The 56,969-nt window shown below is 63.8% G+C and carries 51 protein-coding genes and 1 tRNA gene (1 of these 52 only partly in view); 25 read left to right on the forward strand and 27 right to left on the reverse strand.

Annotated features, from left to right (window positions below; genetic code table 11):
• On the reverse strand, positions 1-509 hold the start of the coding sequence (locus C7451_RS03130) for a TonB-dependent receptor plug domain-containing protein (RefSeq protein ID WP_110297528.1). It extends 2,326 nt beyond the left edge of the window; only the first 509 of its 2,835 coding nucleotides appear in the window; its start codon is at positions 507-509; its stop codon lies off the left edge, out of view.
• 287 nt (positions 510-796) lie between these two features.
• On the opposite strand from C7451_RS03130, the gene infA reads away from it, so the two are divergent.
• From infA to C7451_RS03155, 5 genes are all read left to right on the forward strand, one after another.
• Complete coding sequence (infA, locus tag C7451_RS03135) at positions 797-1,015, forward strand: translation initiation factor IF-1 (RefSeq protein WP_010162480.1); 219 nt, start codon at positions 797-799, stop codon at positions 1,013-1,015.
• The gene (locus tag C7451_RS03140; protein ID WP_110297529.1) at positions 1,015-1,596 is read left to right on the forward strand and encodes a Maf family protein; all 582 of its coding nucleotides are present in this window, start codon (positions 1,015-1,017) and stop codon (positions 1,594-1,596) included. The genes infA and C7451_RS03140 overlap by 1 nt, the downstream gene beginning before the upstream one ends.
• On the forward strand, positions 1,593-2,561 hold the full coding sequence (locus C7451_RS03145) for a ribonuclease E/G (protein WP_110297530.1): 969 nt from the start codon (positions 1,593-1,595) through the stop codon (positions 2,559-2,561). The genes C7451_RS03140 and C7451_RS03145 overlap by 4 nt, the downstream gene beginning before the upstream one ends.
• A gap of 11 nt (positions 2,562-2,572) precedes the next feature.
• Complete coding sequence (locus C7451_RS03150; RefSeq protein ID WP_110297531.1) at positions 2,573-2,737, forward strand: DNA gyrase inhibitor YacG; 165 nt, start codon at positions 2,573-2,575, stop codon at positions 2,735-2,737.
• 131 nt (positions 2,738-2,868) lie between these two features.
• A tRNA-Phe gene (locus C7451_RS03155) sits at positions 2,869-2,944 on the forward strand.
• Positions 2,945-3,014: 70 nt separating this feature from the next.
• Here C7451_RS03155 and C7451_RS03160 read toward each other — a convergent pair.
• Together C7451_RS03160 and C7451_RS03165 are read right to left on the reverse strand one after the other, a co-directional pair.
• Entirely contained in the window at positions 3,015-3,851 is an 837-nt protein-coding gene (locus C7451_RS03160; protein ID WP_110297532.1) for an alpha/beta fold hydrolase, read from the reverse strand.
• A 105-nt stretch (positions 3,852-3,956) separates the two neighbouring features.
• Complete coding sequence (locus C7451_RS03165) at positions 3,957-4,526, reverse strand: DUF1993 domain-containing protein (RefSeq protein ID WP_110297533.1); 570 nt, start codon at positions 4,524-4,526, stop codon at positions 3,957-3,959.
• 109 nt (positions 4,527-4,635) lie between these two features.
• On the opposite strand from C7451_RS03165, the gene C7451_RS03170 reads away from it, so the two are divergent.
• The 4 genes from C7451_RS03170 to C7451_RS03185 are packed head-to-tail and all read left to right on the forward strand — an operon-like array spanning position 4,636 to position 8,644.
• Positions 4,636-5,886, forward strand: coding sequence for a putative DNA modification/repair radical SAM protein (locus C7451_RS03170; protein WP_110297534.1), 1,251 nt, complete (start codon positions 4,636-4,638; stop codon positions 5,884-5,886).
• An 11-nt stretch (positions 5,887-5,897) separates the two neighbouring features.
• The gene (locus C7451_RS03175; RefSeq protein ID WP_110297709.1) at positions 5,898-7,337 is read left to right on the forward strand and encodes a UdgX family uracil-DNA binding protein; all 1,440 of its coding nucleotides are present in this window, start codon (positions 5,898-5,900) and stop codon (positions 7,335-7,337) included.
• Positions 7,338-7,374: 37 nt separating this feature from the next.
• Positions 7,375-8,070, forward strand: coding sequence for a guanitoxin biosynthesis heme-dependent pre-guanitoxin N-hydroxylase GntA (gene gntA / locus C7451_RS03180; protein ID WP_110297710.1), 696 nt, complete (start codon positions 7,375-7,377; stop codon positions 8,068-8,070).
• Positions 8,060-8,644, forward strand: a complete 585-nt coding sequence (locus tag C7451_RS03185) for a DUF1989 domain-containing protein (RefSeq protein WP_110297535.1) — start codon at positions 8,060-8,062, stop codon at positions 8,642-8,644. The genes gntA and C7451_RS03185 overlap by 11 nt, the downstream gene beginning before the upstream one ends.
• A gap of 3 nt (positions 8,645-8,647) precedes the next feature.
• Here the strand turns inward: C7451_RS03185 and C7451_RS03190 are convergent, their stop codons facing one another.
• Positions 8,648-9,526, reverse strand: a complete 879-nt coding sequence (locus C7451_RS03190) for a class I SAM-dependent methyltransferase (RefSeq protein ID WP_167398408.1) — start codon at positions 9,524-9,526, stop codon at positions 8,648-8,650.
• Positions 9,527-9,710: 184 nt separating this feature from the next.
• Here C7451_RS03190 and C7451_RS03195 point away from each other — a divergent pair, with 184 nt between their 5' ends.
• Entirely contained in the window at positions 9,711-10,625 is a 915-nt protein-coding gene (locus tag C7451_RS03195) for a GNAT family N-acetyltransferase (RefSeq protein WP_110297537.1), read from the forward strand.
• A 1-nt stretch (position 10,626) separates the two neighbouring features.
• Here C7451_RS03195 and C7451_RS03200 read toward each other — a convergent pair whose 3' ends face one another.
• Positions 10,627-11,643 carry a polysaccharide deacetylase family protein gene (locus C7451_RS03200; protein ID WP_208625131.1) on the reverse strand — a complete coding sequence of 339 codons (1,017 nt, stop codon included), beginning with the start codon at positions 11,641-11,643 and terminating at the stop codon, positions 10,627-10,629.
• A 455-nt stretch (positions 11,644-12,098) separates the two neighbouring features.
• Here C7451_RS03200 and mdh point away from each other — a divergent pair, with 455 nt between their 5' ends.
• From mdh to C7451_RS03230, 6 genes are all read left to right on the forward strand, one after another.
• Positions 12,099-13,061, forward strand: a complete 963-nt coding sequence (gene mdh / locus C7451_RS03205; RefSeq protein WP_110297538.1) for a malate dehydrogenase — start codon at positions 12,099-12,101, stop codon at positions 13,059-13,061.
• Positions 13,062-13,153: 92 nt separating this feature from the next.
• The gene (gene sucD, locus C7451_RS03210) at positions 13,154-14,041 is read left to right on the forward strand and encodes a succinate--CoA ligase subunit alpha (RefSeq protein WP_110297539.1); all 888 of its coding nucleotides are present in this window, start codon (positions 13,154-13,156) and stop codon (positions 14,039-14,041) included.
• A 180-nt stretch (positions 14,042-14,221) separates the two neighbouring features.
• The gene (locus C7451_RS03215) at positions 14,222-17,047 is read left to right on the forward strand and encodes a 2-oxoglutarate dehydrogenase E1 component (protein ID WP_110297540.1); all 2,826 of its coding nucleotides are present in this window, start codon (positions 14,222-14,224) and stop codon (positions 17,045-17,047) included.
• Between the two features lie 59 nt (positions 17,048-17,106).
• On the forward strand, positions 17,107-18,351 hold the full coding sequence (gene odhB / locus C7451_RS03220) for a 2-oxoglutarate dehydrogenase complex dihydrolipoyllysine-residue succinyltransferase (RefSeq protein ID WP_110297541.1): 1,245 nt from the start codon (positions 17,107-17,109) through the stop codon (positions 18,349-18,351).
• A 177-nt stretch (positions 18,352-18,528) separates the two neighbouring features.
• Positions 18,529-19,926 carry a dihydrolipoyl dehydrogenase gene (lpdA, locus tag C7451_RS03225; RefSeq protein WP_110297542.1) on the forward strand — a complete coding sequence of 466 codons (1,398 nt, stop codon included), beginning with the start codon at positions 18,529-18,531 and terminating at the stop codon, positions 19,924-19,926.
• A gap of 202 nt (positions 19,927-20,128) precedes the next feature.
• Positions 20,129-20,797: a trimeric intracellular cation channel family protein gene (locus tag C7451_RS03230; RefSeq protein ID WP_110297711.1), complete on the forward strand. Its 669-nt coding sequence runs from the start codon at positions 20,129-20,131 to the stop codon at positions 20,795-20,797.
• Between the two features lie 111 nt (positions 20,798-20,908).
• Here the strand turns inward: C7451_RS03230 and C7451_RS03235 are convergent, their stop codons facing one another.
• From C7451_RS03235 to C7451_RS03275, 9 genes are all read right to left on the reverse strand, one after another.
• Positions 20,909-21,565 carry a hypothetical protein gene (locus C7451_RS03235; RefSeq protein ID WP_110297543.1) on the reverse strand — a complete coding sequence of 219 codons (657 nt, stop codon included), beginning with the start codon at positions 21,563-21,565 and terminating at the stop codon, positions 20,909-20,911.
• 121 nt (positions 21,566-21,686) lie between these two features.
• Positions 21,687-22,070, reverse strand: coding sequence for a hypothetical protein (locus C7451_RS03240; protein ID WP_146215276.1), 384 nt, complete (start codon positions 22,068-22,070; stop codon positions 21,687-21,689).
• Positions 22,071-22,185: 115 nt separating this feature from the next.
• Positions 22,186-23,496: a chromate efflux transporter gene (chrA, locus tag C7451_RS03245; RefSeq protein WP_110297545.1), complete on the reverse strand. Its 1,311-nt coding sequence runs from the start codon at positions 23,494-23,496 to the stop codon at positions 22,186-22,188.
• 244 nt (positions 23,497-23,740) lie between these two features.
• Positions 23,741-24,670, reverse strand: a complete 930-nt coding sequence (locus tag C7451_RS03250; protein WP_110297546.1) for an electron transfer flavoprotein subunit alpha/FixB family protein — start codon at positions 24,668-24,670, stop codon at positions 23,741-23,743.
• Entirely contained in the window at positions 24,667-25,416 is a 750-nt protein-coding gene (locus C7451_RS03255; protein ID WP_110297547.1) for an electron transfer flavoprotein subunit beta/FixA family protein, read from the reverse strand. The genes C7451_RS03250 and C7451_RS03255 overlap by 4 nt, the downstream gene beginning before the upstream one ends.
• 277 nt (positions 25,417-25,693) lie before the next feature.
• Entirely contained in the window at positions 25,694-26,893 is a 1,200-nt protein-coding gene (sucC, locus tag C7451_RS03260; RefSeq protein WP_110297548.1) for an ADP-forming succinate--CoA ligase subunit beta, read from the reverse strand.
• A 159-nt stretch (positions 26,894-27,052) separates the two neighbouring features.
• Complete coding sequence (locus C7451_RS03265) at positions 27,053-27,340, reverse strand: hypothetical protein (protein ID WP_110297549.1); 288 nt, start codon at positions 27,338-27,340, stop codon at positions 27,053-27,055.
• 50 nt (positions 27,341-27,390) lie between these two features.
• Complete coding sequence (ppa, locus tag C7451_RS03270; protein ID WP_110297550.1) at positions 27,391-27,933, reverse strand: inorganic diphosphatase; 543 nt, start codon at positions 27,931-27,933, stop codon at positions 27,391-27,393.
• Positions 27,934-27,994: 61 nt separating this feature from the next.
• Positions 27,995-29,947, reverse strand: coding sequence for a M61 family metallopeptidase (locus C7451_RS03275; protein WP_110297551.1), 1,953 nt, complete (start codon positions 29,945-29,947; stop codon positions 27,995-27,997).
• Between the two features lie 84 nt (positions 29,948-30,031).
• On the opposite strand from C7451_RS03275, the gene hisS reads away from it, so the two are divergent.
• From hisS to C7451_RS03295, 4 genes are all read left to right on the forward strand, one after another.
• Positions 30,032-31,279 (forward strand): histidine--tRNA ligase, encoded by a 1,248-nt coding sequence (gene hisS / locus C7451_RS03280; RefSeq protein ID WP_110297552.1) that lies wholly within the window; start codon positions 30,032-30,034, stop codon positions 31,277-31,279.
• 101 nt (positions 31,280-31,380) lie between these two features.
• Entirely contained in the window at positions 31,381-32,469 is a 1,089-nt protein-coding gene (gene prfA, locus C7451_RS03285; protein ID WP_110297553.1) for a peptide chain release factor 1, read from the forward strand.
• Positions 32,470-32,506: 37 nt separating this feature from the next.
• A complete protein-coding gene (gene prmC, locus C7451_RS03290; RefSeq protein ID WP_110297554.1) occupies positions 32,507-33,358 on the forward strand; it encodes a peptide chain release factor N(5)-glutamine methyltransferase in 852 nt (283 codons plus the stop codon).
• Positions 33,359-33,592: 234 nt separating this feature from the next.
• Positions 33,593-34,462, forward strand: a complete 870-nt coding sequence (locus C7451_RS03295; protein ID WP_110297555.1) for a DUF4167 domain-containing protein — start codon at positions 33,593-33,595, stop codon at positions 34,460-34,462.
• A 101-nt stretch (positions 34,463-34,563) separates the two neighbouring features.
• Here C7451_RS03295 and sciP read toward each other — a convergent pair whose 3' ends face one another.
• Positions 34,564-34,863: a CtrA inhibitor SciP gene (sciP, locus tag C7451_RS03300; RefSeq protein WP_017670538.1), complete on the reverse strand. Its 300-nt coding sequence runs from the start codon at positions 34,861-34,863 to the stop codon at positions 34,564-34,566.
• A gap of 7 nt (positions 34,864-34,870) precedes the next feature.
• On the reverse strand, positions 34,871-35,239 hold the full coding sequence (locus C7451_RS19710) for a hypothetical protein (protein ID WP_146215277.1): 369 nt from the start codon (positions 35,237-35,239) through the stop codon (positions 34,871-34,873).
• A 189-nt stretch (positions 35,240-35,428) separates the two neighbouring features.
• Between C7451_RS19710 and mnmA the strand changes: the two genes are divergently transcribed.
• Positions 35,429-36,565 (forward strand): tRNA 2-thiouridine(34) synthase MnmA, encoded by a 1,137-nt coding sequence (gene mnmA, locus C7451_RS03310; RefSeq protein WP_110297557.1) that lies wholly within the window; start codon positions 35,429-35,431, stop codon positions 36,563-36,565.
• A complete protein-coding gene (locus C7451_RS03315) occupies positions 36,492-37,946 on the forward strand; it encodes an alginate export family protein (RefSeq protein WP_279629485.1) in 1,455 nt (484 codons plus the stop codon). Before mnmA ends, C7451_RS03315 begins: the two co-directional genes overlap by 74 nt.
• 7 nt (positions 37,947-37,953) lie before the next feature.
• On the opposite strand, the gene C7451_RS03320 is transcribed toward C7451_RS03315, so the two are convergent.
• The 11 genes from C7451_RS03320 to C7451_RS03370 form a co-directional block, all read right to left on the reverse strand.
• Entirely contained in the window at positions 37,954-39,843 is a 1,890-nt protein-coding gene (locus tag C7451_RS03320) for an XrtA/PEP-CTERM system amidotransferase (RefSeq protein WP_110297559.1), read from the reverse strand.
• A 6-nt stretch (positions 39,844-39,849) separates the two neighbouring features.
• Positions 39,850-41,397, reverse strand: a complete 1,548-nt coding sequence (xrtA, locus tag C7451_RS03325) for an exosortase A (RefSeq protein ID WP_167398410.1) — start codon at positions 41,395-41,397, stop codon at positions 39,850-39,852.
• Complete coding sequence (locus tag C7451_RS03330) at positions 41,397-42,620, reverse strand: TIGR03087 family PEP-CTERM/XrtA system glycosyltransferase (protein WP_110297561.1); 1,224 nt, start codon at positions 42,618-42,620, stop codon at positions 41,397-41,399. The genes xrtA and C7451_RS03330 overlap by 1 nt, the downstream gene beginning before the upstream one ends.
• A complete protein-coding gene (locus C7451_RS03335) occupies positions 42,620-43,714 on the reverse strand; it encodes a FemAB family XrtA/PEP-CTERM system-associated protein (protein WP_110297562.1) in 1,095 nt (364 codons plus the stop codon). Before C7451_RS03335 ends, C7451_RS03330 begins: the two co-directional genes overlap by 1 nt.
• Positions 43,714-44,610: an XrtA system polysaccharide deacetylase gene (locus C7451_RS03340; protein ID WP_110297563.1), complete on the reverse strand. Its 897-nt coding sequence runs from the start codon at positions 44,608-44,610 to the stop codon at positions 43,714-43,716. The genes C7451_RS03335 and C7451_RS03340 overlap by 1 nt, the downstream gene beginning before the upstream one ends.
• Positions 44,611-44,646: 36 nt before the next feature.
• Positions 44,647-45,879 (reverse strand): XrtA/PEP-CTERM system-associated ATPase, encoded by a 1,233-nt coding sequence (locus C7451_RS03345; RefSeq protein ID WP_110297564.1) that lies wholly within the window; start codon positions 45,877-45,879, stop codon positions 44,647-44,649.
• A 28-nt stretch (positions 45,880-45,907) separates the two neighbouring features.
• The gene (locus C7451_RS03350) at positions 45,908-47,635 is read right to left on the reverse strand and encodes a hypothetical protein (protein ID WP_244181550.1); all 1,728 of its coding nucleotides are present in this window, start codon (positions 47,633-47,635) and stop codon (positions 45,908-45,910) included.
• Between the two features lie 2 nt (positions 47,636-47,637).
• Positions 47,638-48,627, reverse strand: a complete 990-nt coding sequence (locus C7451_RS03355; RefSeq protein ID WP_110297565.1) for a P-loop NTPase family protein — start codon at positions 48,625-48,627, stop codon at positions 47,638-47,640.
• Positions 48,628-48,641: 14 nt separating this feature from the next.
• Positions 48,642-50,156 carry an XrtA system polysaccharide chain length determinant gene (locus C7451_RS03360; RefSeq protein ID WP_110297566.1) on the reverse strand — a complete coding sequence of 505 codons (1,515 nt, stop codon included), beginning with the start codon at positions 50,154-50,156 and terminating at the stop codon, positions 48,642-48,644.
• Between the two features lie 49 nt (positions 50,157-50,205).
• Positions 50,206-50,850, reverse strand: a complete 645-nt coding sequence (locus C7451_RS03365) for an XrtA/PEP-CTERM system exopolysaccharide export protein (protein WP_110297567.1) — start codon at positions 50,848-50,850, stop codon at positions 50,206-50,208.
• Positions 50,851-51,419: 569 nt separating this feature from the next.
• A complete protein-coding gene (locus C7451_RS03370; protein WP_110297568.1) occupies positions 51,420-52,832 on the reverse strand; it encodes a dihydrolipoyl dehydrogenase family protein in 1,413 nt (470 codons plus the stop codon).
• 85 nt (positions 52,833-52,917) lie between these two features.
• Here C7451_RS03370 and C7451_RS03375 point away from each other — a divergent pair, with 85 nt between their 5' ends.
• From C7451_RS03375 to C7451_RS03385, 3 genes are all read left to right on the forward strand, one after another.
• Positions 52,918-53,973, forward strand: a complete 1,056-nt coding sequence (locus C7451_RS03375) for a methyltransferase domain-containing protein (RefSeq protein ID WP_110297569.1) — start codon at positions 52,918-52,920, stop codon at positions 53,971-53,973.
• A gap of 250 nt (positions 53,974-54,223) precedes the next feature.
• Positions 54,224-55,240: an SDR family oxidoreductase gene (locus C7451_RS03380; protein WP_110297570.1), complete on the forward strand. Its 1,017-nt coding sequence runs from the start codon at positions 54,224-54,226 to the stop codon at positions 55,238-55,240.
• A 214-nt stretch (positions 55,241-55,454) separates the two neighbouring features.
• Positions 55,455-56,891, forward strand: a complete 1,437-nt coding sequence (locus C7451_RS03385; protein WP_110297571.1) for an amidohydrolase — start codon at positions 55,455-55,457, stop codon at positions 56,889-56,891.
• The last annotated feature ends 78 nt before the right edge of the window (positions 56,892-56,969 follow it).

Below are 56,969 nucleotides of genomic sequence, written 5' to 3' on the forward strand. Positions count from 1 at the left end.
TTGAGCGCGAGTTCTTCGGGAAACACCTCGACCTTTGCTATGGCTTCAGGCGGGATGTCGCGGATGGCGCGGAAGCCGGAGACACGCTGGCCGTTGAGCAGCACCACGGGACCATCGCCGCCGCGACCGCGCGCACTGCCGGTCTGTGGCGCAATCTGCTGCAGCAGTTCGGCGAGCGACGAGGCGCCATAGCTGGCGACATCCTGCGCGTTCAGTTCAGCCACCGGTGGCACATCGGTGCGGATCGAGCCGCGCAGCTGCTCGGCCCGAACGACGATCGTCTCCCCGTCGCTGTCCGGCTCGGTATCGGACTGCGGCGCAGACGGGGTCTGGGCCTGCATCGTGTCGACCATCGTGTCAGCCGCAACCGCACCCGCCCTGGCATCGCCCGCGTCACCCTCCAGCGATGCAGCCAGCGCAGCCGGACTTGCCGCCACCAGCAACGCAGAGGCAAGGGGAAATCCCAGCGAAGGGCGGGAAACCATTCTGGGTCGCGGATCGAGCATCATGGGGGACAGCGTCTCTTTGTTCTGTGCGCCGGGGAAAGCGCCGGGGATTTATCTGTTGCGGTGCAATATGATGCGCAGCTGCGGCTTGCCCAGTGCTCAATTGTAACAAATTTTGGCACAGGGTCGGAAACCGTGCGGCAAGCTGCGCAAACTCCCGTCTTTTCTTTTGCACGCTTTGTCTGTAAGGCGCGCTGGCACTGACCCGGGCTTATGGCTTCCATGACCGGGCAAGAACCGGGCGCAGACGATCGCGCCATCACAATCGCAAACCACATTGCAGGGGCCGAATGGCAAAAGAAGAACTTCTCGAAATGCGCGGCCAGGTGGTCGAACTGCTTCCCAACGCCATGTTTCGCGTGAAGCTGGAAAACGATCACGAAATTCTTGGCCATACCGCCGGCAAGATGCGCAAGAACCGCATCCGCGTGCTGGTGGGCGACGAGGTTCTGGTCGAACTGACCCCTTATGATCTGACCAAGGGCCGGATTACCTACCGCTTCAAGTAATGCCGCCGCTGATTCTCGCATCGGCCAGTCCCCGCCGCCAGCAACTGCTGGCGCGGATCGGCATTGTTGCGAGCGCGATCATCCCTGCCGATATCGACGAGACACCGCACAAGGCAGAGCTGCCCCGGGTCTATGCCCGGCGGATGGCGTCCGAAAAGGCGGCCGTGATCGCCGCGCAAAATCCCGAAAGTGCCGTTCTGTCAGGTGACACGGTCGTCGCTGCCGGACGCCGGATTCTGCCCAAGGCCGAGACCGAGGCCGAGGCGCGCGAATGCCTGGCGCTGATTTCCGGGCGCCGGCATCTGGTGCTGTCTGCAGTCACGCTGATGCTGCCCGGCGGCCGGGCCCTGCATCGGTTGTCAGAGACCATCGTCACCTTCAAGCGGCTGCATGCCGATGAGGTGGAAGCCTATATCGCGGGTGGCGAATGGCAGGGCAAGGCGGGCGGCTATGCCATTCAGGGCAGCGCCGAGGCCCTGATCCGCAGCATCGCGGGCAGCTATAGCGGTATCATGGGCCTGCCTCTCTACGAAACGCGAAGCATGCTGCTGAGCGCGGGCCTGCTTTCCCCGCGGCCATGACCCACTGGCTCTACGAGCAGGGCATCGGCGAGGAGCGTGCTGCGCTGATCGACCGGGGCCGTATCGTCGAGGCGAGGATTCAGCGCAACGATGCCGTCTGGCTGGCGGGCGCAGTGCTGGACGTGAAACTGCTTGCGAAGAGCGCTGGCGGTCACCGCGCGCGCGCGTTGCTGCCGGACGGCGCCGAAGCGATGCTGCAGCCGGTTCCCGCACGCACCAGCGAAGGCGCAACCATCCGTGCCGAAATCGTCCGGGAGGCGATGATCGAGCCTGGCACCGGCCGCACCAAGCCGCCGCGCCTGCGCCCGGTCGGCGCGGACACGCCCCTGCGCCCCGCCCCGCGCCTGATCGACATCTGCTCTGCCGATGACGTGGAGATCATCCGCTGCCCCCCTGCCGGACCCGACTTGCTGGCGGATGCAGGATGGCATGAGGTGATCGAGGAAGCCGAAACAGGTCAGGTCGCATTTCCGGGAGGACTGCTCACCTTTTCACCGACACCTGCCATGATGGTCGCAGATATCGATGGCGACATCCCGCCGCGACTTCTGGCTCTTGCCGCTGCGGCTGCTCTGGCACAGGCGATCCGGCGGCACGGCGTGGGCGGAGGGATCGTGGTCGACTTTCCGGCCGTGAGCGAAAAGGCCGACCGGAACGACGTTGCCTCAGCCTTCGATTCGGCGATGGCGCTGCCATGCGAGCGCACCGCGATCAACGGCTTCGGTCTGATGCAGGTGATCTTGCGCCGAACGCGCGCTTCGCTGATCGAGCTTTGCGCGGCTGACCGTGTACGCTGGAACCTTCTGGCGCGCTTGCGCAGTGCCGAAAGGGATCACGGCACGGGATTGCTGACCCTTGCTCTGTCGCCTGCCGAATCGACGCTGCTCGCCGGCCAGCCGCAATGGCTGGACGAACTGCAGCGGCGCACCGGGAGACCGGTTGCAGTCGAGAGCCGCGCCGCATAGATGCAGCAAGCATGAACACTTCCCGCCCCTGTCCGCTGTGCAACCAGCCTGCCCGGCCCGATTTTGCTCCATTCTGCAGCAAGGCCTGCAAGGACCGCGATCTTCTGCAATGGCTGGGCGAAGGCTACAGGCTGCCCGGCCCGCCCGCAGATCGGCCTGATGCGGAATATGATTGAGCGCCAGATGCAGGCACGTGATTTTGCTATGGACAAGGCCGCCCAAGCCTGCCTATAGGCGGCGCTCCAAATCGCCGGTGAGGCGATGAGCCAGATACCGCTTTCGCTGCGAAAGCCTGGCTAGGCCCGATGCCCGGGTAGCTCAGTTGGTAGAGCATGCGATTGAAAATCGCAGTGTCGGCGGTTCGATCCCGTCCCCGGGCACCACTTTTCCACCTCTGTACAACCCCAGGTGCCGGAACACTCTCCGACACCCAAAGACGTGCGAACCCGCGGGCTATCTGCGGATGAAGTCCAGAATGTCGGCATTGAGGCGATCGGCATTCACCGTCAGCATGCCGTGCGACAGGCCTTCATAAACCTTCATCTCGGCATGCGGCAGCAGATCGGCCTGGAGCAGCGCCGCGTTCCGATAGGGAACGACCTGATCATCATCGCCGTGCAGGACAAGCGTGGGAACGGTCATCGCTTTCAGATCCTCGGTCTGATCGGTCTCGCTGAAGGCCTTGATACCTTCATAATGGGCCTTGGCGCTGCCCATCATGCCCTGACGCCACCAATTCTCCACCACGGCTTCGTCTGGCTCCGAATCGTCCCGGTTGAAACCATAGAAGGGCCCTGATGCGACGTCGCGAAAGAAAGCGGCGCGATTGGCGGCCAGCGCGCTGCGGAAGCCGTCAAACACCGCCATGTCGAGACCGTCAGGATACCGATCGGTCTTGAGCATGATCGGCGGAACCGCAGCGACCAGCACCGCCTTGGCAACGCGGCCCTGCGGAATGCCATGCTGTGCGACATAGCGCGCAGCCTCACCGCCCCCTGTCGAATGGCCGACATGAATGGCGTTCGTCAGATCAAGATGCGCTGCGACTGCGGCGGCGTCGGCTGCATAATGGTCCATGTCATGCCCTTCGCTCACCTGCTCCGATCGGCCATGCCCGCGGCGGTCGTGCGCGATGACGCGAAAGCCCTGGCCCAGGAAGTAAAGCATCTGCGCATCCCAATCGTCCGACGAGAGCGGCCAGCCATGGTGGAACATGATCGGCTGCGCGTCCTTCGGCCCCCAGTCCTTGAAGAAAATCTGCGTGCCGTCGGATGCGGAAACATAAGCCATGGTCGTTCTCCCGTTGCTGACGCCCAGCCTAGCGCATGAAGGGGGTCGGAAAGATGACCCCGATATGGAGCCATTGCACCAACACCCCGATTGCGGTCGCGCCGGTCAGCTTCGCTGGGGGATGGTCCCCGGCCGCAAATAGGGCATGAGGTGCCCGACATAGTCGATCTTGCCCAGCGGCACACCCTGTCCCCGCAGGATCGCATAGGCGGTCATCACATGGAAGTAGAATTGGGGAATCGCCCAGTCACGAGCATATTGGGCCGCCGTGAAGTCGAAGATCATGCCGATCGGCAATGCATGCGCGATCGGCATGTCGGCAGCGACATCGGCGAGATCGTCCGCCGCCGCCTCGACGATGGCGATGCTGCCGGCAATCCGTGCCTGCGCATCGGCGATGGTCCAGACCTTGGCTCCGGCGTCCACCCCCTCCCCGCGCAGTTCCGCTATCGCATCCGGAAATTCCTGCCCGCGCAGCCGCGCCATCGCCTCCTGCGCCTGCACGCACGCAAAGCATATCTGGGTGAACAACGGAAACATGTCCGGCGCCAGCCTGGCCTGCATCAGCTCCGCCGAACGATCGCCTGTGCCATGCTGCTCGGCCTTGCTGAGCCAGGTGGAGAGTGCCCCGAGCATCGGCACGAATGTGGGTACGAGAAGATCCTTCAGTGTCATCAAATCATCCTTCCTGCGATGCAGCACCTTAGCCCGAATGGTGCCGCCACATAGCCCGAGCGCCGAAATAAACCTGTTCTTTCTTTGTTCCGATCGCTATCTTCCAGCAATGAGCGAAAAACCGATTCTGCAGAAGCTCGCCGTTCTGGCCGATGCGGCCAAATATGACGCATCCTGCGCATCGTCCGGAACGGTGCGACGCGATTCGACCGGCACCAAGGGCATCGGCTCGACTGGCGGGATGGGCATCTGCCACAGCTATGCGCCCGACGGGCGCTGCATCTCGCTGCTCAAGATCCTGCTCACCAATTTCTGCATCTATGACTGCCGCTTCTGCATCAATCGCGCTTCAAGCAATGTCCCTCGGGCCCGGTTCAACCCCGCCGAGGTCGTCCGGCTGACGCTGGATTTCTACAAGCGCAACTATATCGAAGGCCTGTTCCTGTCCTCAGGGATCATCCGCTCGGAAGATTACACGATGGAACAGCTGGTCGAGGTTGCGCGGCTGCTCCGCGAGGAGCATCGCTTCGGCGGCTATATCCATCTGAAGACTATCGCCGGCGCTTCGCCCGAACTGATTGCCAAGGCGGGGCTGTATGCCGATCGCCTTTCGACCAATGTCGAACTGCCGACCGAGGACGGACTCAAGAGCTTTGCCCCGGAAAAGAAGCCGCAGACCATCCGTAAGACCATGGCCAATGTCCGGGTCGGCGTCGAGGATGCGGTCGATGCGCGCAAGGATCGGCTGCTCAGGAAGGCCAGGCCGCCCCGCTTCGCCCCTGCCGGCCAGTCGACCCAGATGATCGTGGGCGCCGACAGTGCGCGCGATGACGACATCCTTGCCTCGGCGACCAGCCTCTATTCGGGATATCGTCTGCGCCGGGTCTATTATTCGGCCTATAGCCCGATCCCCGATGCCAGCAGCGACCTGCCTCCGGTGCGACCGCCGCTCATGCGCGAGCACCGGCTGTATCAGGCGGACTGGCTGCTGCGCTTCTATGGTTTCGACCGCGCAGAGATCATGGCGGGTGCCAGTGACGGCATGCTCGACCTGTCGATCGATCCCAAGCTGGCCTGGGCATTGCAGCGGCGCGAGAGCTTTCCGGTCGATATCAACCGCGCGCCGCGCGAAATGCTTTTGCGCGTGCCAGGTCTTGGCACCAAGGCGGTCGATCGGATCATTGCTGCACGACGCCTGGGCGCCATTCGCATCGGCGATCTCGCTCGCCTCACCGCTTCGGTGAAGAAGGTCCTGCCCTTTGTGACCACGCCCGACTGGCGGCCCGGAGGGCTCACCGACAGCGCCAACCTGCGCGCGCGCTTCGCTCCTCCGCCCGAGCAGATGAGCCTGGCGCTCTAGACGCGATGGCGATGCGCGAGATCATCCTTCACCAGCCCGGCGATTTCGAGGAGTGGCGCAGCCATGCCCGCGTGCTGCTCGCCGCGCGGATCCCTCCCGAGGATATCGTCTGGCGGCATAGCGGCGAGAGCGCTTCGCTGTTCGCCGATCCCGCGCCGCTCCAGCCCCAGCGCACGATCAGTCTGCTGCGCGAACTCGTGACCATTGCCGACCGCGTGATCTGTCACCGCGATGACGGCGTCCCCTCGCGGCTCTATCGCGTGCTCTGGCGCTCGCTCGACGATCGCAGGCTGCTGGAGCGGCGGACCGATCCCGATACCGACTGGCTGATGCGTTGCGACAAGGCCATCCGGCGCGATCTGCACAAGATGCACGCCTTTGTCCGCTTTCGCAGGGTCGGCGAGGACGAGACAGGGCGCGAGCGCTTCATCGCCTGGTTCGAACCCGAGCATCGCATCGTGCGGCTGGCTGCGCCCTTTTTTCGCAAGCGCTTCTACGGCATGGACTGGGCGATCCTGACCCCGGATGCCCGCGCAATATGGCACGACGAGGAACTGCATCTCGGCCCAGGCGGCACGCGCGACGAGGTGCCCGATCACGACGTCGTCGAGGAGCAATGGCGCACCTATTACGGATCGATCTTCAACCCTGCCCGGGTCAAGATTGCAGCGATGCGGGCGGAAATGCCCAAGAAATACTGGCACAACCTGCCCGAGGCGCAGGATATCGCGCCGCTAATCGCCGGGGCGGAGGCGCGCGTGGAACGGATGCGCGAGACAGCCGTCTCGCTTGCCAATCCCCGCAGCGACAAATGGCGTGTGCGTGGAGACACGGAGACTGTCGTGCCCGAGACCATCGCATCGCTGGACGATCTCAATGAGGCCGTGCGCGCCTGCACCCGCTGCCCACTGCACTGTCACGCCACGCAGGCGGTGACCGGCGAAGGCCCGCGTCAGGCGCGCATCATGCTGGTGGGCGAGCAGCCGGGCGACCGCGAGGACCTGGAAGGCCGTCCGTTTGTCGGGCCCGCCGGGCAGCTTCTCGACGAGGCGCTGGCTGAAGCAGGGCTCGACCGAAAGACGCTGTACGTCACCAATGCGGTCAAGCATTTCAAATTCGTCGCGCGTGGCAAGCGGCGGCTGCACCAGAACCCCAGCACCGGCGAAATTGATATCTGCCGCTGGTGGCTCGATCAGGAACGCGCGCTGGTGCGGCCAGATATCATCGTCTCGCTCGGCGGAAGCGCGCTACGCGGGCTCACCGGCAAGTCTGCCAGTATCTCGTCGATGCGCGGCAAGGTTCATGCGCTGGACGATGGCGCGCGGCTCGTTGCGACGGTGCATCCCTCTTTCCTGCTGCGCCTGCCCGACCGCGAGCGCGCCAAGGTCGAACGCGATCAGTTCGTCGCCGATCTGGCTTCTGCGAAACATATGGCCGAAAGCCTTGCCTGATGGCGCAACCCCCAAGGCCAAGCCGCGTATGGTCGGCATGTCTGAAACGTGCACAACCGACGATCATCCGCTGGCGGAGCGCTTCCGCTCGTTCATCCAGGATCGCAATTTCCCCTGTGTCGGCGCCAAATCCGCGCTGGCCAAGGGCAATTTGCGGATCATCATTGGCCGCGACCTGCGATCGGCCTGGGACGACCTTCGCATTCATCCTGCACTCATGGAGATCGCGCGCGATTATGCGCTTGACCCGGCCCCATTCCAGTCGCTCGCCGTTCTGTTCGAAGAGGATGCCGGGCTCGACGAGGCCGGGTTCGAACAGCATCTTTGGCAGCGGCTGCAATCGCTGAGCGACAAGGACGACTGGCTCGGCCAGCCGGTCGACCCTCGGGTCAGCGGCGATCCTGACGACCCGCATTTCTCGCTCAGCTTTGGCGGTGAGGCGTTCTTCGTGGTCGGCCTGCATCCGGGTGCCAGCCGCCCCGCGCGAAGGTTCGGTCGGCCTGCGATCATCTTCAATCTGCATGATCAGTTCGAGCAGTTGCGCGCGTCGGGCCTGTACGAGAAGATGCGCGGCACGATCATCGATCGCGACGTGGCGCTGGCTGGCGCGCCCAACCCGATGCTGGCGCGGCATGGCACCATCTCCGAAGCGCGGCAGTATAGCGGCCGGGCGGTAGGAAGCGAATGGCGCTGTCCGCTGCGCCCCAGAAAGGCTGCCGAACATGCCGCATGAAATTCCGCCGCGCTCGGGCACGGCTTTCCTCTTGAGCCAGGGGCAGACGCTCACCGTCACCGACATTCTCGGCGAACAGGTGGCGGATCTGCTGGCCTTCAACCGGCACGATATCGGCGAGGTAATCTCTTCGGGACGGACGCTCGATTATGCCAGCAAGATCTACCTTTCGACCGGCGACCTGCTCTATTCGAACCGCAGCCAGGTGATGCTCGAAATCATCGCTGACGATGTGGGGCGGCACGACTTCCTGCTGACGCCCTGCTCGAAGGACACGTTCCGCATCATTTACGGCGATACCGATCCGCATCGCGGCTGTTTCGGCAATCTGGCTGCAGCCCTCGCGCCTCATGGCGTGACCGAGGACATGATTCCCGTCGCCTTCAACTGCTTCATGAACGTGCCTGTCGACGCTGCCACCGGTGAACTCCGCGTCGATCCACCTCTCAGCAAGGCGGGAGAGTCTATCACCTTCCGTGCGCATATGGACCTGATCATCGGGTTGACCGCCTGTTCGGCGCTGCAATCGAACAACGGGTCGTTCAAGCCCATCGCCTATACGATCGACGATTGATCCTCAGCGCTTGCGCGCCGCCAGATAGAACCAGTCCCCCATCCCGATCTTCGGCCCCAGCCAGGCAAGCGGCGCAAAGGCGAGCGCATAGGCCAGCCGCTTGTAGCTTCTGGCCAGGTCGGCCGGCTTGCCGAACGTGTAGCGCAAGTCGATGGCGGTGTCCTGCTTGCCGAGACATTCGAAACCGCGCGCCTCGAGCATGGCCGAAAGCGTGCGGATCGAGAACTGATACAGGTGCCATGGCGGTTCGGGATGCGGCCAATATCCCAAGGGGGCGGCCAGCGGCTCCGAAGCCCGCGGAAACAGCCCGTCGATATTGGGCGTCGACAGGATGAACAGCCCGCCAGGCTTGATCAGCCGGTGCGCAGCCATAATGTCGCAGGCCGGGTCGCGCACATGCTCGATCACGTCGAACATGGTCAGCACGTCGAGGCTCTCCGGTTCAGCCGTAACCGCGTGAATGTCGCCGTTGGCGATGGTCAGGCCGAACTGGTCGCGAGCAAACTGGGCCGAAGCCTCGGAAAACTCGATGCCGGACACTTCGAACCCGGCCTTTTGCGCTTCGTGCAGAAACAGGCCGGTCGAGCAGCCGACATCCAGCACCCTGCCGCCCGAAGCATATCTGCGCACGAAAGCCAGGTGTTCGCGCGCTATGCGCGCCATGCGCGCAAAGTCATCGCTTGCAGGATCGTGCAGGCTGGTGTGATAGTCATTGCCGGCCTGGTACATCGCTGCCAGCACATCCGGATCTGGCGGGTCGGCAATGAACGCCAGCCCGCAGGCGGCGCAGCGCACCAGCGTGTAGCCGCCGACCGACGCAACCAGCCGGCTATCGGTCGACTGGCAATGATTGCATGTGGCTTGCGGCCAAGCCTGCGCCATGTTCTTGTCCCACGAAAATTTGCTTCGGTCACGAGGTCGCGGCTCTTGCATAGCGGCCTAGCGCTTTGACATGAAGATCGCGTAAACCGAGATCCAGCGATCTTGCGCGACGTGCTTCAAGCGATCTTAACCGTCACCGCCTAAAGGTCTCGCCAATGCCCCGCCCCCACCCGATAGCTGCCGCATGACGCCTGTCTCCACCGATATTCGTTTTCTGCTCGGGGATCGCTGCATATTGCGGGTACTGCGGATGCTGGTGCCGCTGGCTTTTGGGCTGGACGATATTCTGGAAAGTCGCCCGATCAACCGCGAGCCGCTGCGCGATAATGCGGACGGCTATCGGCTGCAATCTGCTCCTGCCGCGCAGGCAGCGAACTGGCCGCAGCAATTTCCGGGATTTCTCGCGTCACACCCTCAGGTCTATGCCCGCCACTATATCGACATGGCGCTTGGCCATGAGGGCTATATGGCGCAATTTTCATCCAAGACGCGCGCTACACTCAAGCGCAAGATGCGCAAGCTGGCCGAGGCTGGCGGAGGTCGTCTCGACATCCGCAGCTATCACGCACCCGATCAGCTGGACGCCTTTTTCACGGCGGCACTGCCGCTGTCCGAGACGACCTATCAGGCACGGCTGCTCGACGCCGGGCTGCCTTCGATCGCGTCCTTCCGTGCCGAGGCCGCAGCCATGGCGCAGGCAGACAATCTGCGCGCCTATGTGCTCCATCTTGACGGGCGCGCGATTGCCTATCTGTATCTGCCCGTGGTCAGGGATGTCCTGATCTATGCGTTCCTGGGTTATGATCAGGCGCTCGCGCAGCTTTCTCCCGGCACCGTGCTGCAGATGCATGCACTGGAGCAGCTGTTTGCAGAGCAACGGTTCCGCTATTTCGATTTCACCGAGGGCGATGGTGCGCACAAGGCGTTGTTCGGCACCCATCAGGTCGAGTGCGCGACGCTCTATCTGCTCAAGCCGACCGTTGCCAACCGCATCCTGCTGGGCGGGCATGGCGCATTCAACGCTGCAGTAGAGGCCATGGGCGAATGGGCGGACCGACTGGGCGCGAAAGCGCGGCTGCGCAAGCTGCTGCGCGGCTGACTCAGACCGCGACAAGGCTTTCGAAAGCCGCAAATTCGTTCAGAAAGAGGGTCGACAATATCCCGACCTCGTACCGAATGCGGCTGACGGCCTGCTCGCCATAACGCAGGGCCGTGCGTACCAGATTGGCCGGCAGCGTCGCGAGGCGGGACTGCTGCCGCGGCTGCAGCCCATCAAAGCCCGACCCTTCCAGCCGGGTCTGCTCGGAGATGTTCATGCACATCGATTCAAATCGGCGGGTGACGATGGGATTGGACCGCGTCCGGTCGCGGCTCAGCAATTCGAAACTGTGACTGACGATGGTGAAGCATGGCCAGTCATTCTGCGCTGCATGGGTGAGAGCATCGCGCATCTCCCAGGCGGAAAGTGCGCACAGCTGTGCCGCGCGGATGCTGCCCGGGCGATCCTCGATATAACTCACGGGGATGATGCCAACGCCAAGATGCTCGGAAAAAGGTGGCGTCTCGGGCGGCAGGTCGATCGCGCACTCGCCCGACAGGAAAGCAGGATTGAAGCTGCTGTCAAAACGAACGCTGAGCTCGCTCAAAGCGCGCAAGGTGTCGTCGTTGGCGCCGAAATTGCCAGCGCGAAACGCGGTGGGCCTGGGCGCACCGGCGATCATCAGCAGCGCGCGCGCCTGATCGAGCAGCCTGATCTGGTCTTCGAGCGGAAAATCGGCAATGTTGCGGCCGCGCAGATGTTCCAGTTCGTGATCGCGCGCAAATTCCAGCCATTCGGTGTGAATGTGCAGTTGCACCTCGTGCCCGCGCTTCAGGATCGGCTCGACGATCTTCGCGATCACGCCGGGGCCATAGACCAGCGCCGGAAACGGATCGACAAAGAACACCCCTGTCAGCCCATAGGCTTCCAGACGATCCATCTGATAGAAGATCCCGAACTCGCCATCGCGGCACTTGCCGGCGATCGAGCTGTCGTAATTCTGCTGCGCGCTCGCGCCCTCCTGAAAGAGCTTGAGCGACAGTTCGGTATCGACGGTGTACTGAACTTTCGTGGCCATCGTCCTACCCATAAAACGGGCGGGTTAAGACCCGCTTACCCTGTCGCAGCGCGAAAGGGGCTAAAGGAAACAATATATCAAGTCCATTCCATGTTAACCGGGGAGGTGTATCGGTTTGAGGCATAATGCCGCCTTACCGGGACATGCTGCCCGGGATCGTCACTCCTCACAAAGCCTTATTGCTAATAGTTTTCAATTGCGCAAATAATTGAAGCCACCCGTCTTTTGATGGTTGAAATGCCCGGCCAAGCGGCCTAGTCAGGCCAGCGAGCGCGATGACTCCGGCCGAAAAATGCTGGGGCGCGCCCATCTGAGGTCGTGAAACGGACAAGCGCATTGCAAGTTTTCTGCTGAGGGCCGGATATCTGTTCAGGGAACGCACACGCACCACATAGCACTCCGCATTCCCAGCAGGCAGGATCGGCCGGAACACCCATTTTCGGAAAGGATTGACCATGGCACGCAACAAGATCGCGCTGATCGGCGCAGGCAATATCGGCGGAACCCTGGCGCATCTCGCCGCTCTCAAGGGCCTGGGCGATATTGTGCTGTTCGACGTTGTCGAAGGCGTACCGCAGGGCAAGGCGCTCGATCTGTCGCAGTGCGGCCCGGTCGAAGGCTTTGACGCGAAGATCACCGGCTCGAACGATTATGCCGACATTGCCGGCGCCGATGTCATCATCGTCACTGCAGGCGTTGCCCGCAAGCCCGGCATGAGCCGCGACGACCTGCTCGGCATCAACCTCAAGGTCATGAAGGCCGTGGGTGAAGGCATTCGCGACAACGCGCCCGACGCGTTCGTCATCTGCATCACCAATCCTCTCGACGCCATGGTCTGGGCGCTCCGCGAATTCTCAGGGCTACCTGCCAACAAGGTCGTCGGCATGGCCGGCGTTCTCGACAGCGCGCGCTTTGCCACCTTCCTCGCCTGGGAATTCGGCGTCAGCGTCAAGGACGTCAACGCCTTCGTACTCGGCGGCCATGGCGACACGATGGTACCGGTGCTCAGCTATTCGACGATCAACGGCATTCCGGTGAAGGACATGGCCAAGATCAAGGGCGTTTCGGAAGCGCGTCTGGACGAGATCGTCAAGCGCACTCGCTCGGGCGGCGGCGAGATCGTCGCGCTGCTCGGCACGGGTTCTGCCTATTACGCCCCCGCGACCAGCGCGATCGCGATGGCCGAAGCTTATCTCGGCGACCAGAAGCGCATCCTGCCCTGCGCGGTGAACGTCGAAGGCAAATACGGCCTTGACGGCCTGTATGTCGGCGTACCCGTCGTCATCGGCGCGAACGGCGCCGAACAGGTGATCGAGATCTCGCTGAGCGACGAAGAGAAGAGCAACCTTCAGGTATCGGTCGACGCAGTCAAGGAACTGCTCGACGCCTGCAAGGCGCTGGACCCGAGCCTGGCCTGACAATTGAGCGGGGTGGTCGATTTGGCCCGCTCGCCCCGCGCCACCTGATCGGCTGGTGCCGTGATGGCCGCACAAACGGAGTTACCTGACACATGAGCATCCTCGTAAACAAAGACACCAAGGTCATCACGCAAGGCATGACCGGCGCGACCGGTACCTTCCACACCGAGCAGGCGCTCGCCTATGGCACGCAGATGGTCGGCGGCGTGACGCCCGGCAAGGGCGGCACCACGCATATCGGCCTGCCCAATTTCAACACCGTCGCCGAAGCCAAGGCTGCGACCGGTGCGACCGCGACGTGCATCTACGTGCCGCCGCCATTCGCCGCGGACTCGATCCTCGAGGCGATCGATGCCGAGATGGAACTGATCGTCGCGATCACCGAGGGCATTCCGGTGCTCGACATGGTCCGCGTCAAGCGCGCGCTGCAGGGCAGCAAGTCGCGCCTGATCGGACCCAACTGCCCCGGCGTGCTGACCCCCGACGAGTGCAAGATCGGCATCATGCCCGGCAGCATCTTCAAGAAGGGTTCGGTTGGCGTCGTCTCGCGCTCGGGCACGCTCACCTATGAAGCCGTGCACCAGACCACTGCCGTGGGCCTGGGCCAGACCACCGCAGTCGGCATCGGCGGCGACCCGGTCAACGGCACCAACTTCATCGACGTGCTTGAACTGTTCCTGGCGGACGACGAAACCAAATCGATCATCATGATCGGCGAGATCGGCGGCAGCGCGGAAGAAGAAGCCGCGCAGTTCCTGAAGGACGAAGCCAAGCGCGGCCGCAAGAAGCCGATGGTCGGCTTCATCGCCGGGCGCACCGCGCCTCCGGGACGCCGCATGGGCCATGCCGGCGCGATCGTCTCGGGCGGCCAGGGCGGCGCCGAGGACAAGATCGCGGCGATGGAAGAAGCGGGCATCCGCGTCTCGCCTTCGCCTTCGCTCCTCGGACAGACGCTGGCCGAGTTGCTCGAAACGGTGTGATTTGAACTATCCCTCTCCCCTCGCGGGAGAGGGAGGGCATCGCGAAGCGATGCGAGGGAGAGGGCCAGGAGCACGCCGGTAGCGCCGCTTCCGCCTCACCCAGCTTCGACGAGGCGCTAGCAGCGCCAAGTCTGCGCAACCCTCTTCCGCGGTGGGGAGAGGGAAAAGGGACGCCAAGACATGACCTACGACGGATTTGATTTCGACCCCGCAGAAGGCCCCCAGCAGGGCCCGAGCTGGCAGCGCGGCAACTGGCCGCTGGCCGATAGCGACGACCTGACGGCGGCGCTCGACCCGATGCAGATGCAGGCGGCATTGAAGGCCGCCGTGCGCGATGCGTCGAAAGCCGCTGGGAAGCCCGTGGACGAAGCTGCGATCGCACGCGCGGCGGATCGCTCGATCCGCGCGATGATGCTGATCCGCACCTACCGGGTGCGCGGCCATCTGGCGGCTGATCTCGATCCGCTCGGCCTGTCGCAGCAGGCGCTTCCGGCCGACCTGACGCCCGAATATCATGGCTTTACAGGCAGCGAGCTTGATGAGCCCGTCTTCCTTGGCGGCACCATGGGGTTCGAAAGCGCCACCGTGCGCCAGCTCATCGATACGCTGCGTGCCAATTATTGCGGCAAGGTGGGCCTGGAATACATGCACATCTCGGACGTGGAGGAACGCCGCTTCTTCCAGGACCGGATGGAAGGCGTCGACAAGGGCGTCGAGTTTACCGAAAACGGCAAGAAGGCGATCCTCTCCAAGGTTATCGAGGCCGAAACCTTCGAGAATTTCCTCGCCAAGAAATATGTCGGCACCAAGCGCTTCGGCCTCGACGGTGGCGAGTCCATGATCCCCGCGCTCGAAGCGGTGATCAAGTACGGCGGCCAGCTCGGTCTCAAGGAAATCGTTTACGGCATGCCGCATCGCGGCCGTCTGAACGTGCTCGCCAATGTGATGGCCAAGCCCTATCGCGTGATCTTCCACGAATTCTCGGGCGGTTCGGCCAATCCCGATGACGTGGGCGGTTCGGGCGACGTGAAATATCACCTCGGCACCAGCACCGACCGCGAGTTCGACGGCATCAGCGTCCATATGTCGCTGGTCCCCAACCCGTCGCATCTCGAAGCGGTCGACCCGGTCGTTCTTGGCAAGGTGCGTGCGCAGCAGGTCGTGCGCGACGACCTCGCCGATCACAATCAGGTGCTGCCGGTGTTGCTGCACGGCGATGCGGCCTTTGCCGGTCAAGGGATTGTCTGGGAATGCCTCGGCTTTTCGGGCATTCGCGGTTACAATACCGGCGGCTGCATCCATTTCATCGTCAACAACCAGATCGGCTTCACCACCAGCCCGCAATTCGCGCGCTCCTCGCCCTATCCCTCGGACGTCGCCAAGGGCGTCCAGGCGCCGATCCTGCACGTCAATGGCGACGATCCGGAAGCGGTGACCTTTGCCTGCAAGATGGCGATCGACTTCCGTCAGCGCTTTCATCGCGATGTCGTCATCGACATGTGGTGCTACCGCCGGTTCGGTCACAACGAGGGCGACGAGCCCAGTTTCACCCAGCCGCAGATGTACGCGCAGATCCGCAAGCATCCCAAGGTCAGCAAGATCTACGGCGATCGCCTCATCGCCGAGGGTGTGGTGACGCAGGACTGGATCGACGAAACCGCCAAGACCTTCTCGGATCAGCTCGAGGTAGAGTTCGAGGCCGGCAAGACCTACAAGGCCAACAAGGCGGACTGGTTCGCCGGTCGCTGGTCGGGCCTGCACATGCCTGCGGACCCGGAAACGGCGCGGCGCAACATCGAAACCGGCATTGACAAGAAGCTGATGGAAAGCCTCGGCCGGACGCTGACGACCATTCCCGAGGGCCATGAGGTGCACAAGACGCTGCGCCGCGTGCTCGAGGCCAAGCGCGAGATGTTCGACAAGGGCGAAGGCTTTGACTGGGCCACCGGCGAAGCGCTGGCCTTCGGATCGCTGGTGTCGGAAGGCTATGCTGTCCGTCTGTCGGGCCAGGATTCAGGCCGCGGCACCTTCAGCCAGCGTCACGCGGTCTGGATCGACCAGAATACCGGCGGTCGATATCTGCCGCTCGAACAGGTGCCGCATGGCCGGTTCGAGGTGCTGGACAGCCCGCTGTCCGAATATGGCGTGCTCGGCTTCGAATATGGCTATGCCATGGCCGATCCGAAGACGCTGGTATTGTGGGAGGCGCAGTTCGGCGATTTCGCCAATGGCGCGCAGATCATGATCGACCAGTTCATCGCCAGCGGCGAAGCCAAGTGGCTGCGTGCTAATGGTCTGGTGATGCTGCTGCCGCACGGCATGGAAGGCCAGGGTCCCGAACACAGCTCGGCGCGTCTGGAACGCTTCCTGCAGCTGTGCGCGGGCGACAATATCCAGGTTTGCAACATCACGACGCCGGCCAATTACTTCCACGTCCTCCGCCGCCAGATGCACCGGAATTTCCGCAAGCCGCTGATCATCATGACACCCAAGTCGCTGTTGCGGCACAAGATGGCGGTGTCCAAGGCGAGCGAGTTCCAGGGCAACAGCCACTTCATGCGCATCCTTTCCGACCCCAACCAGCCGGAAGACAAGGACATCAAGCGCCTGGTGCTGTGCTCGGGCAAGGTGGCGTTCGACCTGATGGAAGCGCGCGATGCCGCCGGCGACAAGCACACCGCGATCATCCGCCTCGAACAGCTCTACCCCTTCCCCGGCGAGCCGCTGACCATTCGCCTCAAGCGCATGGTCAATCTGGAAGAGGTGGTCTGGGCACAGGAAGAAGCGCGCAACAATGGCAGCTGGTTCTTCGTCGAGCCGTTCATCGAGGAATGCCTGGCCGACGCCGGTGTGAAGCCGAAGCGCGCCCGCTATGCCGGTCGGGTCGCGGCGGCATCGCCCGCCACCGGCCTTGCAAAGCGGCACCAGGCCGAACAGGGCGCGCTGATCGCCGACGCGCTTGGCCATAATGTCCGCGAAGAAATCCGCCGCCAGCGCGGCAGCTGACCGCCATTACATAATCATTTCCGCACCATAGATGCGGTTAGAAATAGGGTTTGTGAACCATGAGCATCGAAGTCAAAGTCCCCGTTCTGGGTGAATCGATCAGCGAAGCGACCATCGGCGAATGGCTGAAAAAGCCGGGTGACACCGTCGCTGCCGACGAGCCGATCGCCAGCCTGGAAACCGACAAGGTCGCGGTCGAAGTTCCTGCGCCTGCCGCCGGCGTGCTGGGCCAGCTGATCTTTGCCGAGGGCGATACCGTGCAGGTCGGATCGATCCTGACCACGATCGAAAGCTCGGGCGCTGCTGTCGCCACCTCTGCTGCCGCTCCGCAGCCTGCCGTCGCCAAGAGCGAAGCCGCTCCGGCAGCAGTTGCCGCGCCCGCCCCTGCCCCGACCGGCGAACCGGTGAGCCTCTCGCCCGCCGTGCGCCGTCTGGTGCTGGAGCATGGCCTTGACCCGACCAGCATCAAGGGCACCGGCAAAGACGGCCGACTGACCAAGGAAGACGTGCTCGCCGCAGCGGCTGAAGCCGCCAAGGCCGCACCTGCGCCCGCCGCCGCCGCTCCGGCTGCTGCCGCGCCGGTCGCCAGCGGCGCTGCCGGTCGCGAGACCGAGCGCGTGCGCATGACCCGCATCCGCCAGACCATCGCCAAGCGCCTCAAGAGCGCGCAGGACACGGCAGCGATGCTGACCACCTTCAACGATGTCGACATGACCGCGGTGATGGAAGCGCGCAACACCTACAAGGACCTGTTCGAGAAGAAGCACGGCGTGCGCCTCGGCTTCATGGGCTTTTTCGCCAAGGCCGCGTGTCTGGCGCTCAAGGACGTGCCGTCGGTCAATGCACAGATCGAGGGCGACGAGATCGTCTATCACAATTATGCCGATATCTCGGTCGCGGTCAGCGCACCGAATGGCCTGGTCGTGCCCGTCATCCGCAATGCCGAAAGCCTCTCGTTCGCGGGCATCGAGAAGACCATCGCCGATTTCGGCAAGCGCGCCAAGGACGGCACGCTGAAGATGGAAGAGATGCAGGGCGGCACCTTCACCATCTCGAACGGCGGCGTGTTCGGTTCGCTGATGTCGACCCCGATCATCAACCCGCCGCAGAGCGCGGTGCTGGGCCTGCACCGCATCGATCAGCGCCCGGTCGTGATGCCCGACGGCTCGATCGCGGCGCGCCCGATGATGTATCTGGCATTGAGCTATGACCACCGCCTGATCGATGGTCGCGAAGCCGTGACCTTCCTCAAGACGATCAAGGAAGCAATCGAGGATCCGACGCGGCTGCTCATCGATCTGTAACGCAAGCGATACGGAAGGCGGAACTGACGAGACCTTCTTTCGTCACCCCCGCGCAGGCGGGGGTCCCGCTTCCGCCAAACCGTCAGCAGCAAGCGGGATTCCCGCTTTCGCGGGAATGACGGGAAAGACAGTGCCGAACCGGTCTGATATGGCCAGAACGCACGATGGAGTTTGAAAATGGCTGATTATGATTTCGACGTCCTGGTGATCGGTGCCGGACCTGGCGGCTATGTCGCGGCGATCCGTGCGGCGCAGCTGGGCCTGAAGACCGCGTGCGTCGAAAGCCGCGCGACATTGGGCGGCACCTGCCTCAATGTCGGCTGCATCCCCTCCAAGGCGATGCTGCACGCCTCCGAACTGTTCGAGGAAGCTGCAAGCGGCAAGCTCGCCAAGCTGGGCATCAAGGGCACGGTCGAGCTGGACCTCGAGACCATGCACGCGCAGCGCCGCGATGCCGTGAAGGGCCTGACCGGCGGGATCGAATATCTGTTCAAGAAGAACAAGGTCGAATGGCTCAAGGGCCATGCCGCGTTCACCAGCGCCGATACCGTCGACGTCGCAGGCAAGAGCTATCGGGCGAAGAACATCGTCATCGCCACTGGTTCGTCGGTCACGCCGCTGCCCGGCATCACCGTGGACAATGAGGCGCAGATCATCGTCGATTCCACCGGTGCACTCGAACTCGCCAAGGTGCCGGGGCACATGGTCGTGATCGGCGGCGGCGTGATCGGCCTCGAACTCGGCAGCGTATGGAAGCGCCTGGGTGCCAAGGTCACCGTGGTCGAGTATCTCGACCAGATCCTGCCCGGCATGGACGGCGAAATCCGCAAGGAAGCCAACAAGGTCTTCAAGAAGCAGGGCATCCAGTTCAAGCTATCGACCAAGGTCACCGGGGCCGAGGTCAAGGACGGCAAGGCGGTGCTGACTGTCGAGCCTTCCGCTGGCGGCGATGCCGAAACCATCGACGCCGATGTCGTGCTGGTCTCGATCGGTCGGCGTCCCAACACCGATGGCCTGGCGCTCGACAAGGCGGGCCTGTCCGTCAACGGTCGCGGTCAGGTCGAGATCGACCATGATTTCCAGACCAAGGTCCCCGGCATCTGGGCGATCGGCGATTGCGTGCCCGGCCCGATGCTGGCGCACAAGGCCGAGGACGAAGGCATTGCTGTCGCGGAGAATATCGCAGGCCTCACCGGCATCGTGAACCACGAAATCATCCCGAGCGTCGTCTACACCATGCCCGAGATCGCGGGCGTGGGCCTGACCGAAGAGCAGGCAAAGGAGCGCGGCGAAATCAGGGTCGGCAAGTTCCCGATGATGGCCAATTCTCGCGCCAAGACCAATCACGAGGGCGACGGCCTGGTCAAGGTGATCGCCGATGCCAAGACAGACCGCGTGCTCGGCGTGTGGATCATCGCATCGCTCGGCGGCACGATGATCGCGCAGGCTGCGCAGACGATGGAATTCGGCGGCACCAGCGAGGACATCGCCTATACCTGCCACGCCCACCCCACGCACAGCGAAGCGCTCAAGGAAGCCGCCATGGCCGTGCAGGGCAAGCCGATCCATATCTGAGGCTAGACAGGCTCCCTCCCCTTCAGCGGAGAGATACGAAGGCTTGCCTGCAAAGCAGGCTAGCCGAAGTTGAGAGGGGCGGCGTTGTTGGCCCCTCTCTGCTGCGACTAGGCAGCAAGCTGCCAAGTCTCGCGTCTCTCCCCTAAAGAGGAGAGAGCAGATGAGACGTGAAATCGCGCGACCGTTCAACTATGGCGGCGTCATGACCAGCCCCCTCTCCCCCGGCCCTCTCCCCGCGTTCGATTTCGGCACCATACTTGGCACGCTCGACATGTTCGGGATTGCAGTTTTCGCCGCCTCCGGCGCGCTGGCAGCGGCGGCAAAGCGACAGACGTTCGTCACCTTCACCTTTTTCGCACTGGTCACCGGCGTGGGTGGCGGCACGGTGCGCGATCTGCTGATCGGTGCTCCGGTATTCTGGATCGTCAATTCGAGCGTGCTGGTCGTGGTGCTGGCAGTCTCCGCGCTGCTCTGGATAACCCCACAGAACTGGTGGGAGGGCAAGATGCTCGACTGGTTCGATGCCGCCGGGCTGGGAGCTTATGGCGTATTCGGCGCCGCCAAGGCGCTGCAATATGGCATCGAACCACTGCCCGCCGTGATGATGGGTGTGATCACCGCCTGCGTCGGGGGCATCATCCGCGATGTGCTGGCGGGTGAACCGTCGATCATCCTGCGCCCAGAGCTGTATGTCACCGCAGCAGCGCTGGCATCGGGATCCTATGTCGGACTCCGGCTTCTAGAGGTCGATCGGCCCGTGGCTGCAGTGATTGCCGCGGTTGCGGGCTTCGTGCTGCGCGGCTTTGCCATCCGCTACAATATCGCGTTGCCCGCCTATCGCGGCGGCGGGCGCACGGATGACCAGGTCTGACAGCCCGGCACGGTTACCCCTGCGGCGCACGAAGGGGCGAAGCGCGCCGCAGGGGGTCAGACCGGGTGGGATCAATCAGAGTTGACCGGTCCCGTCCGGTAATCAAATGGTTCATTCAGGCGGAAACGATTCCGCGTCATCATTGCGCCAGGCATAATCATCGTCGTTCGGATCGACGCTGAACGGCGGATCGGTCACTGCGACGCCATTGTCGAAGGCACCGTCATTCGCACCCCAGGCGCCATTGGCGCGGTTGAAGCGGACATAATCGATCCGGCCGAAACTGATGCCGCAGGTGAAGCTGTCAACGCCATTGCGGCGCGACCCGACCAGGCCTTCGACCCGCCAGCCCTGACCATCGCGAACGACATTGTCGATGCGCTCGATCCGCGAACCAAGGCCCGATTGCGCCACGGCGGCGGCTCCGCATTGATCGCTGGCCGAGCGGACATCGTCATTGAAGCTGCGATCATCGCCATTACGGCGGGCGTTGCTGGTCGCAGCACTGGCGACCGCGGCAATCCCGCCCAGTATCAGAACGCCAGCAAGGATATCGCCGGCATCGACACCGCGGTTGCGGCCGCGCCAGCGCCGGTCGCGCCAGCCTCCACGCCATTGGCTGGCGCTTTCATCACCCGGATTCCAACCCAGCACGGCCGCCGGAGCCGTATCGAACGTACCGCGCGGCACCGGGGCAGCCATGGCCGGGGCCATGCCGGTTACAAGCATCGCCCCTGCGGCGCCCAGACCTGTCAGTGCTTTCAACATTGCATGCCTTTCTATCGGCAAGGCCCGGGCGCAATGGCGCTGTACCTGATTATCCTGAGTTTAGGCGGTTCAGCCTGTCGCCACGCTGAACCGCCTGGGAGCAAGAGCATATGCGCAAACCTTAGCGGAAATTGCCGAGCCCGCTGAGACGCACGTCATACACCCGGCCCCGATCCACGAAGCAGGTGAAGCGACCACGATCGACACCGCCACCACGCCAGCGACCGCCCTGTTCGACAACAAGTCTACCTTGTACGCGCAGGCCACGGCGAGTGCGGTCGATATCGCGAATATCGGTGACCTGCGCGAAGCGTCCGAAACGGCGCGCTTCCAGTTCGGCAGCGCGGACGCACTGGTTGACAGCACGGTCACCGCGCCCTCCCCAGCCACCACCATTCCAGCCGGGGCCACCGCCGTGCCACTGTGCCGCCGCAGGGACCGTCGCCGAAGCCATGGCAGCAGCGCCGAGCAGCGCTGCGCCAATAACACTCTTTGCCTTTGCCATCGTCCAATTCCTTCCGTCGCCGCCGCCCATGCTGGCGGGATGAACTGGTTCTATCGATTCGCCGATGTGGCGAGGCTGAATTGGGATGACAGCATCTGTTCAGAAATATGGCAGATTATATGAACAGTTTGAAAGCGAGGCCTAGCGTGGCTGCGAGGCCCAGCACTTCGATCATCGGTCGCTTGAGAACAAGCAGATGCACGGCTGCCCAACCAGCCAGCACCAGAGCCAGCCAGTCGATCGACCCCGCATCCGGCCAGTCGAACCGCAGCGGACCCAATTGGCGCTCGCCTATCCGAGTGAAAATGACGTGCAACGCAAACCACAGGCTCAGATTGGCGATGACGCCGACGACCGACGCCGTGATCGCTGCGAGCGCGCCCTTCAGGCGCAGGGCATGCTGCAGGCGGTCGATCCAGGGCGCAAAGGTAAAAATCCACAGGAAGCAGGGTGCGAAGGTGACCCATATCGTCAGCAGCGCGCCAAGCACTCCGGCAACCAGCGGCGTGAACGGCGCCGCGTCGCGATAGGCGGCGAGAAAGCCGACGAACTGCGTCACAAGGATAAGCGGGCCCGGTGTCGTCTCTGCCAGCCCCAGCCCGTCCGCCATCTCGCCCGCACTCAGCCAGCCAAAATCCTGCACCGCCTGCTGCGCCATATAGGCGAGCACTGCATAGGCCCCGCCAAAGGTCACCACTGCGAGCTGTGAGAAGAAGAGCCCGATGTGCATCAGCACATGATCGTCGCCCAGAATGGCCCAGATGCCAATCAGGGGGAAGGCCCAGATCGCTCCCCATGCGGCCATAGTGCGAAGCGTCGTAGCGATCGACGAATGCGCTGGCATGTCTTGGACCTGCCCTCCGGGTTTCACCGCGAGCCAACTGGGCCTATAGGTCGCCGCCAACCATCCCGTAACGCCTGCCCCGAGCACCACCAGCGGAAACGGCAGGTCGAACAGCGCCAGCGCGACGAACGCCGCTGCCGCCAGGGCACGCTTGAACCCGGTATCAAGCGCGCGCGCCCCAATCCGCAGCAGCGCCTGCACCACGACCGCGAGCACCGCCGCCTTGATCCCCAGGAACAGTGCTGCGAACCAGTCGAGCCCCGCCGCTGCGACATAGAGCATCGACAGCACCATGATGATCGCGACGCCCGGCAGCAGGAACAGCGTTCCGGCCATCAACCCACCGCGCAGCCCATGCAGCCGCCAGCCGATATAGGTCGCCAGCTGCTGAGCCTCTGGACCGGGAAGCAAGTGGCAGAAATTGAGCGCGTGCAGGAATTGCGGCTCTTCGATCCAGCGACGCCTGTCCACCAGCTCGTCATGCATCAGTGCGATCTGCCCCGCCGGCCCGCCAAAGCTCAGCAACCCGATCCGCGCAAATACGCGCACGCTTTCCCAAAATGTCGGATGTTCGCTTGTCATAAACCCCGCAACCGTTCCTCCGCGCCGTCGCACGGAATGCCATGAACGGCAAAGCTTGGGAGCTGAAAGCACCTGACCGGGGGTTCGCCTTGCCCCGATGGACGCAGCGCTATCAGGTTGGTGCGAGCGATGGAAGAGGGCACGCCCCTCCCTAGCGCGGGAAGGGACATGGCGACACCATTCAAGCAAAAACCCCGGCAGTTGCCCGCCGGGGTTTCGTATTATTCAAAAGCGGATCAGCCGATCACAGCTTGCCGGTCAGCTCCGGCACGGCGGTGAACAGGTCTGCCACCAGGCCGATGTCCGCCACCTGGAAGATCGGGGCGTCCTCGTCCTTGTTGATGGCGATGATGGTCTTGCTGTCCTTCATGCCCGCAAGGTGCTGGATCGCGCCGGAAATGCCGACCGCGACATAGACTTCCGGAGCGACGATCTTGCCGGTCTGGCCGACCTGATAGTCGTTGGGAACGTAACCTGCGTCCACTGCGGCGCGCGAGGCACCGATGCCGGCGCCGAGCTTGTCGGCGAGCGGGGTGATCACTTCCTCGAACTTCTCGCCCGAACCCAGCGCGCGGCCGCCCGAGACGATCACCTTGGCACTGGTCAGTTCCGGGCGCTCGCTCTTGGCGATTTCGGCGCTGACGAAGCTCGACAGACCGGCATCAGCCGCGCCGCCGACATTCTCGATTGCCGCCGAACCGCCTTCGGTCGCCGCCTTGTCGAAGGCGGTGCCGCGCACCGTGATGACCAGCTTGGCGTCCGACGATTCGACGGTGGCGATCGCGTTGCCCGCATAGATCGGACGGGTGAAGGTCTTGGGACCTTCAACCGAGAGAATGTCCGAAATCTGCATAACATCGAGCAGGGCAGCGACGCGCGGAGCGATGTTCTTGCCGGTGGTGGTGGCGGGCGCGAGGAATGCGTCGTGGCTTTCCATCAGCTTGGCGACCAGAGGCGCGACGTTTTCAGCGAGGCCATGCTCGAGCGAGGCATCGTCGGCAACATGCACGGTGGCGACACCGGCGACCTTGGCGACCTGCTCGGCGACCGCGCCGCAGCCCGAGCCCGCGACCAGCGCGTGGACTTCACCCAGCTTGCCCGCAGCTGTAACGACCGCCAGCGTTGCATCCTTCATGACCGCATTGTCATGCTCAACCCATACGAGCGTCTTCATGCGCCAACTCCCATTTCCTTGAGCTTGCCGACCAGCGCGTCGACATCGGCAACCTTGATCCCGGCGCTGCGCACCGGCGGTTCTGTGACCTTGAGCGTCGTCAGGCGCGGAGCGATGTCCACGCCGTAATCGCCGGGGGTCTTGGTATCGAGCGGCTTCTTCTTCGCCTTCATGATATTGGGCAGCGAGGCATAGCGCGGCTCGTTCAGGCGAAGGTCGGTGGTGACGATCGCGGGCGTGTTCAGCTTGACGGTCTGCAGGCCGCCATCGATTTCACGCGCAACGGTGACGCTGTCGCCTTCCACCGCAACGGTGTTGGCAAAGGTCGCCTGCCCCCAGCCGAGCAGGGCTGCGAGCATCTGACCGGTCTGGTTGCTGTCATCGTCGATCGCCTGCTTGCCGAGCAGGATCAGGCCGGGATTTTCTTCCGCAGCCACCTTGGCCAGCAGCTTGGCAACCGCCAGCGGCTCGACGGTTTCGTCGGTTTCGATGAGGATCGCGCGATCGGCACCCATGGCGAGTGCGGTGCGCAGCGTTTCCTGCGCCTTGGCAGGGCCGACCGACACGGCGACGACTTCTTCCGCCTTGCCCGCTTCCTTGATACGCAGTGCCTCTTCGACAGCGATCTCGTCAAACGGGTTCATGCTCATCTTGACGTTGGCCAGGTCAACCCCGGTGCCATCCGCCTTGACGCGCGGCTTCACATTATAGTCGATGACCCGTTTCACGGGCACAAGGATCTTCATGGCGCTTCCTTCCCTAATGATCGTGAACCCTATCTAGTTTCCGTTCACGTAAACGTCAAGTGGGGGCATAGACCCCATCCTCTCCCTTTACGGGAGAGGATATGGAGACTTGGCAGCCCTGAGCTTGTCGAAGGACTGCCTAGTCGCAATTGGAGAGGGCCAGTGCTGGGCGCAAGCGCCGCGCAGCCACCCTTTCCCAGCTTCGACTAGGTTCGCGTTCCGCGCACCAAGTCTTCGCACCCCTCTCCCGTCAAGGAAGAGGGGTGTGATGATGAAATCAAGCCGCCTGCTTGACCTGCGCGACGATCTTCTCTGCGGCATCGCCCAGATTGTCGGCGCTGACGATCGGCAGGCCGCTGTTCGCCAGAATGTCCTTGCCCTGCTGCACGTTGGTGCCTTCCAGACGCACGACCAGCGGCACCGACAGGTTCACTTCCTTGGCGGCTGCGACGATGCCCTCGGCGATGATATCGCACTTCATGATGCCGCCGAAGATGTTGACCAGGATGCCCTTCACCGCCGGATCGGAAAGGATGATCTTGAACGCTGCGGTCACCTTCTCCTTGCTCGCGCCGCCGCCGACATCGAGGAAGTTGGCGGGGAACATGCCATTGAGCTTGATGATGTCCATCGTCGCCATGGCCAGGCCCGCACCATTGACCATGCAGCCGATATCGCCATCGAGCTTGATATAGGCGAGGTCGTACTTGGACGCTTCGACTTCCATCGGGTCTTCCTCGGTCTCGTCGCGCAGCGCCTCGACATCGGGGTGGCGATAGAGCGCGTTCGAATCGAAGCTCATCTTGGTGTCGAGCACCAGCAGCTTGCCGTCCTTGGTTTCGACCAGCGGATTGATCTCGAGCATCGCGCAATCGAGATCCATGAACGCGGTGTACAACTGCTGCGCCAGCTTGGCGGCCTGCTTGTTGAGATCGCCGGTCAGCTTGAGCGCGAAGGCCACCGCGCGGCCATGGTGCGGCATGAAGCCCTGCGCGGGATCGATGGTGATGGTGGTGATGCGCTCAGGAGTGTCGTGCGCGACCTGCTCGATGTCCATGCCGCCTTCGGTCGAGACGATCATCGCGACGCGGCCGGTCTTGCGATCGACCAGCATCGACAGATAATATTCGGCGGCAATGTCGACGCCGTCGGTGATGTACAGGCGGTTGACCTGCTTGCCCGCATCGCCGGTCTGGATGGTGACCAGCGTGTTGCCGAGCATTTCGCCCGCGTCCTTGCGGACATCATCGAGCGACTTGGCGAGACGTACGCCGCCCTTGGCATCTGCGCCCAGTTCCTTGAACTTGCCCTTGCCGCGACCGCCAGCATGGATCTGCGCCTTGACGACATAAAGCGGCCCAGGCAGCTTTTCGGCTCCGGCAACCGCCTCTTCGACGGTCAGCGCAGCATGGCCGGCAGGGATGCCGATGCCATATTTCGCGAGCAGTTCCTTGGCCTGATATTCGTGGATGTTCATGAGGGCTCCCATGCCTTTCTGATATGGCCGGGCGGACGACTCGATTTCGGTCCAAACCCGACCGTTAATCGGTCGATGAACGTATGTGGCCGCGCTAAAGCATAGACGCGCGCCAAAGGAAACCCTGCAATCGAACAGGGTGTAGCGGTTTTCGGCCGGTCAGTTGCGGACTGCGCAAATCAGGCCCGACGAGCTGACAACACCAACGATTTCCGGATCGCCCAGCGCTCTTGTCCGTCGCAGGAACTCGTCGAAATTGCCTGCCTGGCTCAATCTGCCGAGGCGGCCAAGACGCTGCAGCTGCACGAGCGACAGGCGATCGACCATCCGGCTCGCCATGCAGGCCGAGACCGGCCGGCTGAGGCCCGTGCGTTCGAGCGCGGCGCGCGTGCGTGCTTCGGGGGTGGCACAGCCGGAAAGCGGCAGGATCACGAGGCAGGCAAGCACAGCGCCATTGCGCCATGCTCGCCCCCGCCCCGCGACCCCGGCTCGCACGATCAGGCTTCGGTCTTCACGCCCTGGGCGCGCTCGATCGCCTCGACGATGATGCGGCGTGCCTCTTCGGCATCGCCCCACTTGCCGATTCGGACCCACTTCTCGGTTTCCAGGTCCTTGTAATGGGTGAAGAAATGCTCGATCTGAGCGAAGACGATGTCGGGCATGTCTTCCTTCTCGCGCACGTCGCTATAATAAGGGAAGGTCGCGGTATCGGGCACGCACACGACCTTTTCGTCGCCGCCATGCTCGTCTTCCAGGTTGAGCACTGCGATCGGTCGCGCACGGACCACCGATCCGGGCATGAACGGCGAGCGGGCCACCACCAGCGCGTCAAGCGGGTCGCCATCGGGCGACAGCGTGTGCGGAATGAAGCCATAGTTCGCGGGATAGCGCATCGGCGTGTGGAGGATGCGATCGACGAACAGTGCACCCGAATCCTTGTCGAACTCGTACTTCACCGGTTCGCCGCCCGTAGGCACTTCGATGATCACGTTGACATTGTTCGGCGGGTTCTTGCCGGTCGGAATGTTCTTGATAAGCATGTGGATGGAGGCCTTTGTTCTGGTTTCCCCCCGGTGAACTACCTGCCCGTTCCTTCAGCGTTCAGCGGGTTTGCGGCGCAAGCAGGCGGTCCAGGCCGGTTTCGCCCTGCCCCGTCTTGCGGAGCGCCGGATAGCGCAAGCCGCCCTTATAGGAAAGTGCGGTTTCGCGGTATCTTTTGCCGCGCTTGACCAGAAGCTGGACGGTCCCGGTGGTCGGAGTCGCTGCCACGGCTGCCTTCAGGGCTTCGCCGGAATAATCGCGGCTGGCAACGCCGGTGATCTGATCCCCCACCGTCATTCCCGCCGCAAAAGCCGGGCTGTCCCATATCACCTGTGCAATCTTGCCGTCCTTCTCGACGATCAGCCCGATCGAGTGGCTAAGATCCGAGGTGCCCGACGCCACCTCGCCCGAACGGATGAAGTTGCTCGGCTCGGGGACGTAAACCAGCTCATATCCACCCAGCACGAAGCCCTGCTTGGTCACTTGCGGCGTCACCTCGAAAACGCGGCCCTGGAAAAATCCCTGCCAGTCATACGGCTGCACGGCATTCAGCGCCGCGACAACATCAGGCAACTCATAGGTGACCACACCCCAGTCGCCCTCGCGTCCTCCGAAGAAGCTGCGCGCGAAATCCTGCAACGAGCGTGCATTGCCCGATTCGCGGCGGATGATCTGATCGGCCTCCAGCCAGATCATCATGCCCTCATTGTAATAGTCCTCGCTGCGCTGATAGCTCGCCCAGCCCTTGGGACGGCGCGCAGCGATGATGGGGTCGTGCGTGGTATCGACAAGCGGGCGCCAGTTGCGCCCGGCACGGCGGTCCAGCCCGGCAGCGATGGCGGCAAAGGCATCGAGCGTATCCTGATAGCTGAACAGGCCCGATCGCGCGCCCAATACATAGCCCCAGAACTGGGTCTGCCCCTCATAGACCCAGAGCAGGTCGTCGCGGCTGGGCGTGCGGAAATCGGGCGCCCAGATGCCCTGCGGACGACGATGCTTGCCGTTCCAGCTGTGCGTCATCTCGTGCGGCAGCAGGTTGCGCGATCCGGGCCCCTTGGCCCAGTCGGTGAAATAGCCGGTACCGACGCCGTTTTCGCTGCTGCGATGATGTTCGATGCCGATGCCGCTCATTTCGTCGGACAGCGACAGCAGGAAATCATAGCGATCATAATGCCGCGTGCCGAACAGGTTCTCGGCCTCGGCAACCAGTCGTCTGTGCGCCTCGATCTGGTCCGGAGTGGCGGCCAGATATTCTGGCGCATCGGCAACGACGTTGAGCGTCACCTTGTCCGACAGCGGCCAGCTCTTGAAATGTGCCCCTGCGAACATCGGACTGTCGACCAGCGTATCGTAATCGACCCGCTCGTAAGCAACCCTGTTGCCGGTGGTGCGCTTGGGCCGCATCGCGCTGCCCGCCTGCCATCCGGCGGGCCAGGTAACCGTTGCATCAACCGGAATGTTGCGGGTGAAATAGCCAGCGGGATAAAGCGATACGTTGTTCCAGCGCAGATTCATCATCTTGGGCGCCACAACCACACGCCCCTGATTGCCGGCAGTCGGGCTGACGAACTGGAAACTGGCTACAAGCTCGCGCGCACCCGCAGGCAGAGTGATGTGAAAGGCGTTCACGTCGATCGAATCGCGCCGCCATACCAGCGGCTTGCCATCTGCACTGAATTTCAGGCCGACAAGCTTCTCGATCTCGCCACGCGGCGCGTGGTTGCCGGGCAGCCATTGCGGGTAAAGTAGTGTCAGGCGCCCGCTCTTCCGCGCCTCTTCGGGCACGGGGATGGTCTGCTTCATGCTGAAGATCGCCCGATCGATATCGGTCGCATCCACCTCCAGCGTCATCACGCCGGGAAACGGCACATCGCGCGCCTCGGGTATCAGGTCAGCGATCGGTACCGGCTGCGGCTTGCTGTTCTGCCCAAGGCCGGGCGATGCGACGAGTGCGAGGGCGATGCAGGTGGACGCGAAAAGATGCCGCAATTTCAGAACCCTTTGAATGTGCATGATGCCGCACCATAAGCACGCCACTCAAAAAAATGCACCCGCCGGTTTGGCGTCGCCAGAAAAAGTCGCTAATGGCGGCGAAATATGGGCAAAATTACCACACCGGGCGCGATCCGCGGCACCCAGGACATTTTCGGCGAGGATCAGGAGCGTTTCGGCCATGTCGTCGAGACGTTCGAGCGCGTCCGCCGCCTCTACAATTTCCGTCGCGCCGAAATGCCGGTGTTCGAGGCCACCGCCGTGTTCGCCCGCTCGCTGGGCGAGACCACCGACGTCGTGTCGAAGGAAATGTACTCTTTCGAGGACCGGAGCGGCGATTCGCTGACTTTGAGGCCCGAATTCACGGCAGGCCTGGCGCGTGCGTATCTCACCAACGGCTGGCAGCAATATGCCCCGCTCAAGCTTGCGACGCACGGCCCGCTGTTCCGCTACGAACGCCCGCAAAAGGGCCGCTACCGCCAGTTCCACCAGATCGATGCCGAAATCATCGGCGCGGGCGATCCTCAGGCCGATGTCGAACTGCTGGTGATGGCCGATCATATCCTGCGCGAATTGGGCATTACCGATGGCGTGACGCTGCAGCTCAACACCCTGGGCGATGCGGCGAGCCGGGACGCCTGGCGGGCAGCACTGATTCAGCATTTCCACGCGCATAGGGGCGATCTTTCACAGGATTCGCAGGACCGGCTGGAGCGTAATCCGCTGCGCATCCTTGACAGCAAGGAAGCCCAGGATCGCCCGATCGCCGACGCCGCGCCCGATATCGACGCCTTCCTCACCGATGAGGCCGCCGCGTTCTTCGACAAGGTGACCAGCGGCCTCGACGCGGCTGGCGTCGCCTGGACGCGCAATGCGCGCCTGGTGCGCGGACTGGACTATTATCGCCATACCGCGTTCGAATTCGTCACTGACCGATTGGGGGCGCAGGGTACGGTGCTCGGCGGCGGACGGTATGATGGCCTGATCGAAAATCTTGGTGGCCCGGCAACGCCAGCCGTCGGATGGGCTGCGGGAATCGAACGCCTGGCCATGCTGTGCGATCTGTCAGATCAAAGCCTTGGGCTCGATGTCATCATAGCCGTGGAGGATGATCGCGCCCTGCCCGCCGCCACAAAAGCCCAGGCCATGCTGCGGCATGCAGGTATTTCTTCAGACATGATCGCTAGCGGATCGCCGCGAAAGCGTTATGACAAGGCGGCAAAGACAAACGCCAAGCTATTGGTTTCATTTCAGCATGACGGTGAGCAGGCGAAGCCGAACATCAGATCGGCAGCAGAAAGCGAACTGCGTGATGAAGTCGCAGCAGTGCTGAAGATTATTTCAACAGTTTGATGGCATAGCGCGTGTCAAATGCCGTATCCTGACAGAATCGAGCACAGCCGTCTCGTGGGACGGAAGCCGTATGTGGCAGGATCTCGGGGGGAGATAAGTGAATGACCCGGATTTCCGGTGAGCGTATTGCGCAGATCGAGGCGCGTTTCGGCAAGCTGCAGGCGCTCATGGCCTCCGGCACGCTGGACGGCGAGGACTTTGTTCAGACCGCCAAGGATTATGCCGAACTGGAGCCTGTAGCCCGGGCCGCTGCAGAGGTGCGTCGTCTGCGCGCCGAACTCGAGGTGCTCGAGGGACTTATCGGCGATGGCGATTCCGATCCCGATATCGTCAAGCTGGCCGCTGGCGAGGCCGAGACGATCCGCGAACGCCTGCCCCCTGCCGAAAAGAAGCTGGCGATCAAGCTGCTGCCGCGCGACAGCGCCGACAACCGCCCGGCAATGCTGGAAATCCGCGCCGGCACCGGCGGAGACGAAGCAGCCCTGTTTGCGGGCGATCTTTTGCGCATGTACACCCGCTTTGCTGAAGAGCAGGGCTGGAAGATCGATATTCTGTCTGCCAACGCCGCCGATGTCGGCGGGTTCAAGGAAGTCATCGCCTCGGTCAACGGCATCGGCGTGTTCGCCAAGCTGAAATATGAAAGCGGCGTGCACCGGGTGCAGCGCGTGCCAGTGACCGAAAGCGGCGGGCGCATCCACACCAGCGCCGCCACGGTCGCCGTCCTGCCCGAGCCCGAAGAGGTCGACGTGCAGATCAACGACAACGACCTGCGCATCGATGTCTATCGCGCCTCCGGATCCGGCGGCCAGCACGTCAACACCACCGACAGCGCGGTGCGCATCACGCACATCCCCTCGGGCCTGGTGGTAACGCAGCAGGACGAAAAGTCCCAGCATAAGAACAAGGCCAAGGCGCTGAAGGTGCTCGCCGCGCGGCTCTATGAGCTGGAGCGCAGCAAGGTGGCGAGCGCCGAAGCCGATGCGCGCAAGTCGATGGTCGGCTCAGGCGATCGGTCGGAGCGCATCCGTACCTACAATTTCCCCCAGGGCCGGGTCACCGACCATCGGATCAACCTCACGCTGCACCGTCTCGACGAGATACTCGAAGGCTGGGGCCTTAACGAACTGATCAGCGCGCTGACCGCAGAGGATCAGGCAGCGCGGCTGGCGAACATGGACATGGCGGGGTGAACCACATGCGGCTCCTGGTCATCGCGTCGCCAGGCTCATGACCGGAACCATAGCCGATGCGCTGCGTGAGGCAGCGCAGACGCTGTCCACCGTAACGGAAACGCCAAGGCTGGACGCCGAGCTGCTGATGGCCGATGCTCTCGACATCGATCGTGGCCGGATGCTGCTCATGCACACGCGTGACGCCGTGCCCGAAGGCTTTGCGCCCCGCCTTGCCCGAAGACTGGCGCATGAACCCGTGGCCTATATTACCGGTCGTCAGGACTTCTGGACGCTGAGCCTCATGGTTTCACCCGCTGTCCTTATTCCGCGCAGTGACAGCGAGACGCTGATCGAGGCTGCTTTGGACCTTTTCCAAGACCAAGGCCCGAAGCGCATTCTTGATCTTGGCACGGGATCGGGCGCGCTGCTGCTGGCGGCATTATCCGAATTTCCTTCATCCACGGGCATCGGCATCGACGCCAGCGAGGCTGCGCTGGAAATTGCACGCGCCAATGCCGGGGTGACGGGTCTGGCAGCGCGGGCACAATTGCTCCATGGGAACTGGCGGCAGGACGGATGGATCGACGCCCTTCCCGGCCCGTTCGACCTTGTTCTCGCCAACCCGCCCTATATCGAGCGCGAGGCCGTGCTGGCGCCGCAGGTGCGCGCCCACGAGCCGCATGATGCCCTGTTTGCCGGCGATGACGGGCTTGACGACTATCGCATCCTCGTTCCCGCCCTCCCCCGGCTGCTCGCTCCCGAAGGCGTCGCCATCTTCGAGATCGGCGCGACCCAGCGCGAGCCGGTGTCGCAGATCGCTGCTGCGCAGAGCCTTGACGTACAGTGTCGACAGGACCTGGCCGGTCACGACCGCGCATTGATACTGCGCCGCCAGCGCTCTGCCTGATATTTCGCTTGGCAAGGGCCCGGCTAACCGCTACCACCCATGCAGCAAGACAGCTGATGCTGGCGAAGGGCCCATCACGCTTGCTGACCCCAATCATCTTGTTCGGGCAGCTTATCACGGCCACTCAAAGCGGATGAAAGGCTTGGGACGCGCGGCGCGCCCTTAGGGGCGACGGCCTGCACGGACGCGCAGAGGACACGCAGGAAACTTGCGACTGATAAGGAAGCGTCAACTTTGAACAACAATCGTGGAACGAGCCGTCGTCGCGGCCGTGGCAATAACCGTCCGCAGAACAATGGTCGCGGCGGAGGCATGGATCAGGGCAACCGGATCGACAGTCGCGCCCGCGGCAATGCCACGCAGATGCTCGAGAAATACAAGAAGATGGCGCATGATGCGCAGATGAACGGTGACCGAGTGGCCACCGAATATTATCTGCAATTTGCCGACCATTATTTCCGCGTGCTCGCTGACAACCGCGCCCGTCAGGACGAATTTCGCCGTCCGCGCGAGGATCAGGGCCGTGACGGCGGCGACTATGCCGATGACGAGGACGATGGCGTCTACGGTTCCGGCCAGGGTCAGCGCAACTATGCGCAGGACCAGGCCGATGATGCCAGTGCCCGCGGTCAGGATGACGATGGCGTCGATGAGGGGGAGGAACCCCGCAACCAGCGCCGCGACCATCAGCAGCGCGAGGGACGCCAGAACAGCGAGCGTCGCGAGCGTCGTCCCCGCGGTGATCGCGAGGAAGGACGTCGCGAAGACGGTCAGCGTCCGGAACGGCAGGAGCGGCAACCGCGCCATCGCCAGGATGCAGACCAGCGCCAGGACGAGACTCCTGCCACCAGCGCACCGGTCGAAGCAGCAGAGGCATCGAGCGACGATGCCAAGCCGCGGCGCACGTTGCGCGGTCGCGGTCGCCCGCCGCGCGCTGCAGATGCGGAAACCAGCAATGCGCTCGATCCAATGATCCTGCCGCCTGCCATCGGTGTTGCCACCGAGGCGGCAGCGGAAGCAGAGGCTCCCAAGCCGAAGCGCCGGGCTGCGCCGCGCCGCAAGGCTGCAGAGTCGGGCGATATGGAAGCAGCAGCGGCGGAATAAGGTTGCAGCGGGCCCCGAGCGGCCCGTCGCTCCGAAAACAAGAAGGGGCGCGGTCCGGACCTGGACCGCGCCCCTTCTTGTTTCATTCGATCCGGGGAAGATCAGTAGCGTTGCTGGCGCTCGTAAAGGTCGCGGTAATGCTGGATGCGCGTGACGCGCAGCCCCGGCATGCCCGAACGATCGACGGCCCGTTGCCAAGAGGCAAATTCCTCGAGCGTCAGGTCATAGCGCTCGCACACTTCATCGATCGTCAGCAGCCCGCCATTGACGGCGGCAACGACCTCTGCCTTGCGACGCACGACCCAGCGCTTGGTGCCCGGGGCCGGCAGGTTGTCCAGCGTCAAGGGTTCGCCGAGCGGACCAATGACCTGTGCCGGTTTGATTTTCTGATTCTCGATCATCACGTCCTCAAAACGCCTGGTGACTGCAACTTTGCGCGGGCCCAGGATGTAACCAATCGGCTTTTCGATTGACTGAAGCACAATGGTAAACACCATTTTGACCTTGCTGTTCCGTTGGGGTGAAACGGTTCAGCGCGTCGGCAAAGTGCGGATTGAAGCTGCCCGGCACCACTTGATCGGTCTTCACCTGGCCAGCCAGCCATGCCGCGAACACCCGCACCGGATCGGTCGCCTCTTTAACCATAGGGGGGTGGTCAAGGCGCGCAATCACGGGCGTGGCGGCAAGCGCACGCAGGATGTCCATGTCGAGCGCGCGCAGATTCATCGGCGCGCTTTCGGCAAGGTGGACCGAGTCATGAGGGAAGTTCATGTCCATGCCCAGGATGTAACACGCAAACCGTAAGAGCAGGTAAAAGCTGCCTTCACAGGTGATTAGCCTTGGTTAAATGTCGCTAAGACCAAGTGAGAAACGCCCGGAATCATGGGGTTTGACACTGTCACGCGGATGCAATTTTTTGCCGGGCCGGGGTGGCAGAATGCTGCCGTCACCGCTAAATGCACCCTCATGCAGTTCCCCACCGCTTCCGGATTTCAGCTTGAAGGCGACATGAAGGCGCGACGAATCGTCGTGGCCATGTCCGGCGGGGTCGACTCGTCGGTGGTCGCCGGCCTCGCTGCCGCCACGGGCGCGGAAACGATCGGCATCACCCTGCAGCTTTATGACCATGGCGCTGCAGTGAAGCGCGCCGGCTCCTGCTGCGCGGGTCAGGACATCCGCGATGCCCGTGCAGTCGCCGATCGCCTGGGCATCGCCCATTACGTGTTCGATCATGAAAGCCGCTTCCGCGAATCCGTGGTCGACCGCTTCGCAGACGAGTATATGGCGGGGCGCACGCCCATTCCCTGCATCCAGTGCAACATGGGCGTGAAATTCACCGACCTGTTGCAGATGGCACGCGATCTAGGCGCAGATTGCCTGGCCACGGGCCACTATGTGCGCCGCGTGATGGGCAGCACCGGCCGTGCCGAACTGCACCGGGCGCATGACCCCGCACGGGACCAGAGCTATTTCCTGTTCGCCACCACCGACGAGCAGATGGATTTCCTGCGCTTTCCGCTGGGAGACCTGCCCAAGCCGCAGGTGCGCTCGCTCGCGCAGGACATGGGCCTGATCGTTGCGGCCAAGCCAGACAGCCAGGACATCTGCTTCGTTCCCGATGGCGATTATGCCGCCGTCGTTCGCAAGGTCCGGCCCGATGCCGATACGGGCGGCGAAATCGTGCATGTCGATGGCCGCGTGCTCGGCGAGCACAAGGGGCTGATCCATTATACCATTGGCCAGCGCAAGGGACTGGAAATTGGCGGTCAGCCGGTGCCGCTCTATGTGATCAAGCTGGACGCTGCGACGCGCCGTGTCATCGTCGGACCTCGGGCCGCGCTCGCCACCCGCGCCGCCGAAATCGTCGACATGAACTGGATAGGCGGCAGCTATGATGGCCCGATGCAGGCCAAGGTCCGATCGCTCGCGCGGCCTGCGCCTGTCACGATCGAAGGCAGCGGCGCGAACCGGAGACTAGTCTTCCTCCAGCCCGAATATGGTGTCGCTCCCGGTCAGGCGGCGGTGCTTTATGCCGGTGACCGCGTTCTCGGCGGCGGCTGGATCGCATCGACCGAACCCGTCGAAGCTTCGCTCGCAGCCTGATCGTTTTTGCGCTAGACCGCGCGCCCGGGGGGAATTTTCCGTGCGCTTCATCATCTGTGTTCTGACGACTTGCGCTTTGCAGGTCAGTTTTCCGGCGCATGGCCAGACTGCCGGGGAAGCAAGTACGGATGGGCTGTCGGTTTCAGGCAGCCTGCGTGTGCGCTACGAGTTGCTCGAAGGTCAGTTTCGCCCGGGCCTGCCACCGCGTGACGATGCCATGACCATCCAGACCGCCATTGCTGCCGAGTACAGGACCGGGCCCTGGCGGATCTCTGCCGAGCTGATCGACGCCCGTGCCTATCTGACAGACGCACCCGGCGCGGTAAGCACCAGCGAGGTCAACGCCCTGGAACTGAGCCGCGCCTCGATCAGCTATGCCAACGGCCCGGTCGAACTGACCGCCGGGCGGTTCCACCTCAATCTCGGCTCGCGCAGGCTGGCCGGGCGCAATGCGTTTCGGAACACGATCAACAGCTTTACCGGCATCAGGCTCGACTGGCGCGGAAAGGCTGACGATCATCTCGTCGCCTTCTACGCCCTGCCGCACACCCGGCTCCCATCAGCCCGTGGCGACCTGATCGACAATCGCGTGCGCTGGGACCGCGAAAGCTTCGACCTGACATTCTGGGGCGCCCATTATACCCGACCCGATCTGTTCGCCGGCGTGACACTGCAGGCCAATGCGTTCAAGCTGAACGAACGCGACGGCGACAATGGTCCCAACCGCAACCGGCATCTGTTCACCTGGGGTGGGCGGCTGCATCGCGCGCCCAAGGCCGGACAATGGGATATGGACCTCGAGGGCGCTGTGCAGAGCGGCACGATCCGCCAATCGATCGCCCCTGCCGCGCGCCGCCAGGATGTTCGCGCATTTTTCGCCCATGCCGAATTCGGATACAGTTTTGCTCTTCCCGGCAAACCGCGGCTTTCGGCCTTGCTCGACATGGCGAGCGGAGATGATCCGCGGACGCCGGGATCGTTCGGCCGGTTCGATACATTATACGGACCCCGACGCACCGACTTTGGACCGACGGGCATTTTCGGACCGCTGTTTCGCAGCAACCTGCTGGCTGGAGGTTTGCGCGGCGAAATTGCCCCCGCCGAGCGATGGGATGTGATGACGATGTGGCGCCCCGCCTGGCTCCACAGCCGCCGCGACCGGTTCGGCAATGCCGGCCCCTCCGATGTTCAGGGCCGGTCGGGCCGCTTTGCGGGACATATGGTCGAATTGCGGCTGGGCCACTGGCTTGTCGAGAAACGGCTGCGGGTGGAGGCAGGTGCAGCGGTGCTGACGAGCGGGCGCTTGCTGGAAGAGGCGCCCAATGCGACCGGCTTTGGAGATACCCGCTATGCCTATGGCCAGATGGTCGTGAACTTCTGACCCGGCCTCAGAACACTCGTTCGAGCGCCTTGTCGAGCATCCACAATTGCCACAGCAGGCGTGCGTTGTCGCTGCGGCCCGCGATATGGGCCTCGGCGACCTCGCTCAGCCGGACGGTATTGAACCAGCCGCTGCGCGCAAGCGCCGATCCGCTGGCGATGCGCCTGGCCTGCTCGGCCAGGGGCCCGCGAAACCATTGTGCTATCGGGCTGACGAACCCCATTTTGGGGCGATAGAGAATATCGTCTGGCAAGGTGCCGCGCATTGCCCGTTTCATCAGCCATTTGCCCTGCCCACCGCGCACACGCAGGGATTCGGGCAGCGAGGCGCTGAATTCGATCAGCCGGTAATCGAGCAGCGGTTCGCGCGCTTCCAGGCTGACGGCCATGCTGGTGCGATCGACCTTGGTCAGGATGTCGCCGGGCAGCCAAAGCTTCATATCGGCATATTGCGCGGCATCGAGGCCCGAGCGCGCTGGTGCCGCGTTCATCAGCGCGATCATGTGGTCCTCGCCGCGATAGCCGCCGAGCGCAGTACGATGGCTGTCCGAATAGAGCGCCTGGCGCGCGCCATAATCGGTCACGCCGACGGCATCGGCATAGCCCTCCGCCCCGGTGCGTGCGAGCGACAGCAAGGTCGATTTTGCCCGCAACGGCCGCGGTGCCCAATCGGCCTTGGGATAGAGCGCGCCGAGCGCCCCGAACACGGGTCCGCGCAAGCCCTGTGGCAGCAGGCTGCGCACCCTTTCCTCGCCATGATGAAAGACGTGGCGGCGATAGCCGGCCAGCGCCTCGTCCGCGCCGTCGCCCGACAGCGCGACGGTGACGCTTTCGCGCGCCAGCTGGCAAACGCGGAAGGTCGGAAGCATCGAGGCATCGGCAAAGGGCTCGTCAAACTGCGCAGCGACGTAATCGATGATCGCGATATCGTCTGGCGAGACGGTGCGGCTGCGGTGATCGGTAGCGAAGCGCCCGGCGATGCGGCGGGCGTAATCGCTCTCGTCCAGCGCAGCGACATCAAAGCCGATGCTGCAGGTCTTCACCGCCTGGGTGGAGCGCTCGGCCATCAGGGCAACGACGGTAGAGCTGTCGACGCCGCCGGAAAGGAACGCGCCCAGCGGCACGTCCGCCACCATCCGCGATGCCACCGCCTGACGCATGTGGTGGAGCAGTTCGGCCTGCAGATCGGCCACCGAGCCTCTGGCGCGGCGCGAGAAGTCGACGTCCCAGTAGCGCACCGGCTCCGGCAAGGGCTTGCCCCGCTCCAGCATCAGATAATGACCGGCAGGCAGCTTCTTCACCCCGCCGACGAAGCAGCGATGATCAGGGACATAGCCGAAGGCGAGATAGTCATCCACCGCCTGCAAGTCGGGCGCGCGGCGCAGCGCCGGGTGCGCGAGCAGGCCCTTGAGCTCGGACGCAAAGATCACGCTGCCATCGGGCAGGATGGCATAATGCAGCGGCTTCACACCCAGCCGGTCGCGCGCCATGAAGAGCCGCTGCTGCCGATGATCGAACAGCGCAAAGGCGAACATGCCGTTGAGCCGGTCGAGGCACCCCACACCCCATTGCCGCCACGCAGCGAGGATGACCTCGGTATCGCCAGACGTGCGGAATTGGTGACCCATTGCGCTCAGCTCGGCGCGGACCTCCTGGAAGTTGTAGATTTCGCCATTGAAGGTCAGCACATCGGCCTCGTCGGCGCTCAGCATCGGCTGTGCGCCGCCTTCCAGATCGATAATCGACAGCCGCAGATGACCCAGCCCTACCCCCGGTGCCGTCCAGCATCCGTTTCCGTCAGGGCCACGGTGCAGCATCGCATCGGTCATCAGCCGGATGCGCGCGGGATCGACCGGCTTGGCGGTTTCGAGATGAAAGATGCCTGCAATCCCGCACATGGCCGATCAGCGCCCCGCCAGGATCATGTCGGACAGCTGCTGCGGACCGCCCGCATCGCGCACAAGTGCATCGATCGAGGGGCGTGCGGAGGCATCGCCGATACGCTCGGCGGAAACGATCAGGATCATCGCTGGCTGGCTCTGCCCGAGCAGCCGTGCCTTCAACGATTCGACCCGCACATCGAGGTTGCTTCCCGTCACCATGTCACCGACCCGATAGAAGGTCGCGACATCGCGCACCACCCTGCCCGGACCGGTAATGACATCGGCTCTTCCGCCTGTCAGGCCCGGCCCCTGCTCGACCCAGGACCACCGGCCATCGGGATCAAGCGCACCCTGGCCATAGCCTGTAATCTCCCGCCCCTCCGACTGGCCGTCAAACAGCGCGGCATAGACGTCCACCCGCTGCCTGCCCTTTTGATAGGTTGCGATCAGGCGGCGGTTGCTGCCGTCGGCGCGCGGGGTCCATGGGGTCGCAGGCGCATAGACTATCTGCTGCCAGCCGCGGATGTGCGGCAAGGTCTCTCGACGGGGAAGCTCCGCAGGATCGGGCACTCCCAGCAGCGCCCAGCCAAGCGGGGCCGCCACCAGCAAGGCAGCTCCGGCCACGACGGCGCGGTCTTGCCGGACGACTGTTCGGGACTGTTCGGCCAGGCGCCGTGCAACCGACGGATCGATGAACGGGTCGGTCACCTGCCGGTCGAAGAAGCGCCAGCCGATCGCCATGACGAGGATCAGGACCAGCGCGAAGAAGATCCAGCCATAGAAGACATGGTCGAAGCCCGCGGCAAAATCGAGGCCATGGAGATGCGCGATATAGATGGTGCCGAAAGCCCGCACGCCATTGGCGAGAATCGGAACGACGATGGATAGCGCAACGATCCCGAACCGGCGCGGCCAGCTGCTGAAGCAGACATTGGCGACCAGCACGCCATAGGCGATCATCGCGATGAGGAACTTGACCCCCGAACAGGCCTCGGCCACGCGGAACAGCGCGGTGGGTGTTGAAATGAACACGCCCTCGATATGGGCGGGAATGCCGGTCCAGCCCAGCAGCAGCATGGATATGTCGGCGGTGATGGTCTGCAGCGGTGGAACCAGCTCCTCTCCCACCGGCACCAGGAAGAAGGCATAGGCAAGCGGAAACGTCAGCGCGCGTCCGACATGCGGGCCGAGCAGCGCCAGTGTGCTGCCCTGCAGGAACAGCACCAGTGCCAGATGCCGCGCGAGCGAGACGCCCGCCGCCTCGCCCAGCACCCATCCCGCTGCGGCTGCCGCCATCACGAGAAGGCCGGGCCACCAGAGCGAAGGCGCGATCGCTTTGAGTTCCTGCGCTCGCTGCATGACCAGCCAGCCGAGGATGAACGGGATCAGCAGGATGTGGTTGAAGGTCGAGCTGTCCCACCAGATCTTTGCCATGTCCGCCGCATCACGCGCGAAAACCAGCAGGATGACGGCCCATGCAAGCGCCAGGCGAATGAGTGCAGCGCGCCAGACAGGGCTGAGCGGAACGGAATTTACCGTCCTGGCAGAGTCCGCAGCCCGGCTTGCCATCAGGCGGCGCTCGGCACCAGCGCGGGCGGCTGATCCAGCCAGGCAAGCAGGGGCGCCAGCTGGGCATCCCATTGATAATGCCGTAGCATATGCTCTCGAGCCGCTATGCCCATCGCCGAAGCCCTGACCGGATCGGCCGCGAGGGTGAGAATGGCTTCAGCCATGACAGCATCATCGCGCGCGACGACGAAATGCTCACCCGATTGTGCCACGATGCCTTCTGCGGCTGCGCTCGAGGCGATGACGGGCCTGGCCATGGCCATCGCCTCCAGCACCTTGTTCTGGATGCCGCGCGCGATCCTGAGCGGGGCGACGACCATGTCGGCCGAACCGATCCAGGGGCGAATGTCATCAACCGGGCCTTCGACCTTCACGCCCGGATGGGCAGCCAGCGCCTTGACTGCGGGGGAAGGATTGCGCCCGACAATGTGGAAACGGGCTGCAGGATGCTGCGCGCGGACAAGCGGCAGCACTGCCTCGGCAAAGTGCACCACCGCATCGACATTGGGCGCATAATCCATCTGCCCCGTGAACACGAGATGCGGCCCCGGGGTCCCGGCATAGGGGGCATCGCCGATATCGGCCGGGTCGTAGAAGACCGTATCGATGCCGTTGACGATTGGTTCAACCCGCACAGAAGGGTCGCCCAGCCCAAGCCGGAATTCCGCAACCTCGGTCGGGCTGGAAAAGATTGCAAGATGCGCGCGTCGCGCCATCTCTCGCTCAAAGGCTCCCAGAAGCCGCGCTTCGCGGGCGTTGACCAGTTTCATCGGACCTGGGGCCGCCTTGGCATAAGCCGCGAACTTGGCTGAATCCATGTCGACGAAATCGATCACGACGCGCCCGGAAAAGCTGGGAGGAATGAACTGTGCCATCTGGCCCGAATAGACGAAGATCGTGTCGATCGGCCGCGTCGCCAGCAGACGGCTGACATAATGGCGGATATCCTGGCTTTCGAACGCGACCAGCGAGACGGGCTTGCCGGTGGGCAGCGCGTTCAGCCCTGCGCGCAGGTTCGAAATCGTGCGGCGGACGAGCAGATGCGTGGTCGCGGTCCAGGCGAGTTCGACCTCGGCGGCCATATCGGCATCGGTTTCGCCAAAGGTCGCGACATGCACGGGGCCGCGCGCCGCGAGCGCCTTGAGGATTGCGCAGGAACGGATCTTGTCCCCCCGGTCGGGCGGAAAGGGAATGCGATGCGCGAGGAAGAGCAGTTCACCCATCAGCCAAGGCCCTTTGCGATCCACGGACCCAGCCGGTTGGCGACGGCCAGCGGCAGCCGCTGCCACAGAGCGATCTGTGCGCGATATTTGGGGCTGAGCGGATTGACGTCGCGTGGCGGCTGGCCATCGGCATTGCGTACCGCATAGCTGAGCGGGGCTGGCTCGAAGCCCCAGTTCTTCTTGAAGGCAAATGCGCCGCTATCGACCTTGGACCGCCCGAAATCGAACCGGGTGCAGCCGCGCCTGCGCGCATGGTTCATCAGCGCATAATACATGACGTCATTGGCACGCAGGCCGCGTGCCGCCCAGACGCCGCCGCCCCAATAGGGCATCACGGTGCCGCGATGATAGAGGCTCATGACGCTGGCCACCGGCACGCCATCGTCCAGCACGGTCAGGATATCGGCATCCTCGCCGAACGCATCCAGCACGGCTTCGAACAGGGCGCGCGGGAACACCGGCGTGCCCAGATTGCGCACGCTCTCGGCATAGACGGCATAATGCTGCTGCCGGTCGAGCGCGCTCGTCCCGGTACGCACGGTCATCTCCCTCGCGAGCCCCTTGCGCACCTCGGCGCGTTGCTTGCGGGGAATCCATTCGAGCTGCTTGCGATCGGCATCGGCGCCGTCGGCGACAAGGTCCGCCGCAAAGCCTGCATGCGCGCTCGACTTGATCGTCCAGCCCGGATCCTGCGGCAGCATGCCCCCGCGCAGTTCCAGCGTCGGGGTGCTGTAGCGCTCGCATTGCTGCCAGGCCGCGTCAGCCAGCGCCTGCGCGCTCGCCCCGTCATCGGCGATGATGCCGCCATCGACCGCAAAACCGGCCGACACCATGGCACGCCCGAAAAGCGGCGAGTGGACCGCATGTAGCGGCAGATATCCTGTCATGACGCCATCGGCGGCTTCAGCCACGAGGACGAGCAGGTCATGCCCCGTGGCTGCTGCTACTGCCTCACCCCAGGCCAGCCGGTGAAAGGCTGTGGCTTGCGGGTGAGCCTCGATCCAGGCGCACAGCCGCTCACGCTCCTGCAGATCAGCCGGATTTAGCACTCGGACCTGCGGCGCGGCGATACGGGGGGGCGCAAAGTGCAGCATCACCGCCGCCCTGCCGCCAGCGGCAGCGCAATCTCGTCGATCCGGCACCAGCTGAAATCCCGGGTCAGCTGTTCCAGCCGCCCGGCCATGCCGCCCAGCCCGGTATAATGGCGCAGGCGCGAACGCAGCGGCGCACCCTCGACCCGAGGCTGATCGGGATCGACCTCCCACGGGTGAAAATAGAAGATCGCAGGCTCGCCATCGACGGCGTTCACGCGCCTCAGCGCCCAGCGCGACAGCGCATATGGCAGGATGCGGAAGAAGCCGCCGCCCCCTGCCCCGAACCGCCGTGCGCCGAGCTGGACCGTGGTGACCGGCAGTTCGATCAGGCTCGAGCCCTCTACCGGGTGAAAGGCAAAGCGCGGCGCAGCACGCCAGCCATAATGGTCGTGCGCGATCGGCGCGACGCTCGAGGAGTAGGCATAGCCGCGCTCTGCCAGGATCGTATGTGCCCAGGGCGTGCGCTGGTCGATCGAGAAACTGGGTGCACGATAGCCCTGAATTGCGACGCCGCCCGCATCCTCCAGCGCCTTGCGCGCCCTGTCGATATCCGTTGCGAACTCTTGGGGTGTCATCGTGAACACCCGCGTGTGATCCCAGCCATGGCTGGCAATTTCGTGTCCTTCGGCGATGATCCGGCGGATCAGCGCCGGGTGCCGATGCGCCACCCAGCCGAGTGTGAAAAAGGTCGCCTTGACGCCGCAGCGCGCGAACAGGTCAAGCACAGCGCCAGTGTTCAGCTCTACCCGGCTGCCGATGCCGTCCCAGTCGGCAGGATCGATGGTATTCTCGAACGCGCCGACCTGGAAATATTCCTCGACATCGACCGACAGGCCGTTGACGATGCGCCGTCCGGCGGTCCGATACTGGCCCAGCGATGCTTCGCGCACGGTCATTCACTCCTGCCCCTGGAGGCGATGATCAAGCGGTGATCAGGCTGCACGTCCCTTGGGCCACATGCCAGCGGAATCGTCCTCCACCCAGCCAACAAGTAATGCCAGCACACGGTGCAGCGACTGCTGCTGTTCGGCTTGCAGCCTTTCCAGCGCGTCGATGCGGCGCAGCAGCGGTTCGACATCGGCGGTCGGCGCAGGACGTGTTTCCAGCGCCTCGACCCGATCAAGCGCGGCCTGCAGCTCCTGCACCAGCAGAGTACGGGCATCCTGTTGCTCGGCGGCGAAATCGCGCACCTCGCGGACAAAATGGTTGAAATCGGCCCGGCTGACCTCGGGGATCGCCGCTGCCGCCGCGGGGGCGACCTGCTCTGGCGCCGCCGTGACGCTGGCGACATGCTCGGCATGGCGCGCGGCGCTGGCGAGCATGGCTTCGTTCTGCCAATCCTCCTCGCTCATCGAATCCATGGCAAGATCGGCCAGCACGGCGTCGATCAGCGCCGCATCGATCGTCTCGCGATTGTCGACTGCGGCCATCAGCAGCACGCGGTTGATCAGCATGTTGACCTTGCGCGGTATGCCGCCGGTTTCCGTGAAGAGCCGGGCCCAGGCATCGTCGGCAAAGGCGGGACGTCCGGTCCAGCCGACCAGCTTCATCCGGTGCTCGACATAGGGCTGCAATTCGTGCGCATCCATTGCGCCCAGATGGTGGGTCGCGATGATGCGCTGCCGCAGCTGCTCCAGGCCAGGCGCACCATGCACCATCGCGCGGAACTCTGGCTGGCCGAGCAGGAAAATCTGCAGCAGGGGATGGCTGCCCAGCTGGAAATTCGAAAGCATCCGCAGCTCTTCGAGCGCAGGCATCGGCAGGTTCTGCGATTCATCGACCACCAGAAGGCAGCGGCGACCCGCGCGCGCTTCGGTGTGGAGGAAATGCTCGATCGCCGCCAGCGTGCCGGTCTTGTCGAGCCCAGCAGTGGCGATGCCGAAGCTGCTCGCCACCATGTGCAGAAGGTCGTCGCCCTTGAGCTGGGTGGTGACGATCTGCGCTGCCGTCAGCCGCGCCTTGTCCACGGTCTGCATCAGATGCGCGACCAGCGTGGACTTGCCCGCACCGATCTCGCCGGTGATGATGATGAAGCCTTCTCCCTGCGCCAGGCCATAACCCAGATAGGACATCGCCTTGCGATGCGTCGCGCTCTCGAAATAGAAGCGTGGATCGGGAGTTAGCTGGAAGGGCCGTCCGGTCAGGCCGTAATGGGTCTCAAACATGGGCTTTCCCCCTGATCTTCAATCAATATTACTGGAACGAATAGCGCAGCGCCAGTAGCGCCGATGCCACCAGACTGCTTTCGAAGCCCTTGGGATCGAAATAATCGAGCCCCAGGGCCAGCGTTCCATTGAACCGGTTGGTAAAATTGCGACCGTAAGCGACATTGGTGCCCAGGCCCAGAATATCCGAACCACCGCCGTTCAGCACCTGACCAGGGCCGTTTTCGAGATAATTGGCATAGATTGCGCCGGTGATACTCGATCTGGGATCCAGCTGCTTGGCCGCCACATAGCTGGCAAACCAGATTTCATCGATCGTCTGGTCGAACCCGGCCAGCGCGCCATTGTCTGCCGCAAAGAACTTGCGGCGGCTATAGCCCGCGCCGATGCCATGCTGCCAGCTTCCGCTGGTCAGGCTGATCTGCCCGGTGACCCCGCGCGTGCGGAAGGCGGACGAGGCGACCGACTGCAACGCATCGTTGAGACAGTTGCCGCCCCCACCGACGCCGAAGAAGCAGGAATTGAGGTCGCCACTCAGCGGATTGCGCGTCGCATCGAACTGGGTCGGCAGGCCTGCCAGATTGTCGTTGAGCCGCGAGCCGAAGCCGGCCACCAGGTCATAGACGGTGATGTTCGCTGCCACCCGCTGGTTGGGTGTGTAGCTGAAGCTGCCATAATAGGTCATGCTGTCGTAGCGCTTGCCCACCCGCGCCTCGAGCGAGGTCCGGCGGCTGGGCCGCCACAGCACGCCGACATCCCAGATCAGCCCATCCTGATCATAGGACAGCAGGCGCGGCGAATTGCGGTTGGTGACGAGACGTCCGTCATTGCCCACAACCGGCGCGCCGGTGGCATCGCGGACCGCGTCTCGCTCCGAAATCTCGATGTCCTCATAGCCGACCCCGCCGACAAGAGCGAGGGTAGCGCTGACCGGAACGGTGACATCGGCACGGACGATCTTGTCGTCGAAACGCTGATCGAGTTGACTGGCATCCTCGCGAAACCAGCCGCCGCTGACCGACCAGCCGATCGGCAGGAAGCCGCCGGGCTGCTGACCAATGGCAAGGCTGGCCGCGTGATTGACGCTATCGCCGAAGAGATCGAGCGGCAGCGCGCCCGCAGGCAGCGCCACGGCATCGGCTTCCACCTTGGTATAGCCGATCCGGTAGAGCGCGTTGACATCGACCGTGCCGACCTCGGTCGCCAGCGTGGGGCCTGCATAGACCGAATATATCTGCGTGACATTGTCCGATCCGCCGATCAGGTTGCTGGGCGCGGCGCCGCGATTGTCGACCCGCGAGCGGATGCCGAGCGCGCCCGCCTCGATCGAGAGCGTGTTGGGGATGATCTGCAGATTGCCGCGCGCGACGCCGCTGATTGCATCCTCGTCACCGAAATCGTCATTCCACGAAAAGCGCCGCTCATAGCGCACGCTGACCTGCGCCTCGGCACGCGAGGTCGCGACCGCCGCGTCGACGCCGACGGCCGCGAGGCTGTAGGTCAAAAGGTCACCGCCGTTGGTCAGATCGGCGCTGAGCAGCTGGCCGACCTCCAGATAGGGGACCACGACCGAACGCCGACCGTTTGCAAGACCGCCGGTGCGACCGCCCTGACCCTGGCTCTGCCCCTGACCGATGCCGGGATCTGCGCCGCCCTGCTGCGCATGCGCGGCTTGAGGCATGGCCACCATTGCCACGACCAGCGCCGCCAGCGACAGCCTGGCCTTGCTACGCATGACATCCGACCATTTCGCCATGGTCATTCTCCATATCCGTAATAGGATCCGAAGCTGCGGCCCGAGGGCGAGAATTTCACCCCGTTGAGCAGCAGCTGAATCTGGTTACAGCCGGCAATCAGGCTGAGTGCGTCGCGCAGCGCGCGTTCGCTGGTGACATCGGCACGCACCACCATCAGCGCATGGCCGACATGCTGCGCGAGCGTCGCCGCCGGCGAAGCGGCGAGCAGCGGCGGCGAGTCGAAGATCACGATCCGGCCCGGCCGACCGGCGGTCAGGCTGGCAAGCACCTCCCTGGTTCGCGCGGAAGCAAGATATTCGCTGTCCGTGTTGGTCTGGCGACCGGCGGGCAGCACCGAAAGGCCGGGAATGTCGGTCGGGATGATCAGATCCTCGACTGCCACGGCCGGGTCGGCCAGCGCATCCATGAAGCCCTGCTGCCCGGCGATGCCGAGCGACGACAGCACGCTGGGTTTGGCAAAATCGGCGTCGACCAGCAGGACGTCATGGTCCTTTTCGGCGGCGATCGAAATGGCAAGGTTGATCGCGCTATAGGTCTTGCCATCACCCGGATTGGCCGAGCAGATCAGGATGCGCTGCGCAGCGATGCCAATCCCCGCATTGGCCTCTGCCTGCACACTGGCGAGCAGGCGGCGCTTCACGATGCGAAATTCTTCCGAGATGCTCGTGACCGGGCCATCGGGCACGATGAACGCGGATTCGCGCAGCAGGTCACGGTCGATCTCCGCCACCGGCAGTACGGGCGCGCGCGGGCGAACGGGCGCTGGTGCTGGCGCGGCAGCCGGCACAGCTGCAGGCGCAACGGGGTCGAGGGACGCCATCACACTCGGCGTCTCGATCGGCGCAGGTGCGGGGTCGTTCCCCTGTTCGGGCAGCTTCGGCGCATCCGGGCTCAGCGCCTTGCGGAAATCGTACATCTGCGATGCGCGCTCGATCAGCGAGGGCGAGCCTTCGGACTTGTCGGGTGATTTGATCGGATCGTGCATGGTCATGTCTCTTTCACCCCTCACACTACCGAACCGCGCTGAATGAACTCAATGATCAGCAGCACAAGAAACACCCCGACCAGCGCCCCACCCGATCCGATATACATGCGCAGCTTGCGCTTGCGGTCCGCGCGCTGCGCCTGGGTGAGCATCTGCGAGATCGATCCGATCACCGGAAGGCCGGATGCGGCCTCCAGCTTGGCCGAGGTGGGATAGCTGGCGCTGAGCTGGCCCAGCGCGAAGGCGCCGCCAATGCCGCCGGCAATGCCTGCAAACAGCACCGCCGCCAGCAATAGCGGTCTTTTGGGCGCGATCGGCGTGCGCGGGCTTGACGGCGGGGTGATCAGGTCGAAACGGACCGCATCGGTCTGCGTCTCCACCTGGCCGCGCAGCCGCACCTGTTCGCGGTCGGCGAGCAGCTTGTCATACTGCGCCTTCAGCACCTCGTAATCGCGCGCGATGCGTGCCTGTTCTGCGGCGACACCGGGCTCCTGGATCTGCTTGGCGACCATCGCGTTCATCTCGCCCTGCAGCGCGGCCTTGCGCGATTGCAGCGCGCTGACGGCCGCCTGGCGCTCGGCCTTCATGCTGACCAGAGAGCTATAGGCCGGATTGGGTACCCCATAAGCGGTGCTGGCCCCCGCGCCTGCAGCCTTGAGCGCGGCGATCTGGCTCTTGAGCGCCAGAACATCGGGGTGCTGATCGGTCAGGCCGCGCGCCTTCATCCCGGCAAGTTCGCCCTGTGCCTGCGCGAGCGGGTTGACGCCTCCCGACGTGCCACCGGCGATCGTCTGCGGTGTCCCTGCTATCTGGCCGTTGATCGCAGCGAGCGCGCTCTGCGCGGTGATCAGCTGCGAATCGATCTGGTTGATCTCGAGCCGGCCCTGTTCGAGGCGCTGGCTGACCGAGCCGATGCCGGGCAGCATGCCGAGATTCTCGGTCTCGAACTTCACCCGCTTCTGCTCGGCGATCTCGAGCTCCTTCTGACGCTTGGCAAGCTGTTCATCCAGGAAGCGCAGCGTGTCGCTGGTCTCGCCGCGTCCGCCCGCGAGATTCTCCTCGACGAACAGGTCGATCAGCTTCTGGACGACGGCGCGCGAGAGATTGGCCGCCTCGCCATCGGAGCGACCCGATGCCGTCATCGTCGCGGAAATTTCGAAAAGATTGCTCTGGTCCGACTTGATCTTGATCGCACCGCGCAGGCCATTCACCGCGCCCTCGATCTCGCGCGGCGTGACCAGGCCCTTGCCCAGATCCGTGCCGCGCACGACCTTTTCGAGGTTCGCGGCCGAGGTCAGCGTCTGCTGCACCGTGTCGATCTGCTTCTGCCGCTCGACCGGGCTGATACCGGTGTTCTCGGGCAGGATCGCCTTGGTCTGGACGAACAGCTTGGCCTGCGATTCATAGGTATTCGGGATCAGCGCGACCGCCAGCCAGCCGACGAGACAGATCGCCCAGGCAATGCCCATGGCGATCCAGCGGCGTTGCCATACGCTGTGCACCGCGATCCGGAATTCTTCGTACAGGCCATTCATCGGTCAGGCTTTTCTTTCGCTGTTGCGGTGCAGGCGGCAGGGATCGAACTTAGAACATGCTTTCGGGAATGATGATGACATCGCCGGGCTGCAGCAGCACGTTCGCGCGGCTGTCACCCTTCTTGATCAGATCCCCCAGCTTGATCGGATATTCCTGCTGGCGGCCCGACACCTTGTCGAAGCGCACCAGCTTGGCCCGGTTGCCTGCGGCAAATTCGGACAGGCCGCCCACCGCGATCATCGCGTCGAGCAGCGTCATATTGGCGCGATACGGGATCGACGCGGGCTTTTCGGTCGCGCCGACGATGCGCACCTGCTGCGAGAAGGTACCGGCAAAGCTGTTGACGATGACCGAGACGATCGGCTCCTGGATGTACTGCGACAGCTGCAGCTTGATGTCCTCGGCCAGCATGGTCGGGGTCTTGCCGACGGCGGGCATGTCGGTGATCAGCGGCGTGGTGATGCGGCCATCGGGACGCACCTGCACCTTCGCGCCAAGCTCGGGATTGCGCCACACGAACACCGTCAATTCATCGAGCGGCCCAATGATATATTCCTCGCCGGGCCCGTCGGAGAGCGAGACGAACGATGCCGGAGGAAGCTGCGGCCCGCCCGCGCTGGAGGCGCACGCGCTCAGCAAGGCCGTCGCCGCGAGCGCCGCGATTCCCATTTTCAACAGACGGAACAATCCCATGTCAGCACCTTTTCATCGCGCCTGCGAATCCCCTGGGCACGGCAAAAAGCCAGGCCGGGTCCACGCAGATTGGCATCAGCTATGACGAAAAAGGGTGAACATAGCGTTAGTGTTTGATGGCGCAGGCGATTTTACGTTGTTGGTTGGGCGCGCGGTAACCTTGGGAGCTCGCGGCGTCTTGAGGTGCGCGCACCCTCTCGCATCGCTTCCTGCTTACAACACCCGCTCAGCCTGAGCCTGTCGAAGGCCCCGCGCTAACCGGCGATATTGTCAATCGTCACCCTGAACTCGTTTCAGGGTCCATTTCTCCCCACGCGGCTTCGGCTTTTGCGGCATGATGGATCCTGAAACAAGTTCAGGATGACGCAGTGAGTTTGTGGCGCGGTTGCGCCTAGCCATCAGCCCCCACCACCCGCTTTCCGGCGAAAGCCGGAATCCAGAGCGACGGCAAAGCCATTCCGCTCCTGGGCTTCGGCTTTCGCCGGAGAACAGATGCGTTTCGGGGAAAGGTACTCGCGAGGCCTTCGACAGGCTCAGGCGGAACGGAGGGGGTGAGGCACGGCGCGTTCCTACCCCCGCATCTTCGCCAGAAACCGTGCCCAGCCGCGCGACCACTTGTTGAACACCTTCGCTTCATCCGACGCAAAGGCCGCCGCCTTGATATGTTCTGACCGGTTGGGATAAGGCACGATCAGGCTGGCGACGCCGAAGGTGGAGGATTTGCCAGCGATCATCATCGCGATCGGCAGGATCAGGTCGCCCGCGCCGCGCCCGACCACGGTGCCGCCGATCACCTTGCTACCCTTCTTGACCAGCTTGACGAAGCCGGTGACTTCGCGCTCGGTCACGGCGCGGTCGTTATGGTCGAAATCCTCGCGCCAGACGGTCACCTTGTCGCCAAACTGGCGCTGCGCCTCCTCCTCGGTCAAGCCGACCTGCGCGAGCTCGGGATCGCTATAGGTGACCCAGGGGAGCGCTGAATAATTGGCCTTGGTCGGCACGCCCAGGCTGATTTCCAGCGCGACATTGCCGCCCTCATAGCCGCTGGCATGGGTGAAGCGCGGGCCATCGCGGCAATCACCGATCGCGTAGATATGCTTCGCGCTGGTCCGCCGCCGAGCATCGACCTGGATGCCCTTCTTGTCATACGCCACGCCCGCGACCTCCAGCCCCAGCCCGTCGAAATTCACCTCGCGCCCGGTGGCGATCAGCAGGTGCGTACCGCTCAAGGTGCGCCCGTCCTTGAGCGTGAGGACGAGGCCGTCGGCGGTCTTCTCCACCGCATCGCCCTCGGCATCGTGGATGATCTCGACGCCCTCGCTTTCGAGCCGGTCGATGACGATCCTCGCAGCATCGGCATCGTCCTTGGGGAAAGGCCGCCCGAGCGTCGCCACCACGACTTGCGCCCCCAGCCGCCGGAAGCTCTGCGCCAGTTCCATGCCGATCGGCCCGCCGCCCAGCACGATCAGCCGCTGCGGCAGTTCAGTCAGATCCCAGACATTGTGGTTGGTGAGATAGGGCACGGCATCGAGCCCCCTGATCGGCGGCACGAACGCGCGGCTGCCCACCGCGAGCACGATGCGCGGTGCGGTATAGGTCCTGCCATCGACCACCACGCTCTTTGGCCCCGTAAAGGTGGCGTCGCCGCGCACGACCTCGACGCCCATGCCCTCGAACCTTTCGACGCTGTCATGTGGCTCGATGGTCTTGATCGCCTCATGGATCGCGGCATGAACCGCGCGAAAATCGACCACCGGTTCTACGGAAGCCATGCCGAATTCGTTCGCGGTGCGCAGATCGTGCGCGCGATGCGCGGCCGAGATCAGCGCCTTGCTGGGCACGCAGCCGGTGTTGAGGCAGTCGCCGCCCATGTCCGCGCGCTCGATCAGCAGCGGCTTCAGGCCGAACATTGCGCAACCGCCCGAACAGACCAGCCCCGCCGATCCCGCCCCGATCACGATCACGTCATGCGTATATGCCATGGACTGCCCTTCGCCTTGAAAATGCCGCTGGTTACCTGACGGCCTCAAGGCTAGTGTTTGTGCGTCATGGCCAGGGGAATCCAGCATGAATCTTGAAAATTCGCGCGAATATTATGGCAAGGTGCTGAGCGAGTCAGCGGACCTGCGCACCGATGCCTGCACCACGGCGGAGCGCCCTCCCCTGGCGGTCATCAAGGCGCTGGCCAATGTCCATCCGGACGTGAAGGCGCGCTATTTTGGCTGCGGCCTGATCGCCCCTTCGGCGATCGAAGGCGCGCGGATCCTCGATCTCGGCTCGGGTTCGGGTCAGGACGCCTATATCCTGGCGCAGCTGGTCGGCGAGCATGGCGAGGTCGTCGGCGTAGACGCGACGCCCGAACAGCTCGCGGTCGCCAACGCGCATCTCGAATGGCACCGCGAACGTTTCGGCTATGCCAGATCTAACGTCCGCTTTGTCGAGGGTGATATCGAGAGGCTCGACCAACTGGACCTCGAACCCGGCAGCTTCGACATCATCGTGTCGAACTGCGTGATCAACCTGGTCGTGGACAAGGCCAAGGTGTTCGCCGATGCGCACCGGCTCTTGAAGCCCGGCGGCGAGATGTATTTCTCCGACGTCTATTCGAGCCGGCGCGTGCCACAGCATCTGCTGAGCGATCCAGTGCTGCACGGCGAATGCCTGTCGGGCGCGCTTTATTGGGGCGATTTTCTCAAGCTCGCCAAGGCCGCCGGGTTCACCGACCCGCGCCTCGTCAAGGATCGCCCGCTCGGAATCGGCGACGCGCGCATTGCCGATATGCTCGACGGTATCGATTTCTTCTCCGCCACCTATCGGTTGTTCAAATTGGACGATCTCGAGCCCGAATGCGAGGATTATGGCCAGGCGGTGGTCTATCTCGGTACAGTCGAGGGCGAGGAGCGCGTGTTCACGCTCGACAAGCATCACGAGATCGAGCGCGGGCGCATTTTCCCGATCTGCGGCAACAGCTGGAAGATGCTCGCCGACACGCGCTTTGCGCCGCATTTCCAGTTCATCGGCGATTTCTCGACCCATTATGGTGTGTTCGCCGGATGCGGCGGCGGCCTGCCCTTCGCGCAGGCTTCCGGAGAGGACGGGGCCGTCGCGGCGGGCTGTTGCTGAGCGGTCGCCATTTCTCCCCTGCCCTGATCCAGTCGATGCACCCAACGCCCGCTCAGCCTGAGCCTGTCGAAGGCCGCACGCAGCCCTCGCCTGAATTTCACCCGTCACCCCCGCACACGCGGGGGTCTCGCTTCTGCGCTCCATGGGCAAGAAAGCGAGATTCCCGCGTGCGCGGGAATGACGGAGTGAAACATGAAACCCTCGCGCGGGGCCTTCGACAGGCTCAGGCTGAGCGGAGGTGGTTAGCCCCATGCACGTCTTTCTGACCGGAGCGACCGGGCTGGTCGGCGGAGCGCTGGCGGGAGCATTGCTCGATGCCGGGCACCGTGTCACCGCGCTGGTGCGGGGCGATGGGCGCGACGTGCTCGACATGGACGGTCGCGACCGGATCGGCGAAACGACCGCTCTGTCAGGCGATGTCTCGGAGCAGGGCTTCGGGATGGCCGCGCCGCCCACAGACATTGACCTGCTGATCCATTGCGCCGCTACGGTCGATTTTGCCGCTAGCAATACGGTGCACGAGGCCGTGAACATCGGCGGAACTGCACATGCCATCGCCCTGGCACAGGGATGGGGTTGCCCGCTCCTGCACGTCTCCACCGCCTATGTCTGCGGCCGCGCCGACGGCGTGATCGGCGAGGCCCGGGCCGACCCGCAAGCAAGCTTTACCAACGGCTATGAGGCCAGCAAGGCGCGCGCCGAAATTCTGGTGGAAGCCGCGCGCGCCGATGGGCTGGTTGCCGTGATCGCCCGTCCCGCCATCATCGTCGGACGCCTGAGCGATGGCGCGATTGCGCGGATCGACGGCTTCCACCACCTGTTCCGCCTGTTCGGATCGCCGCTGCTGGGCGATGTGCCCGCCGTACCGCAAGCAGCGTTCGCAATCGTGCCGATCTGCCATGTCGTCGCCGGACTGATGGCGCTGGTTGGGGATATGGCCGCGTTTGACGGCGCGCGGGTGCATCTGGTCGGGGCAGAACCATTCGCAATGGCGGACATGCTGCGGATCGTCGCGGATTATCCCGGCACCGTGCCTGCGCGCATGATCGCCCCCGCCGCCTATGATCCGGCGGTGCTGGATCGCCGCACCGGGATGGTCCATCGGCGGATCGGACCGCAATTCTTCGACTATTTCCTGCGCAGCCCGCGCTTTGCGGGGGATAGCTTGCAGCGGATCGCAGGGATGGACGCGCCGATCATCGACGAGGCGGCTTTCCGCCGGATGATCGACCATTGCGTGAAGGTCGGGTTTCTGGACTGGCGGTAGGGCCTCACGTCCCTCGACGCAGTTCATCCTGAGCGGCTGGCCTGCCAGCCAGCCGAAGGGCTCGGGACAAACGGGGATAGTCGGGAACACCGGCTCTTCCACACCTTCCGAGTTCCCGAGCGAAGTCGAGGGACGTCTGCGCCAACCTTCGCCCCTTGCGCTCCGCCTTTGCTTTCAACATGATGCGTCCATATTCACCCAAGGGGCCGTATCCATGAAGCATATCCTCCTCGCCACGCTCGCTCTCGCCCTGCCCTCTGCCGCGCTGGCGGGCGAGGCCGAAGACGCCGCTACCGCGCAGACACTCCAATCGATCGATGCCCGCTATGACGAGACTGCAAAGGTCGCACGGCAGATCTGGGAATGGGCCGAGGTCGGCTACAAGGAAGAGCGGTCGAGCGCGCTGCTGCAGGAGCGGCTGAAGACCGCAGGCTTCAAGGTGACACCAGACGTTGCGGGCATCCCCACCGCATTCGTCGCCGAATATGGCAGCGGCGGGCCTGTCATCGCAATCCTGGCGGAATATGACGCGCTGCCCGGCATCAATCAGGACGCGCTGCCGACGCGGGCGCAACTTCCCGGCAAGGGCGCGGCGCATGCTTGCGGCCACAATCTGTTCGCGGCGGGATCGCTGGGCGCGGCGCTGGCGGTGCGCGATTGGCTCAAGGCCACCGGCACCCCGGGCCGGGTGCGGCTGTATGGCACCCCGGCGGAGGAAGGCGGCAGCGGCAAGGTCTATCTGGTGCGCGAAGGCCTGTTCAAGGATGTCGATTTCTCGATCCACTGGCATGCCGATGACGAGAACAGCGCGGCGGCGCGCACCAGCCTCGCCAACCGCTCGGCCAAGTTCCGCTTCACCGGCGTTTCCGCGCATGCCGCTGGCGCGCCAGAACGCGCACGCTCCGCGCTCGACGGGGTCGAGGCGATGAACATGATGGCCAACATGATGCGCGAGCACGTGCCGCAGCAGACGCGCATGCATTATGTCATCACCGAAGGCGGCAGCGCGCCCAATGTCGTGCCTGATTTCGCCGAGGTCTTCTATTATGTCCGTCATCCCGATGCCGACGAGGTGCGCCGCATCTGGACCCGGCTGGAGGCGGCAGCACAGGGAGCGGCGCAGGGCACCGGCACCAAGGTCGAATGGGAGATCATCCACGGCAACAACCCGCTGCTGGTCAACGAGCCGCTGGCCAAGATGATGGACATGAAGCTCCGCCAGGTGGGCGGCATCAGCTATACGGCAGACGAGACGAAGTTCGCCGAGGGTATCCGACAGAGCTTCGACAAGCCCGACCTTCCCTTGGGCAGCCAGAGCGAAGTGCAGCCTTATGATGTCACGCTGGGCTATGGCTCGACCGATGTCGGCGACGTCTCCTACGCCACCCCCACGGTCGGCCTGCGCGCGGCGACATGGGTTCCGGGAACGTCATCGCACAGCTGGCAGTCTGCAGCGGCAAGCGGCATGACCATCGGCTTCAAGGGCGCCCAGGTCGCGGCGAAAGCGATGACGCTGGCGGCGATCGAGCTCTACACCAACCCGGCATTGCGTGATGAAGCGACGGCGGCGTTCAAGACAGCGCTGGGTCCGGATTATACCTATCAGTCGCTGCTGGGGGATCGCAAACCGCCGCTGGATTACCGGGATTGAGGCTCAGCGGTTCATTCACCGGAGAGCGTCGGTTTGCGCCTGTCGTGGACATCGGCGACTTATTGGGCACTGGCACGA

The sequence above is a fragment of the Blastomonas natatoria genome (assembly GCF_003201955.1).
Taxonomy (GTDB): Bacteria; Pseudomonadota; Alphaproteobacteria; order Sphingomonadales; family Sphingomonadaceae; genus Blastomonas; species Blastomonas natatoria.

Excerpts from the sequence above, each read along its gene's own strand:
- infA (WP_010162480.1), top strand. The coding sequence starts at position 797 with ATGGCAAAAGAAGAACTTCTCGAAATGCGCGGCCAGGTGGTCGAACTG.
- C7451_RS03140 (WP_110297529.1), top strand. The coding sequence starts at position 1,015 with ATGCCGCCGCTGATTCTCGCATCGGCCAGTCCCCGCCGCCAGCAACTG.
- C7451_RS03145 (WP_110297530.1), top strand. The coding sequence starts at position 1,593 with ATGACCCACTGGCTCTACGAGCAGGGCATCGGCGAGGAGCGTGCTGCG.
- C7451_RS03150 (WP_110297531.1), top strand. The coding sequence starts at position 2,573 with ATGAACACTTCCCGCCCCTGTCCGCTGTGCAACCAGCCTGCCCGGCCC.
- C7451_RS03160 (WP_110297532.1), bottom strand. The coding sequence starts at position 3,851 with ATGGCTTATGTTTCCGCATCCGACGGCACGCAGATTTTCTTCAAGGAC.
- C7451_RS03165 (WP_110297533.1), bottom strand. The coding sequence starts at position 4,526 with ATGACACTGAAGGATCTTCTCGTACCCACATTCGTGCCGATGCTCGGG.
- C7451_RS03170 (WP_110297534.1), top strand. The coding sequence starts at position 4,636 with ATGAGCGAAAAACCGATTCTGCAGAAGCTCGCCGTTCTGGCCGATGCG.
- C7451_RS03175 (WP_110297709.1), top strand. The coding sequence starts at position 5,898 with ATGCGCGAGATCATCCTTCACCAGCCCGGCGATTTCGAGGAGTGGCGC.
- gntA (WP_110297710.1), top strand. The coding sequence starts at position 7,375 with ATGTCTGAAACGTGCACAACCGACGATCATCCGCTGGCGGAGCGCTTC.
- C7451_RS03185 (WP_110297535.1), top strand. The coding sequence starts at position 8,060 with ATGCCGCATGAAATTCCGCCGCGCTCGGGCACGGCTTTCCTCTTGAGC.
- C7451_RS03190 (WP_167398408.1), bottom strand. The coding sequence starts at position 9,526 with ATGGCGCAGGCTTGGCCGCAAGCCACATGCAATCATTGCCAGTCGACC.
- C7451_RS03195 (WP_110297537.1), top strand. The coding sequence starts at position 9,711 with ATGACGCCTGTCTCCACCGATATTCGTTTTCTGCTCGGGGATCGCTGC.
- C7451_RS03200 (WP_208625131.1), bottom strand. The coding sequence starts at position 11,643 with ATGGCCACGAAAGTTCAGTACACCGTCGATACCGAACTGTCGCTCAAG.
- mdh (WP_110297538.1), top strand. The coding sequence starts at position 12,099 with ATGGCACGCAACAAGATCGCGCTGATCGGCGCAGGCAATATCGGCGGA.
- sucD (WP_110297539.1), top strand. The coding sequence starts at position 13,154 with ATGAGCATCCTCGTAAACAAAGACACCAAGGTCATCACGCAAGGCATG.
- C7451_RS03215 (WP_110297540.1), top strand. The coding sequence starts at position 14,222 with ATGACCTACGACGGATTTGATTTCGACCCCGCAGAAGGCCCCCAGCAG.
- odhB (WP_110297541.1), top strand. The coding sequence starts at position 17,107 with ATGAGCATCGAAGTCAAAGTCCCCGTTCTGGGTGAATCGATCAGCGAA.
- lpdA (WP_110297542.1), top strand. The coding sequence starts at position 18,529 with ATGGCTGATTATGATTTCGACGTCCTGGTGATCGGTGCCGGACCTGGC.
- C7451_RS03230 (WP_110297711.1), top strand. The coding sequence starts at position 20,129 with ATGACCAGCCCCCTCTCCCCCGGCCCTCTCCCCGCGTTCGATTTCGGC.
- C7451_RS03235 (WP_110297543.1), bottom strand. The coding sequence starts at position 21,565 with ATGTTGAAAGCACTGACAGGTCTGGGCGCCGCAGGGGCGATGCTTGTA.
- C7451_RS03240 (WP_146215276.1), bottom strand. The coding sequence starts at position 22,070 with ATGGCAAAGGCAAAGAGTGTTATTGGCGCAGCGCTGCTCGGCGCTGCT.
- chrA (WP_110297545.1), bottom strand. The coding sequence starts at position 23,496 with ATGACAAGCGAACATCCGACATTTTGGGAAAGCGTGCGCGTATTTGCG.
- C7451_RS03250 (WP_110297546.1), bottom strand. The coding sequence starts at position 24,670 with ATGAAGACGCTCGTATGGGTTGAGCATGACAATGCGGTCATGAAGGAT.
- C7451_RS03255 (WP_110297547.1), bottom strand. The coding sequence starts at position 25,416 with ATGAAGATCCTTGTGCCCGTGAAACGGGTCATCGACTATAATGTGAAG.
- sucC (WP_110297548.1), bottom strand. The coding sequence starts at position 26,893 with ATGAACATCCACGAATATCAGGCCAAGGAACTGCTCGCGAAATATGGC.
- ppa (WP_110297550.1), bottom strand. The coding sequence starts at position 27,933 with ATGCTTATCAAGAACATTCCGACCGGCAAGAACCCGCCGAACAATGTC.
- C7451_RS03275 (WP_110297551.1), bottom strand. The coding sequence starts at position 29,947 with ATGCACATTCAAAGGGTTCTGAAATTGCGGCATCTTTTCGCGTCCACC.
- hisS (WP_110297552.1), top strand. The coding sequence starts at position 30,032 with ATGGGCAAAATTACCACACCGGGCGCGATCCGCGGCACCCAGGACATT.
- prfA (WP_110297553.1), top strand. The coding sequence starts at position 31,381 with ATGACCCGGATTTCCGGTGAGCGTATTGCGCAGATCGAGGCGCGTTTC.
- prmC (WP_110297554.1), top strand. The coding sequence starts at position 32,507 with ATGACCGGAACCATAGCCGATGCGCTGCGTGAGGCAGCGCAGACGCTG.
- sciP (WP_017670538.1), bottom strand. The coding sequence starts at position 34,863 with ATGATCGAGAATCAGAAAATCAAACCGGCACAGGTCATTGGTCCGCTC.
- C7451_RS19710 (WP_146215277.1), bottom strand. The coding sequence starts at position 35,239 with ATGGACATGAACTTCCCTCATGACTCGGTCCACCTTGCCGAAAGCGCG.
- mnmA (WP_110297557.1), top strand. The coding sequence starts at position 35,429 with ATGCAGTTCCCCACCGCTTCCGGATTTCAGCTTGAAGGCGACATGAAG.
- C7451_RS03315 (WP_279629485.1), top strand. The coding sequence starts at position 36,492 with ATGCCGGTGACCGCGTTCTCGGCGGCGGCTGGATCGCATCGACCGAAC.
- C7451_RS03320 (WP_110297559.1), bottom strand. The coding sequence starts at position 39,843 with ATGTGCGGGATTGCAGGCATCTTTCATCTCGAAACCGCCAAGCCGGTC.
- xrtA (WP_167398410.1), bottom strand. The coding sequence starts at position 41,397 with ATGGCAAGCCGGGCTGCGGACTCTGCCAGGACGGTAAATTCCGTTCCG.
- C7451_RS03330 (WP_110297561.1), bottom strand. The coding sequence starts at position 42,620 with ATGGGTGAACTGCTCTTCCTCGCGCATCGCATTCCCTTTCCGCCCGAC.
- C7451_RS03335 (WP_110297562.1), bottom strand. The coding sequence starts at position 43,714 with ATGCTGCACTTTGCGCCCCCCCGTATCGCCGCGCCGCAGGTCCGAGTG.
- C7451_RS03340 (WP_110297563.1), bottom strand. The coding sequence starts at position 44,610 with ATGACCGTGCGCGAAGCATCGCTGGGCCAGTATCGGACCGCCGGACGG.
- C7451_RS03345 (WP_110297564.1), bottom strand. The coding sequence starts at position 45,879 with ATGTTTGAGACCCATTACGGCCTGACCGGACGGCCCTTCCAGCTAACT.
- C7451_RS03350 (WP_244181550.1), bottom strand. The coding sequence starts at position 47,635 with ATGGCGAAATGGTCGGATGTCATGCGTAGCAAGGCCAGGCTGTCGCTG.
- C7451_RS03355 (WP_110297565.1), bottom strand. The coding sequence starts at position 48,627 with ATGACCATGCACGATCCGATCAAATCACCCGACAAGTCCGAAGGCTCG.
- C7451_RS03360 (WP_110297566.1), bottom strand. The coding sequence starts at position 50,156 with ATGAATGGCCTGTACGAAGAATTCCGGATCGCGGTGCACAGCGTATGG.
- C7451_RS03365 (WP_110297567.1), bottom strand. The coding sequence starts at position 50,850 with ATGGGATTGTTCCGTCTGTTGAAAATGGGAATCGCGGCGCTCGCGGCG.
- C7451_RS03370 (WP_110297568.1), bottom strand. The coding sequence starts at position 52,832 with ATGGCATATACGCATGACGTGATCGTGATCGGGGCGGGATCGGCGGGG.
- C7451_RS03375 (WP_110297569.1), top strand. The coding sequence starts at position 52,918 with ATGAATCTTGAAAATTCGCGCGAATATTATGGCAAGGTGCTGAGCGAG.
- C7451_RS03380 (WP_110297570.1), top strand. The coding sequence starts at position 54,224 with ATGCACGTCTTTCTGACCGGAGCGACCGGGCTGGTCGGCGGAGCGCTG.
- C7451_RS03385 (WP_110297571.1), top strand. The coding sequence starts at position 55,455 with ATGAAGCATATCCTCCTCGCCACGCTCGCTCTCGCCCTGCCCTCTGCC.